The organism is Paenibacillus tritici, from assembly GCF_018207515.1.
Taxonomy (GTDB): Bacteria; Bacillota; Bacilli; order Paenibacillales; family Paenibacillaceae; genus Paenibacillus_AQ; species Paenibacillus_AQ tritici.
In genome coordinates, this window is sequence record NZ_CP073365.1 from 1 (window position 1) to 57671 (window position 57671).

The following is a 57671-nucleotide window of genomic DNA, read 5'->3' on the forward strand; positions in this document are numbered from 1 at the left end:
GTGGACAGCCATACTTCCGAATTATGGCAGCAAATATTATCGATTATTCAGACCAAATTAAGCAAGCCGAGCTTCGATACCTGGTTCAAGGCCACCAAGGCCATGACGTTCAATTCCCAGGCTCTTATCATCTCGGCGCCAACAACCTTTGCCGTAGAATGGCTGGAAAGTCGCTATACCAAACTGGTAGGAGCAACGGTATATGAAGTCACCGGACAGCAGGTTGATGTCAAATTTGTAATTGAGGAGAACAAGCCCTCAGAGCCGGTTGTTCAACAAAGCGCACCCTCTCCTGTCGTTTCACGCGAAGAAGCACAGACGCATCTGCTCAATCCCAAATACACTTTCGATACGTTCGTGATCGGTTCGGGCAACCGTTTTGCGCACGCAGCCTCACTGGCTGTAGCCGAAGCGCCGGCCAAAGCTTATAACCCTTTATTTCTGTATGGAGGCGTAGGTCTCGGCAAAACTCACCTGATGCATGCGATCGGCCATTATGTGCTGGAGCATAACCCCAACAATAAGGTTATCTATATCTCGTCCGAGAAATTCACGAATGAATTCATCAACTCCATCCGTGATAACCGCGGCGAGAGCTTCCGTAACAAGTACCGCAATGTTGACATTTTGCTGATTGATGACATACAATTCCTGGCTGGCAAGGAGTCGACGCAGGAGGAATTTTTCCATACGTTCAATGCACTTCATGAAGAACGCAAACAGATCATCATCTCAAGCGACCGGCCTCCCAAGGAAATTCCCACGCTGGAGGAACGGCTGCGTTCCAGGTTTGAATGGGGTCTGATCACTGATATTCAGCCTCCGGATCTGGAGACACGGATTGCCATTCTGCGTAAGAAGGCCAAAGCGGAGAACCTGGACATCCCGAACGAAGCGATGATGTACATCGCCAATCAGATCGATACGAATATCCGGGAGCTGGAAGGCGCGCTGATTCGTGTTGTAGCCTATTCATCGCTGACCAATCAGGATGTGACGACGCATCTGGCGGCGGAAGCGCTGAAGGATATCATTCCTTCCAGCCGTCCGAAGATGATCACCATGAATGATATTCAGCAAAAAGTCGGCGAATACTACAATTTGCGCATGGAGGATTTCAAAGCGCGGAAACGCACGAAGGCTGTTGCTTTTCCAAGGCAGATTGCCATGTATCTCTCCCGTGAATTAACTGATTATTCGCTGCCTAAGATCGGTGAAGCCTTCGGGGGACGCGATCATACGACTGTTATTCACGCCCATGAGAAGATTACGCAGCAATTAAAGGTGGACCAGGAGCTCTATAAAGTGGTAAATAATCTTGCGGAGAAAATTAAAAATCCTTCCTAAGAGGAACAAAGAGCCTATACACAATCTATACACATGTGGGTAGGCTTAATTTTATGCTGTTTTGCGACTTATCCACATAAACGGAGCCCCTACTACTAATACTATTAAATAACTATAATAATTCATCTTCTAAGAGCAGGTTTCAAAGAGGAATTACGTACACCCATTTCCCAATTTTTCAGCTAGGAGTGAAATCATGAAAATCAGCATTCTCAAAAACGAACTCAACGAATCCATAGGACATGTCTCTAAGGCGATCTCAAGCCGAACAACAATCCCTATTCTGACAGGAATTAAGTTTGAGGTTAGCCACCAGGGAGTTACTCTGACTGCAAGCGATACGGATATTTCTATCCAATCCTTCATCCCTGCCGAGAATGACAGCCAGACGATCGTCAAGGTAGAACAGCCGGGCAGTGTCGTGCTCCCCGCCAAATTCTTCGTCGAGATTATCAAGAAGCTTCCCTCCAAAGAGATACACATGGAAGTAAAAGAGGGCTTCCAGACCTACATCTCCTCCGGCTCTACGGAGATTCAGATTGTCGGTCTTGACCCTGAAGAGTTCCCTGTTCTTCCAAGCATTGAGGAGAATGAGACCATCTCCATGCCTGGTGACCTGCTGAAGAATATGATCAAACAAACCGCCTTCTCCATCTCTACACAGGAGACAACACCGATTCTGACCGGCATTCTGTGGAATCTGGCTGACAATGAATTCAAGTTCACTGCGACCGACCGCCACCGCCTGGCGACCAGAGCTGCACATCTGGAAGGCACGGAGAGTATCCAGTTTGCGAATATTGTCATCGCCGGCAAAACGCTGAACGAGCTCAGCAAAATCATCCCCGATCAGAATATGCTGGTGGATATTGTCGTAGCCGATAATCAGGTCCTGTTCAAAATCGACAAAGTGCTGTTCTATTCGCGCATCCTGGACGGCATTTATCCGGATACTTCTAGAATTATTCCAACCACCTACAAAACAGAACTAACTTTGGACACAAAAAAATTAAGCGAATCGATTGACCGCGCTTATTTGCTGTCCCGTGAAGAAAAAACGAACATCGTTCGGATGCAGACCCTGGAGAACGGCGATGTGGAGATCTCCTCCAGCTCGTCAGAGCTGGGTAAGGTCCGTGAGGAGCTGGAAGTGATTGATTTCAAAGGCGAGCCGCTGCGGATCTCCTTCAACTCCAAATATATGCTTGATGTGCTGAAGGTTGTAGAGAGCGAGCAGCTCGTAATCGCCTTCACCGGCATGATGAGCCCGATCATTCTTCGGCCGCTCGATGAGAGCCGCAGCCTGTATGTTATTTTGCCGTATCGGACAACTAATTAACGCCCGGTTCATGAACATGTGGATAAGTGGCGGAAAGGACTAAAATCATGAAAAAAATAGTTATCCACAGTGGATATATTAAGCTCGACCAGTTCCTGAAGCTCTCCGATTGTGTATCCACAGGCGGGATGGCGAAGGCGCTGCTGCAGGAAGGTCATGTGCTCGTGAACGGGGAACCAGAAGAACGCCGTGGCCGGAAGCTCTATCCGGGTGATAAAGTAGAGGTACAGGATAACGGCGTGTTCGAAGTTGAAGGCGGCGGAGTCAAAGAGTAGTTCACCCAAGGAGGAACAGGGGATTGTTTGTCAAAAATATCGGTCTGCAGGATTACCGCAACTATGGGCTGCTGCGTCTTACGAATCTGGGCGATGTGAATCTCATTCTCGGCCAGAATGCCCAGGGCAAAACCAATCTCATGGAGGCATTGTTTGTCCTGGCCATGACCAAAAGCCATCGTACCTCCAAGGACAAGGAGCTTATCTCCTTTGATGCCCCGTCAGGCTCTGCTCAGATTGTGGCCGAAGTGGAGCGTAAATACGGGGATCTTAAGCTGGAGCTGACCCTGTCCCCCCAGGGCAAAAAAGCCAGAATCAACGGCCTTGAGCAGCGCCGGCTAAGTGAATTCGTTGGATCGCTGAACGTGGTGATGTTCGCTCCGGAGGATCTGGAGATTGTCAAAGGCACTCCGGGAATCCGGCGCCGGTTCCTCGACATGGAGATTGGCCAGGTTCAGCCGAGCTATCTGTTTCATCTGCAGCAGTACCAGAAGATTCTGGTTCAGCGGGGCAATCTGCTGAAGCAGCTGTGGGGCAAAGAGGCTGGCGGCAGGGAGCTTCTGGACATATGGGATGCCCAACTTGTAGAACATGGTGTTAAAATCGTCAAAAAAAGGAAACAATTCATAAAGAAGCTGCAAATATGGGCAGAAAGCATCCACCGGGGTATCACAAACGGCGGAGAAGAGCTCAAACTGCTCTATGTTCCCTCGTTCGGTGAGCGTGAAGAGGAAGATGAAGCTGTCTTATTAGACAATTTTATGTTAAAGTTATCACAAACAAGAGATCAGGAAATCAGGCGCGGCATGACGCTGACGGGTCCCCATCGGGATGACCTGTCCTTTTTTATCAACGGAAGAGAAGCTCAGGTCTACGGTTCCCAGGGACAGCAACGTACGGCAGCTTTATCGCTCAAGCTGGCGGAAATTGAACTGATTCATGAGGAGATCGGAGAATATCCTGTGCTGCTTCTTGATGATGTTTTGTCCGAACTTGACCCCTATCGTCAGACCCAGCTTATCGAGACCTTTCAGAGTAAGGTGCAGACCTTCATCACCGCCACCGGTGTAGAGGGGCTGAATGCTGACAAATTAAAGGGTGCAGTCCTGTATCATGTTCATGGCGGTAAAGTGGAGCTATAAAGAGCGGAGGAAGACCATGTATATTCATTTGGGCGGAGAAAAAATTATTCGATCCTCAGAGCTGATTGCTATATTTGATATATCGATTGAGAAATCCTCCAAGGTATCGAAGCAATTTATGACTCATTCCCAGCAGGATAAGAAGCTGGAACGCATTGGTGAAGAGGAAGCGAAGTCTATTGTCGTAACCAGGAATACTGTCTATTACTCCCCTATCTCCTCCTCCACTCTCAAAAAAAGAGCCAAAATCTTGTTAGAAATATAAGGTTCCACAAGTTACATGAGATAATCTGAAAGAAGTAGGTGAAGGCATGTCAATGAATCAACCGACATATGATGAGAGCCAGATTCAGGTACTGGAAGGGCTGGAAGCAGTTCGGAAACGTCCCGGCATGTACATTGGCTCCACTAGCGCCAAAGGTCTGCATCATTTGGTCTGGGAGGTTGTCGATAATAGTATCGATGAGGCGCTGGCAGGTTTTTGCGACCGGATTCAAGTCATAATTACTGAAAATAATAGTGTGACCGTTATTGACAACGGGCGGGGAATTCCTGTCGGTGAGAACGTCAAGCTGAAGAAGTCCACGCTTGAAGTGGTCATGACTGTCCTGCATGCAGGCGGTAAGTTCGGCGGCGGAGGTTACAAGGTGTCCGGCGGTCTTCACGGCGTAGGGATCTCTGTGGTTAACGCCTTGTCCGAGAAGGTAGTTGTCACTGTCAAACGTGACGGGCATGTCTACCAGCAGGAGTACAACCGCGGCGTGCCGCAATATGACATCCGAGTGATCGGGGATACAGAGGAGACGGGGACCACTACCACCTTCCACCCGGACCCGGATATTTTTACCGAAACCACTACTTTCGAATACTCCACGCTCCTTACCCGTATCCGGGAGCTGGCCTTCCTGAACAAGGGCATTGAGCTGTCACTACTGGATGAACGGACCGGAGTCAACAATACGTTCAAGTATGAAGGCGGTATTGTGGAGTATGTGAAATACCTTAACGAGAAAAAAGAAGCTCTTCATGAGGATCCGATCTACGTGGAAGGCTCACGGGATATGATTGCGGTTGAAGTAGCTCTCCAATATAACGATTCATATACAGAGAATATCTATTCATTCGCCAACAATATCAATACCCATGAGGGCGGAACGCATGAATCCGGCTTCAAGAGCGCCTTGACGCGGATCATTAATGATTACGCACGCAAGGCTGGCGTGATCAAGGATAGCAGCCAGAATCTGACCGGGGACGATGTCCGTGAAGGTCTGACGGCGATTATTTCCGTCAAAATCCCCGAGCCGCAGTTCGAAGGCCAAACCAAGACCAAGCTCGGCAACAGTGAAGTCCGCGGGATTGTAGAATCGCTGTTCGGCGAGAAGCTGCAGGAGTTCCTTGAAGAGAACCCTGCTGTCTCGCGTAAGGTGCTGGAGAAGTCCTTGCAGGCTTCCCGTGCCCGTGAAGCGGCCAAAAAGGCCCGTGAGCTGACCCGCCGCAAGAGTGCGCTTGAAGTCAGCGCCCTCCCGGGTAAGCTGGCGGACTGCTCCTCCAAGGATGCGTCGATCAGTGAGCTGTACATCGTCGAAGGTGACTCGGCGGGCGGATCAGCGAAGCAAGGCCGGGACCGTCATTTCCAGGCGATTCTGCCGCTGCGCGGTAAGATTCTGAACGTAGAGAAGGCCCGGCTGGACCGGATCTTGTCCAATGCGGAAATCCGGGCAATTATCACTGCACTCGGAACCGGGATCAGCGATGACTTCGATCTCTCGAAGGCGCGTTACCACAAGGTGGTCATCATGACCGATGCGGACGTTGACGGTGCCCACATCAGAACGCTGCTGCTGACCTTCTTCTACCGCTACATGCGGAAGATTGTTGATGCAGGGTATATCTATATCGCCCAGCCGCCGCTGTTCAAGATCGAGCGCAACAAGGTCGTCCGCTATGCACAGAGCGAGAGGGAACGCGATGAGATTATCGCGACCTTCGGTGAGAATGTGAAAGTTAACGTTCAGCGCTACAAAGGTCTGGGTGAGATGAACGCTGCCCAGCTATGGGATACTACCATGGACCCTGAGACCCGCACCATGCTGCAGGTGACCATTGAGGATGCTATGCTGGCTGACAGCATCTTTGATACACTGATGGGGGACAATGTAGAGCCGCGCCGCGACTTCATTCAGGAGCATGCGCAATCTGTTAAGAATCTTGATATTTAAGCAACCTACAGCGAACCTCCGGTTCATCCCTTGCGGGTGAGGCCGGAGGTTTTTTTACAATAAGTCTACAGGCTGGATGTTCGCTTACGGCGGCGGGGAACAACGGTCCGGGTACGCTTCAGACGCCCATAGGCTACAGCATAACGGTAGATTTTGCGGTAAATCGCTTTGTTCGGGAAGATTTTGAAAACAATGATGGACGGCAGGGTGTTCACTTCAAGCAGCCACAGATCGTGATGCTGGTCTATAGCTACATCTAGTCCAATCTCTTTAAGGCCGGGGTAAGCCGTTTCAAGCTGGGCCCCAATTCTGACTCCCAGTGATTTTAGCTCCTGAAGGGTTACATTCCTTTCGTCTGGCGTCATATGCTCTTTGAACAGGGCCTCTACCGGGAAAACACTGCCTCCGCTGTGATAATTCGTGATTACCTTTTGCGGTGCGGCTACCCGGCCGAGCATGCCTGTGGTCTCCCAGCTCCCCTGAAGGTTCTTCTGCGTAAGCACCCGGAGATCAAAGGGCCGGTCCTGATGCCGGAGCAGATCAATGCCTTGCTGTACCAGATATGTGCGCTCTTTGATCCGGGGCAATAGAGCTGCGTGAAGCTCCTCAGGTGTATTAAAAACCTCGGCATCCTTCGCATATCTCAGAATATACATCAGCTTCGGCTCTATGGGCTCAGCTGGTGCTTCTGATTCACTGTCGCCGGCTACCGGATCTGAAGGATTGAAGAACTCCGGCTGCTGCTCACTGGGGCTCAAATGAACTACCCGCTGTTCAGCCCGCATCACTCCGCTGCCATAGGTACCGCGGTCCGGTTTAATATACACGGTGTGGTATAGATTCAGCAGTTCTTTGAGATCATTCAGGCTGTATTTGCGCGTTTCCGGAATGAAGACCGAGAGTTGACGGTTCTGCAGAATCACTTTCGTTTTAGCCCACTTGCTGGATACGCGTTGAATTCTCATTTTGTGCCTCCGTTTCTTTTACGCATAGCGAATTTTCAGGACAAGCTAACTAAATAATGTTATAATATAAGGATATGAGATTATGCTTTTTGGGACGAAAACAGGGTCATGAAGCCATTCTTCTTGTCTTTAACAGTCTATGTACTGAAGACATCAGCGGACAGGGCGTATACCCTTATCCGTACTAAAAGAAAATCAATATAGATGATAATAGGCTATCATGTTTAATTGTGCTGCTTTTGTGAAAGTAATATAATATAGGGTAGCGGTTTTTAACTGAAGGAGGTCCACCAACTCATGGCTGAACAAAATAACCCGCAAATCAGGGATCGGGACATTGGCGTGGAAATGCGCGAATCCTTTATGGATTACGCAATGAGCATCATTGTAAGCCGGGCTTTGCCGGATGTGCGGGACGGACTTAAGCCTGTTCACCGACGCATTTTGTTTGCGATGTCGGAACTTGGAATGTCCTCGGATAAGCCTCACAAGAAATCAGCGAGAATCGTCGGTGAGGTTATCGGTAAGTATCACCCTCACGGTGACTCAGCGGTCTATGAAACAATGGTACGTATGGCTCAGGATTTCTCCATGCGTTATATGCTTGTAGACGGTCACGGTAACTTTGGTTCCATTGACGGAGATATGGCAGCTGCGATGCGTTATACCGAAGCGCGCCTATCCAAAATTGCTGGAGAAATGCTCCGCGATCTGAACAAGGAAACGGTTGATTTCGCTCCCAACTATGACGGCGAAGAGAACGAGCCTGTAGTATTGCCTGCCCGTTATCCCAACTTGCTTGTTAATGGAGTAGGCGGGATTGCGGTTGGTATGGCCACCAACATTCCTCCCCATAATCTGGGTGAGGTCATTGATGGTGTACAGGCGATGATCAAGAATCCTGATATTACGCCTATGGAGCTTATGGAATATATTCAAGGCCCGGATTTCCCGACGGCTGGTTTTATTTTGGGTCGGGAAGGAATCCGTCAGGCTTACCGCACGGGACGCGGATCGGTTACGATGCGTGCCAAAGCGACAATTGAAGAGAATAACGGCAAAGCGCGGATTATTGTGCATGAGCTTCCTTATCAGGTCAACAAAGCCCGGCTCGTGGAGAAGATTGCTGAACTGGTGCGTGAGAAACGTATCGAAGGGATTACGGATCTGCGTGATGAGTCTGACCGTAACGGAATGCGCGTAGTGGTTGAAATGAGACGGGATGTGAATCCAAGTGTCGTACTCAACAATCTCTACAAGCATACCTCCATGCAGTCAACCTTCGGGATCAACATGCTGGCTATTGTCAACAAAGAACCGAAGATTCTGAACCTGCGTGATGTGCTGTATCACTATTTGCAGCATCAGATTGAAGTCATCCGCCGCCGGACCATCTTCGACCTTAAGAAGGCTGAAGCACGGGCGCATATTCTCGAAGGTCTGCGTATTGCCCTGGATCATCTGGATGAGGTTATTGCCCTGATCCGCGCCTCCCGCACAACCGATATTGCCCGGGAAGGCCTGATGGAGACCTTCAGTCTAAGCGTGGAGCAGGCGCAAGCGATTCTCGATATGCGGATGCAGCGCCTGACCGGTCTGGAACGCGAGAAGATCGAGAATGAATATAACGAGTTGTTGGCCAAGATCGCTGAATACCGTGAGATCCTGGCTAACGAGCATCTTGTGCTGGATATCATCAGCAATGAGCTGCAGGAGATTCGTGATAAATACTCCGATGACCGGCGTACGGAAATTACGGTTGGGGAAGAGAGCATTCTCGACGAGGATCTGATTCCGCGTGAAGAGGTTGTTATCACAATTACTCATACCGGTTATATCAAACGTCTTCCGGTCAACACCTACCGCAGCCAGAAGCGCGGCGGCCGCGGTGTAATCGGGATGGACACCAAGGACCAGGACTTTGTGGAGCATCTCTTCGTGAGTAACTCCCATAACTACCTGATGTTCTTCACCGATAAGGGTAAGGTGTACCGGATTAAGGCCTATGAGATTCCGGAGCTTGGACGCACCGCCCGGGGAACACCGATCATCAACCTGATCCAGATTGAACAGGGTGAGAAGATCAGTGCGGTTATCCAGGTAGAGGAAGCGGACAGCGACAAATACCTGTTCTTCGCTACCCGTGAGGGAATTGTGAAGAAGACGCCTCTGGAAGACTACAACAATATCCGTAAGGGCGGCCTGATTGCAATTAATCTCCGTGAAGAAGATTCATTGATCGAAGTGAAGCTGACGGACGGTGAGCAGAACCTGATTATCGGTACGGCACGCGGAATGTCCATTACCTTCTCGGAGAATGATGTCCGCTCCATGGGCCGCAGCGCTACCGGGGTTAAGGGCATTACGCTTGATGGCAATGACCATGTCATTGGTATGGACTGCGTGGACCAGGAGCTTGAGGTGCTGATTGTAACCACCAAGGGTTATGGTAAGCGGACACCTGCCAGCGATTATCGTTCCCAGACTCGCGGCGGTAAGGGCATCAAGACCATTAACCTTACAGACAAGAATGGGCCGGTTGTCGGGCTGAAGGTTGTCAAGCGGGACGAGGACCTGATGATCATTACGACCAGCGGTACCCTGATCCGGACCAGTATGGACGGGATCTCGACGATGGGCCGTTACGCGCAGGGGGTTAAACTGATTAACATCCGTGAGGATGATGCAGTTGCTACGCTGTGTAGAGCGGATAAAGAGGACGAGGAACTGTCAGAGCTTGAGGATGGCGAAGAAATGCAAGAAACTCCGGTTGAAGGCGATGGCGAAGTTAGCCAGCCTGAAGCGGATGCCGGAAATGAAGACGGCAATCTCGAATAATCCTTGTACAGGGAGAGCATGGGTTTCTGATTTTCAGAAGCCCATGCTCTTTTCTATATGTTCACACGATAACTTATCCTTCGACTTGCTATCTAGCCGCTTCCCGGGTTCCGTACTATAATTAGAGAATTACAGGTGTCACCGAAATAAAGGGGCTGGACTTATGCCAAACATATCCGTTGGAGAGATTAAAGCGGGGTCAAAGATTATTAAGGATGTAATCACTCCTTTAGGAGGAGTACTATTCGGCAAAGGCAAGATCATTCTTCCTCGGGATATTGAGATCCTGCAGGCTTTTTTGATCGGGCAGGTTGAAGTGGAAGGCGCTCAAGGGGAGGACAAGGCACCAGAGGGGTCCAAGCCGTCAGTGAAGCAGCAAGCAGCCAAGACAGGTGCCCTGATCAATGAATCGGTCTTGGCCAAAAGTAATTCTCCGCTTCATGATGAATATGAGAAGATGCTGGTGCTTATTAAGCAGAGCTATCGCGCGGCTGCCGCGGCTGCTCTTCCGATCTTTGAATTACGAAGCCAGCTTGAGCTGTTAATTACCCATTTGAAGGATTACCATGTCTTAAAGTTTGCTCCACGTGTGCTGCTTGACCAGGAATATAATTATCATAATGCTGTATTGTCTGCCCTAACTTCATATAGAATTGCCCAGTGGTGCGGATATCCGCAGAAGGACTGGATGCAGGCTGCCTTCGCCGGCTTGCTGCATGATATAGGTAACATTAAGGTGGATGAAGCTTTGCTGCAGAAGCCTACTCCTCTAAGCGGCACAGAGATAGACGAAGTACGCAGGCATACAACCTACGGTTATCAGTTACTGCGCAATGTCACCGCCATTAACGAAGGAGTCCGGTTAGCCGCTCTGCAGCACCATGAGAAAATAGACGGCTCAGGTTATCCGCTTAGGCTGGATGGCACCCAAATTCATTTCTACGCCAAAATTGTTGCAGTCGCCGATATCTTCCATGCCATGACGCTCGGGAAAGCCTACAGAAAAGCACAGTCGCCTTATCTGGTACTGGAGCAGCTTCAGAAGGAGAGCTTCGGTAAGCTCGATCCGGTTATCGTACAAACCTTCATTCAGAAAACAACAGATTTATACAACGGTACAAGAATACGGCTCAGTGACGGACGTCATGGGGAAATCATATTTACCGACCGCAATAACCCGACAAGACCCATGGTTCAGGTGGAGGGGAACATCGTAAATCTGGTCAATGAACGGGAGCTGCATATTCAGGAGATCATTGCTTAAGTACTTTACTGGCAGATCATCAGAGAGCTATGCTAACTTGATGCCTCTTAGGACGGTTATGATGAGCATAGCTTGGATGATAGCTTCAAAATAATGCTTGCAATGAACCTCTATCCGTGATATATTCTATTTCTGGCCGCGAAACATCAACGCCGAGCTCGAACAAGAAGTTGAAAAAAAGAGCTTGCATTGATCGGTTGGATGTGATATATTATAAGAGTTGCTGGTGACGCGGTAAGCGGCGCTGACAACGAGCTTGATCTTTGAAAACTGAACAACGAGTGAGTATCGGAAATCACGAAAGTGAATTCCAAAATAGAGAATGTAAATTCTCGTCAGATGTTTCAAAATGAGCAATCGCTCTTTCTAAATACCAATTGGAGAGTTTGATCCTGGCTCAGGACGAACGCTGGCGGCATGCCTAATACATGCAAGTCGAGCGGAGTTCAAAAGGAAGCTTGCTTCCTTTTGAACTTAGCGGCGGACGGGTGAGTAACACGTAGGCAACCTGCCCTCAAGACTGGGATAACTACCGGAAACGGTAGCTAATACCGGATAATTTCTTTCCTCTCCTGAAGAGAGAATGAAAGGCGGAGCAATCTGCCACTTGGGGATGGGCCTGCGGCGCATTAGCTAGTTGGTGGGGTAACGGCTCACCAAGGCGACGATGCGTAGCCGACCTGAGAGGGTGAACGGCCACACTGGGACTGAGACACGGCCCAGACTCCTACGGGAGGCAGCAGTAGGGAATCTTCCGCAATGGGCGCAAGCCTGACGGAGCAATGCCGCGTGAGTGATGAAGGTTTTCGGATCGTAAAGCTCTGTTGCCAGGGAAGAACGTCCGGTAGAGTAACTGCTGCCGGAGTGACGGTACCTGAGAAGAAAGCCCCGGCTAACTACGTGCCAGCAGCCGCGGTAATACGTAGGGGGCAAGCGTTGTCCGGAATTATTGGGCGTAAAGCGCGCGCAGGCGGTTATTTAAGTCTGGTGTTTAAACCTTGGGCTCAACCTGAGGTCGCACTGGAAACTGGGTAACTTGAGTACAGAAGAGGAAAGTGGAATTCCACGTGTAGCGGTGAAATGCGTAGATATGTGGAGGAACACCAGTGGCGAAGGCGACTTTCTGGGCTGTAACTGACGCTGAGGCGCGAAAGCGTGGGGAGCAAACAGGATTAGATACCCTGGTAGTCCACGCCGTAAACGATGAGTGCTAGGTGTTAGGGGTTTCGATACCCTTGGTGCCGAAGTTAACACAGTAAGCACTCCGCCTGGGGAGTACGGTCGCAAGACTGAAACTCAAAGGAATTGACGGGGACCCGCACAAGCAGTGGAGTATGTGGTTTAATTCGAAGCAACGCGAAGAACCTTACCAGGTCTTGACATCCCGATGAAAGCATTAGAGATAGTGCCCCTCTTCGGAGCATCGGAGACAGGTGGTGCATGGTTGTCGTCAGCTCGTGTCGTGAGATGTTGGGTTAAGTCCCGCAACGAGCGCAACCCTTGACTTTAGTTGCCAGCAGGTTGAGCTGGGCACTCTAGAGTGACTGCCGGTGACAAACCGGAGGAAGGTGGGGATGACGTCAAATCATCATGCCCCTTATGACCTGGGCTACACACGTACTACAATGGCCGGTACAACGGGAAGCGAAACCGCGAGGTGGAGCCAATCCCAGCAAAGCCGGTCTCAGTTCGGATTGCAGGCTGCAACTCGCCTGCATGAAGTCGGAATTGCTAGTAATCGCGGATCAGCATGCCGCGGTGAATACGTTCCCGGGTCTTGTACACACCGCCCGTCACACCACGAGAGTTTACAACACCCGAAGTCGGTGGGGTAACCCGCAAGGGAGCCAGCCGCCGAAGGTGGGGTAGATGATTGGGGTGAAGTCGTAACAAGGTAGCCGTATCGGAAGGTGCGGCTGGATCACCTCCTTTCTATGGAGAATCGTTTCCTGCAATGGAGACATTCAAATCGGAAGCTAAGCTTCCACAAGTGAACCCTTGGGTTCGAACACTCACTCGTTGGTCAGTTTTGAGAGTTGAAGCTCTCATCTTTACCTTGATCCTTGAAAACTGGATACCGAAACGAATTTGCGTTTTAGAACATTCCTTTAAGCTGAACTTGTGTAAACAAGTTTCAATATTATAGTGATGCTAAGCGAAGATTTTGGATGATGAAGCGACCTTTGGCTTTGAATGTGTTGGTGAATGGAGCAATCCATGAACAGCATTCAAAACAAGATGAGCGAATCAGCCAAATATCGGAGCGTTGGTTAAGCTAATAAGAGCACACGGAGGATGCCTAGGCGCCAGGAGCCGACGAAGGACGTGGCGAACAACGAAACTGCCTCGGGGAGCTGTAAGCAAGCTTTGATCCGGGGGTGTCCGAATGGGGAAACCCAGCTGTGGTAATTCGCAGTTACTCATTTCTGAATACATAGGAAATGTAGAGGCAGACCAGGGGAACTGAAACATCTAAGTACCCTGAGGAAGAGAAAACAATAGTGATTCCGTCAGTAGCGGCGAGCGAACGCGGAACAGCCTAAACCAAGGGGCTTGCCCCTTGGGGTTGTGGGACGTCTCACATGGAGTTACAAAGGAATATGGTAGGCGAAGAGGTCTGGAAAGACCCGCGATAGAGGTAAAAGCCCTGTAGCCTAAACTATATTCTCTCCGAGACGGATCCCGAGTAGTGCGGGGCACGTGAAACCCCGTATGAATCCAGCAGGACCATCTGCTAAGGCTAAATACTACCTGGCGACCGATAGTGAAACAGTACCGTGAGGGAAAGGTGAAAAGCACCCCGGAAGGGGAGTGAAATAGAACCTGAAACCGTGTGCTTACAAAAAGTCAGAGCCCTTTCTATGGGTGATGGCGTGCCTTTTGTAGAATGAACCGGCGAGTTACGTTTAACATGCAAGGTTAAGGTGAGAAGCCGGAGCCGCAGCGAAAGCGAGTCTGAATAGGGCGATTGAGTATGTGGACGTAGACCCGAAACCGTGTGATCTACCCCTGTCCAGGGTGAAGGTGCGGTAACACGCACTGGAGGCCCGAACCCACGCATGTTGAAAAATGCGGGGATGAGGTGGGGGTAGCGGAGAAATTCCAATCGAACTCGGAGATAGCTGGTTCTCCCCGAAATAGCTTTAGGGCTAGCCTCGGTGAATGGAGTGGTGGAGGTAGAGCACTGATTGGGTGCGGGGCCCGCAAGGGTTACCAAGCTCAGTCAAACTCCGAATGCCATTTACTTCTTGCCGGGAGTCAGACAGTGAGTGCTAAGATCCATTGTCAAAAGGGAAACAGCCCAGACCATCAGCTAAGGTCCCCAAGTGTGTGTTAAGTGGGAAAGGATGTGGAGTTGCACAGACAACCAGGATGTTGGCTTAGAAGCAGCCACCATTGAAAGAGTGCGTAATAGCTCACTGGTCGAGTGACTCTGCGCCGAAAATGTAACGGGGCTAAACACACCACCGAAGCTATGGCTAGATGCACTAGCATCTGGGGTAGGGGAGCGTTGTATGTGGGTTGAAGGTGTACCGTAAGGAGCGCTGGACCGCATACAAGTGAGAATGCCGGTATGAGTAACGAAAAGATCAGTGAGAATCTGATCCGCCGAAAGCCCAAGGTTTCCTGAGGAAGGCTCGTCCGCTCAGGGTAAGTCGGGACCTAAGGCGAGGCCGACAGGCGTAGTCGAAGGACAACAGTTTGAAATTACTGTACCACCGTAATCCGCTATGAGCGATGGGGTGACGCAGGAGGGTAGTGACGCGGACTGATGGATGTGTCCGTCTAAGCAGTGAGGCTGATGTGTAGGCAAATCCGCACATCGTGAAGGCTGGGCTGTGATGGGGAGCGAAAATTATAGTAGCGAAGGTCATGATCTCACACTGCCAAGAAAAGCCTCTAGTCAGGAGAAGGTGCCCGTACCGCAAACCGACACAGGTAGGCGAGAAGAGAATTCTAAGGCGCGCGGAAGAACTCTCGTTAAGGAACTCGGCAAAATGACCTCGTAACTTCGGGAGAAGAGGTGCCTCGGTAGGGTGAATAGCCCGAGGGGGCCGCAGTGAAAAGGCCCAAGCGACTGTTTAGCAAAAACACAGGTCTGTGCGAAGCCGTAAGGCGAAGTATACGGGCTGACGCCTGCCCGGTGCTGGAAGGTTAAGGGGAGTGGTTAGGGGCAACCCGAAGCTGTGAACCGAAGCCCCAGTAAACGGCGGCCGTAACTATAACGGTCCTAAGGTAGCGAAATTCCTTGTCAGGTAAATTCTGACCCGCACGAATGGCGTAACGACTTGGGCGCTGTCTCAACGAGAGATCCGGTGAAATTTTAATACCTGTGAAGATGCAGGTTACCCGCGACAAGACGGAAAGACCCCATGGAGCTTTACTGCAGCTTGATATTGAATTTGGGTACGATCTGTACAGGATAGGTGGGAGCCGTTGAGGCAGGAGCGCAAGCTTCTGCGGAGGCGCCGTTGGGATACCACCCTGATCGTATCTAGGTTCTAACCTAGTGCCCTTATCGGGTACGGGGACCGTGTCAGGCGGGCAGTTTGACTGGGGCGGTCGCCTCCTAAAGAGTAACGGAGGCGTTCAAAGGTTCCCTCAGAATGGTTGGAAATCATTCGCAGAGTGCAAAGGCATAAGGGAGCTTGACTGCGAGACCTACAAGTCGAGCAGGGACGAAAGTCGGACTTAGTGATCCGGTGGTACCGCATGGAAGGGCCATCGCTCAACGGATAAAAGCTACCCTGGGGATAACAGGCTTATCTCCCCCAAGAGTCCACATCGACGGGGAGGTTTGGCACCTCGATGTCGGCTCATCGCATCCTGGGGCTGAAGTAGGTCCCAAGGGTTGGGCTGTTCGCCCATTAAAGCGGTACGCGAGCTGGGTTCAGAACGTCGTGAGACAGTTCGGTCCCTATCTGTCGTGGGCGCAGGAAATTTGAGAGGAGCTGTCCTTAGTACGAGAGGACCGGGATGGACGTACCGCTGGTGCATCAGTTGTTCCGCCAGGAGCATGGCTGAGTAGCTACGTACGGACGGGATAAGCGCTGAAAGCATCTAAGCGTGAAGCCCCCCTCAAGATGAGATTTCCCAGTATGTAAGACCCCTTGAAGACGACGAGGTAGATAGGTTGGAGGTGGAAGTGCAGCAATGCATGGAGCTGACCAATACTAATCGGTCGAGGGCTTATCCAAATACACTAATACACAAATTCGTTTCGGATTCAGTTTTCAGGCGATCAAGCCTGTACGCCATGAAATTCATTCACACATCTGTGATGAACCGAATTTCAAGCGGCAGCGTCTGTTTCACAGACGCATGTTTGGTGGCGATAGCGGAGGGGTTCCACGCGTACCCATCCCGAACACGACCGTTAAGCCCTCCAGCGCCGATGGTACTTGGACCGAAGGGTCCTGGGAGAGTAGGACGTTGCCAAGCACATGAGCTATTGTCGAATTTTCGACAGTAGCTTTTTTGTATGCTTTTTTATATAAAAGCGGGAAGAAATGCAGTGAATTTAGATAAAAACGCTTACAAACGAGTGACATTTTTGTTACCGACGAGTCGGTGGTTCCAAGTATAATGGAAAAGTGCAATTAATAAGCAAAAGCCTTAATACGAATGAACTACGTATAAATTCTAATTTAGGATTTTCTTGCGTCTTTAGATGCATGGTAGAGGTAAGGAGGATTTAAGGTATGAAGCGAACTCAACCTTTGTGGATATTAGTTATTCTTTGTATAGTCGGAGTAATGCTGGCGGGTTGCGGGGCGAAAGAGCCGGCTTGGGATACTTTTAACGGTGCGCTCAATGAGAAGGACTTTCCTGTCCCCAAAGAAGCAAGCTCTCCCGACAGGACAACGACAAACGTAGCGATGGACTATGTACGGTACTCACTGCCCGGGTTGAAAGAAAAGAAAGGCGTGCCGGACCCTTATCTGGAGGCCATCAAGGCGTGGGGATGGGAGGAGCAGGAGCAGAATGCTAATGATTCTGACGATAGTGGCAGCTCCCGTGTTTTTCAGAAGGAAGGGCTTATTGTACATCTAACTGTGCATGACGACTATTTCATCGTGATGATCCCGAAGGAAAAGAAGGTCACAACCAAAAGCCTGAAGAACAGATAAAAAATCGCCGTCCGGTTATGGATGGCGATTTTTTGGTGTGGAAATCACTGCATTCATAGCACTATGTATAGCTTGCCCGGATTACTGGGCGTAATAGGAAGCATCTGCCGCATTGAATCTCAGCATCCCGTCTTTGGCGGCTCTGTTCAAGCGCAGAAGGGTATAAAGGCGGGGCAGCAGCAGCCACAGGTGACAGATCGCTAAGGATACAGTGAACGCAGGCGGAGCCCAGACGATGAAGAGTGCGGCAATACAAAGGCCGATCCAGAGATTATGCAGCTGTACTGAGCGGAAGATGCCATAGTTGATGTATTGGTCAGGCATGTAACCGGGCCAGGGCAGGCGCAGGGACATTCGCCAGCGTTTGGCGATGGGATGTCCGGAAATCAGCAGCACAGAGCGTGAGATAACATATTGAATCCACAGCATGACAGGACCGGCTATGATCATGAACAGGATACTTAGCCAGGACAAGAATATACTTTCGAGCACAAGGCATACAAAGGGAAGGGCAATATAGACCCGCAGCAGGAATGCTGTAATAGTAATTTTTTTGATAAGCTTGTATTGATAGAATGTTGCGGCACCTTTTGTGTTTGGTTCCATAAAGGAATTTCAGACCTCCTCCCAAGTTCTCTTGTTATTAATATCGGCGTATTCCTGTGTTTTGTTAAACAACGGGATCAGATTCACCGAATCGGCATTCGTCGAATATATATATTTCAGGCTATGAAGGATTAGGAAAAAACTATGAAAAGGTTTAAAATGATAGAAGGTGTACCATACTGATCTTAAAAGAGTCAAGGTGGGATGATTATGGAACAGCAAACGGGTCAGGCCTGCATTATCTGCGGGCAAGAAAAGGAAGAAGGCATTGTGATTGTCTCGCATTTCATCTGTGAGGATTGTGAGAGTGAGATGGTGCGTACTGAAGCGGAAGATGCCAAGTACCGCTTTTTCATTGGCCGCATGAAGAAGATCAATCTGCAGAAGAATGCTTGATGCAGGAAGTGCAGGAAATGTTACCAGAAAGCATATAAAGAGCGGGCGGTGGATCTGTGTCGCGTTGGCTGCAAATTAAAGGTTCCTTTTAACGGCTTCTCCGCCCTGACCGGGTGAGGGGAGCCGTTTTATTGTTTCGGTAATACTTTGCGCGGAAGTAATAGGCGTTTGGGTGTATTTGCGTTAAAATAGAAGGTAACCCCCAGGGAAGGAAGAACAAATGGACAAGCTACAGCCTGGCAGGGCACCTGTATACGAAATGCTGGAACAATATAGACATAAGGGTAATATATCTTATCATGTGCCGGGTCACAAGAACGGTGAGGCTTACCGGAGGACAACGGGTGCAGACAGTGCCGGTTATCTCACGGAAGTGATGCGTTATGATGTGACGGAAATTACCGGGACGGATGATCTTCATCATCCTGAAGGGGTGATACGGGAAGCGCAGGAGCTGGCAGCGGATTGTTACGGCGCGGAGGAGAGTTATATGCTGGTGGGCGGCAGTACAGCCGGCAATCTGGCTCTGATCCTGACAGTCTGTCCTGAACCCGGGAGGCTGCTCATTCTGCAGCGCAATGTCCACAAGTCTGTCATTCACGGACTAATGCTGGCAGGAGCACGTGCGGTGTTCCTGGAGCCCCAGATTGATCTGGGCAGCGGTCTTGCGGTTGCACCGTCTCCTGAGACGGTGCAGGCTGCCCTGGCAGCTTACCCTGAGGCTGCCGGAGTCCTGGTTACTATGCCGAATTACTACGGCATGGGCAGTGACCTTGCGCCCCTGGCACGGGCCTGTCACCATAGCGGCGTACCGCTGCTGGTGGATGAGGCGCACGGGGCGCATTACGGGCAGCACCCGGAGCTTCCAGCCGGGGCGCTTGCCGGGGGCGCGGACGGCGTGGTGCAGTCCACGCATAAGATGCTGACGGCGCTGACGATGGGCGCCATGCTGCATGTGCAAGGGCCATGGCTGGACCGCGCGCTGCTGCGGCAGCGCCTGGCCATGGTGCAGAGCTCCAGCCCATCCTACCCCGTGATGGCTTCGCTCGATCTGGCCCGGCGCCTGCTGCACAGCCAAGGCGCCGGTGCCTTCACGGCGGGGCTCGCCGCCGTGGATGTCCTGCGGCGCGGCCTGGCTTCGCTGCCGCGCTTCGGGCTGCTGCAGCCGGCGGGGCCGCTGCAGCCTCTCTGCGGCGATGCCGGCGCCGCAGGGGAAGTTACGCCGCCGCTGTGCGGGGCGGCGTACGAGACCCAGGACCCCTTCAAGGCGGTCATATATGACGCCGCCGGGGTCCTGGGGGGCTTCGAGCTGCAGCGCAGGCTCGAAGAGAGGGGGATCGTGCCGGAGATGAGCGACGACCGGCACGTGGTCCTGGCCTTCAGCCTCGGCTCGAAGGCAGAGGATGCAGCCCTGCTGCTGGAGGCGCTGCGGGACATTGCAGCGCAGACCTCCAGCGGGTTGCCGCAGATAAGCGGCACCGAAGCCGTCTCAGATGCTGCAAGAGGCGCTGCCCCCTATGCCGGAGATTCATCATTCTCCGGCATAGGGACCGCATTACCGGGCGCATCATATAATAACAGCAGTAAGGGGATTCTATCCTCTTCCGGCAATAATTCCACGTGGAACATTCCTGAACTCCCGCTGATATCGGCTCCGGTTACATTCTCTACGAAGCCGGTTGCAGTTAGTGAGACAGAGAGTATAGCACTTGAGGCAAGTACGGGCAGGATGGCGGCAGAGATGGTCATTCCGTATCCGCCGGGCATCCCGCTGCTGTACCCTGGTGAGTTGATTACAGAGTCCGTATGCGGCAGGCTGGTCCGTCTCCGCGAAGGCGGGGCTAAATTCCAGGCCTGTGCCGATCCCGCCTTACAGCAGATTAAGGTATACAACATTTAGAAGGGCGGAGAAGTATAAGTGAAGCGAGAAGGTTTCTTCATTACTCTGGAAGGAGGCGACGGCTCCGGTAAAACAACTGTACTCGGCAGAGTTGCAGCCTATCTGCAGAATCATTCCATGCCTTATCTGATCACCCGCGAACCAGGCGGGGTTGATATCGCCGAGAAGATCCGCTCTATTATTCTGGACCCGGCGCATACGGCTATGGATGCGCGGACAGAAGCACTGTTATACGCGGCAGCAAGAAGCCAGCATCTGGCCGAGGTGGTCGAGCCTGCATTGCAGGAGGGGATTACTGTGCTCTGCGACCGTTTTGTAGATAGCAGTCTGGTCTACCAGGGGTATGCAAGAGGACTGGGTATTGAAGAGGTGTGGGGAATTAACCGGTTTGCGACTGGCGGAAGAATGCCGGATCTAACCTTCTATCTGGATGTAGATCCCGAGGTGGGCCTGTCCCGGATCGCTGCCAATCAGGGCAGGGAAGTGAACCGGCTGGATCTGGAGAACCTTGAATTTCATCAGAAGGTACAAGCGGGCTATAAGCTCGTGGTGGACTCTGATCCGCAGCGGATTGTAGTCCTTGATGCGGGCCGTCCCATCCATATGGTAGAGCAGGACATTGTATCTGTACTGAAGGACAGGATATTAAAGGATTTCTAAGATGTTTTGTCTAATAAACAATAGAGGTATAATGATTAAACACAGATCTTCAGCGGGTTAGCTGCTGCTGACAGATGCTCTGTGATCACAAACCATGCAGGAGGGGATACGAAGATGAATTTGATCATTGCAATTATCCAGGATAAAGACAGCAACCGGCTATCCAGTGAACTGGTGAAAGCAAATTTCCGCGCAACCAAGCTGGCAAGTACAGGCGGGTTTCTCCGTGCAGGTAACACTACCTTTCTGATCGGGGTAGATGATATTCAGGTGGATGCGGTACTTAGTGTAATCCGCAACAGCTGCAAAGTGCGCGAGCAACTGGTCACTCCTGTAACGCCTATGAGCGGTACGACTGATTCCTATTTGCCGCTTCCTGTAGAAGTGCAGGTTGGCGGAGCTACTGTATTCGTACTTCCCGTCGATCGTTTCGAGCATTATTGAGCATAATGAGCAATACACTATTGAGGCGGTAGATATCCTTGAAGATCAATCCGGGCTACAGGCCCTTAAAAAGTGAATTATTGCCCACGGATGCTGAGAGGCGGCCCGTTGAGCAAAAAAACTTCACCGATGTATTTCAACAGCAAAGCCAGCAGAAAACCATAGATGAGCTGAACCGCCAGATCAAAGATATCCAGCAGCAGGGCGACCGGCTCTCCAAATCCATGACTGTACGCGAACTGTCAATCTACCGCAACATGATCAAGCGGTTCCTGGAGGAGACAGCACGCCGTGGAGTGATCCTGAAGGATACCAAAGGCTGGGACCGGCGGGGCCGCGGCAAACGCTACAAGCTGCTGGATGAGATTGATGCCGCGCTGCTGAACATGGCCGATGATTTGCTGGACAGTGAGCAGGGCCGGATTGATCTCCTGGGACGGGTTGGAGAGATCCGCGGGCTGCTGATTAATCTTTCTTTCTGACAAACTTGGAGGAACATATGTCTTTTCATGAACTATTAGGCCAGGAGGACGCCAAGCGGCTGCTTCAGAATGCCCTGCGTAAGGATGCTGTAAGCCATGCCTATCTATTCACCGGACCGGCAGGCAGCGGGCAGGTGAAGATGGCGTTGACGTTCGCCCAAGCGATATTCTGCACAACGAGCCAGGATGATGCCTGCGGGGAGTGCCTGGAATGCCGCAAGGTGCAGCATGGCAATCATCCTGATTTGACATTACTGCGTCCCGATGGGGCGAGTATCAAGATCGACCAGATTCGTGAACTTCAGCGTGTTTTTTCCTACCGCTCGGAAGGGATTAACCCGAAGGTTTATATTATAGAAGGAGCGGACAAAATGACGGTGCAAGCCGCCAATAGTCTGCTGAAATTCCTGGAGGAGCCGCCAGCCCCGGCGGTAGGTATTCTCATTTCGGATAACAGCAGCTCCCTGCTTCCGACGATTCAGTCCAGAACCCAGCGCATTCCGTTCAGCCCGCTGCATCCGGATATTATGCTTCAGGCGTTGTCCGGAGAAGGAGTTCCGGTGCCGCTGGCGCGGTGTGCAGTATCACTGACTGCCGGTCTTGACGGCTGCAGGGAACTTTTGGCACAGAATTGGTTTGCAGAAATGAGAAATCTAGTGTTACAATTAGCGAAGGAGTCTCTGGGCAAGGGCAGCTCCGCGGTGGCAACCGCAGGACCCAAGCTGTTCAAGACAGGACTTGGTGAACATTTGGATATTCTCTTCAGCATGTTCCACTTATGGTTCAAAGATATGCTGTACTTCCTGTACCGAAAGCACGAAAGTATCGTTTTCATAGATCAGTTAGACTTTATTTCCAAGGCTGCCCGTCAGCGGAGTACGGATCAATGGGTGGCTTACATGGAATTCGCGGCGGAGAGCAAGCGGAAGCTTCGTTCCAATGCCAATGCCCAGCTTTGTCTGGAGCAGTTCTTAATCCGACTGGAAAGCTAAAGGTTCGGGTTATTTATGATACATCCTCCGGATACATCCTTAGCGCCTGGAAGTACGGGTTTAGCGGACGAGGAAGGACAAGCATGAATCATTAGGGAAGCAGTCTTGCTTAAGGGTTCCTTTTACCGTCAAACAAGGGGGTTAATTTTTGTACAGCGTAGTAGGTGTCCGCTTCAAAAAAGCGGGTAAAATATATTATTTTGATCCACTTGATTTCCCGATTGAACGCGATCAATGCGTTATTGTCGAGACAGCAAGAGGAGTCGAATACGGTAAGGTTGTCGTAGGCAAAAAAGAGGTGCAGGAAGCAGATGTTGTACTGCCGCTCAAGAAAGTCATGCGTATTGCCGGTGAAACCGACGCGCGTGTGGTGGAAGAGAACAAAGGTGCAGCGAAGGATGCTTTTACCACCTGTTTAAATAAAATCCGCGATCATGGCCTCAAAATGAAGCTGGTCGATGTGGAGTTTACGTTTGACCGCAACAAGATCATTTTTTATTTCACGGCTGAGGGCCGCGTGGATTTCCGCGAGCTGGTGAAGGATCTGGCAAGTATCTTCCGAACACGTATTGAGCTGCGGCAGATTGGGGTTCGTGATGAAGCCAAGATGCTGGGAGGGCTTGGACCTTGCGGGCGTGTACTCTGCTGCTCCTCCTGGCTGGGCGATTTCGAGCCGGTGTCGATCAAGATGGCCAAGGACCAGAACCTCTCGCTGAATCCGACCAAGATCTCGGGATTGTGCGGAAGACTCATGTGTTGTCTGAAATTTGAGCATGATAATTATGAGAGCACGAAGGAAGAAATGCCGGCAGTAGGCAAAATCGTCGTAACCTCACTGGGTGACGGCAAAGTAGTGGGTATCAATGCCGGAAGCCGCACGGTCCATGTGCAGCTGTTTGAAGTGGGCAAAGTTAAAGAACTTCCAATGGATGATGTTGTCGTCAAGTAAACCATTATAAGGTTACTTTCGGGGTGGAAACTTGGAGAAGAAAAATATATTTGCACACATGCAGGAGATGGAAGCGCAGATGGATGAGATGCGCACCACACTGGGAGATTGGAAACAGACGGTCAAAGAGCTGATGGAAGCCAATCAGAAGCTTAGTTTGGAGAACGAGCAGCTGCGAATAATATTGAAAAGGGAAGCACCTTTGGATAAGGCCGCGCTTTCTGCGGAGGCGGAGGCAATACTTGCTGCCGAAGGGAAGGAAGAGGTCGTCGGGGAAGGCTATGATAATCTGGCCCGGCTGTATCACGAAGGCTTTCACATCTGTAATGTCTACTTTGGGCATTTACGGACGGAAGGCGATTGTCTGTTCTGCCTTTCTTTTCTTAATAAATGAGGATATCCAGCCGTAGGAGATTGTCGCCTACGGTTTTTTTGAATGTAGAGAAGGCTATGCTTCCGGAGCAAGTTTTGTTTCGAAGGACGTTCAGATTGAAGCATAGGCTCAACAAAACTTTTAGGAGAATACAATGACCCATTCATATAATGATACACCGGTGCCCTTACATGGAGCGGAACGGATTGATGATCTGTTGACCCATGATCTGAGAATTATTCAAAGTGATGAAGTATTCAGCTTCTCGATGGATGCCGTGCTGCTGGCACGGTTCGCCAGTGTACCGCCGCGCGGCAGAGTGCTTGATCTGTGTACGGGCAACGGGGTCATCCCCATGCTGCTGACTACACGGACGAAGGCTTCTATTGAAGGCATCGAGATTCAGCCCCGTCTGGCTGACATGGCCCGGCGCAGTGTGTCGCTTAACGGGCTGGAGGAGCGGGTACAGATTCATGAGGGCGATCTGCGGGAGCTGCATCACACTGCAGGCTATGGCGTATACGATGCTATAACCGTTAATCCCCCTTATATGCCGCTTAACGGGAGCGATCTGAAGCTGAACTCCCATCAGGCTATGGCCCGTCATGAAATCGGCTGCACGTTGGAGGAGGTCATCCAGGCCTGTGTCCGGCTTGTCCGTACCGGAGGCAAGGTTAGTATGGTACATAAGCCGCAGCGTCTGGTGGATATCATCAGTCTGATGCGTAAGCACCGGCTGGAGCCGAAGCTGATCCGCTTTGTCCATCCCCGTGCCCATCTGGAGGCCAACATGGTGTTGATTGAGGCAGCGCGGGACGGGAAGGCGGAGGTGCGTTTACAACCCCCTTTAATCGTATATAATGAGGACAATCAATACTGCCCTGAGATTATGGATATCTATTACGGAAATAAAGAGGATACCAGCCAATGACAATACAATGCCAAAGCAGCTTTCAAAATAACAATGACGGAGCGAAGCCGGAAGGATGCGGAAGTCTGTACCTGGTGGCTACCCCCATCGGCAACCTGGAGGATATGACGTACCGTGCGGTACGTACGCTTAAGGAATGCGATATTATTGCCGCAGAGGATACGAGACAGACGCGTAAATTACTGAGCCATTTTGAAATTACACCCTCGATGCTGTTCAGTTACCATGAGCATAATAAGGCGGCGAGCGGGCCTGAACTGATACGCTATATAATAGAAGGTAAAAATCTGGCGCTGGTCAGCGATGCCGGTCTGCCGGCCATTTCCGACCCTGGTGCTGATCTGGTAGCGCTGGCTGTAAGTCATCAAATTCCGGTCATTCCGATTCCTGGGGCGAATGCGGCGCTGTCCGCTTTGATTGCCTCCGGCTTGCCTACTGGGAGCTTTACGTTTATGGGGTTCCTGCCCAGAGAACGTAAGGATATACGAGCGGTCTTAGCACCACTCCGCTTCGCGCAGGGCACGCTGCTCTTCTACGAGTCACCGCACCGTGTTGCCAAGACGCTGGTTCATCTGCAGGAGGCCTTCGGCAACCGCCGGGTCACGCTGGCCCGTGAGCTGACGAAACGGTATGAAGAGTTTCTGCGCGGAACGATTGAAGAATGCTGTGCCTGGCTGGAGGAGCATCCCCCGCTTGGTGAATATGTGATCGTGCTTGAGGGAGAAAGTAAAGAGGAGGCTGAACTGGCGGAATCGTCCTGGTGGCGTGAGCTGAGTGTTGAAGACCATGTGACCCACTATGAAAATTCAGGCCTGACGCGTAAAGATGCGATGAAAAAAGCAGCATCTGACCGCGGATTAGCCAAACGTGATATTTATAACGCTTTGCTGGAGCGGGAGTAAGCGGCTAGCCAAAAAATAAATGTATTCAGTACACTTATATGGATTGAATTATTCCTTATATTAGGTTTAAATGTAGTTTATACATTTATTTATATGGAAAATGGCTGTTTTATAGGATTTATATGTATATAAGTGTATGTAATACAATTAGAATGATCAGGCGGATGTTTTAGCATTAAATAACTGCACAGAATACACTTATCCAAATTTTCCAACAACAATTATCCAGTTTATATACCTTTCTGAGCGCCCGAGTCACGAACCCGCTCTAACGTAAAGCGATTCCCGCAGGGAGAGCGCTCTACGCTCCGGCGTTACCCGGGAGGGCAGCCGCGCAGCCGCCATTGGCAACCCTGCCAATGGCGGAGTCCCTCGCATGACAAGGCCCTGAGGACGCTCCTTCAGGGAGTCCGAGAAGGGCCGGTCCGCCGCCGAACCCTGCTTCCTTCCGCCCCAGCTGCAGAGATTCACCAAGCTTCCGGGTGTCCAGAGGGCCGGGGCCCTTGGGGCCCTCCCTGTAGGGAGGGTTTGGGAGGGTAAATCGCACAAAAAAATACCTCCCGCGCGAACGGGAGGCCAAGGAGATATAAAAAGGTTAGAATTAACAAATTGATTATTCCTATTATACCCTATTTATTTTAGTTTGTCACAGGGGTAGGGATGGCAGAAATACATTCATGACAAACAATTTTACCTTTGAAGTAAGTTACATTCTCGGCATTGCCGCAGAAAATGCAAGCAGGCTCGTATTTTTTCAACATGATCCGCTCACCGTCCACGTAAATTTCGAGCGCATCTTTTTCTCCAATGCCAAGTGTGCGACGCAATTCAATTGGAATAACGACCCGTCCAAGCTCATCTACCTTACGTACAATTCCTGTTGATTTCATCATTACAATCGTTGCTCCTCTCAATGTTCAAAAGCGTCATTATTCGACATTCTTCACTGTTTTATGATATTTATAATACCAACCATTCCCAAAACAGTCAACCTTTTTTGTGGCTAATTTTAAGAAATCTTTTCAGACAACATTTATTCCGCTACTCATCAGGGAAATTACCTCAAAAGGCTTATTAAGTTATTTGTCGATTTGTCAGTACTTTAATCGCTAATATTCGACAAAGAGTGACAAAATGCATTATAAAACAAGAAAAGGAGATGAGCTCATGAAGCAACCTCTGTCAGAAGAGAAGGTATTTAAGGACCCGGTTCACAATTACATTCACGTGCAGGACACAATTATCTGGAGACTGATTAATACCAGGGAATTCCAGCGCCTGAGACGCATCCGGCAGCTTGGCACCTCTTATTTAACTTTTCATGGAGCAGAGCATAGCCGATTCTCCCATTCTTTGGGCGTATATGAAATTACCAGGAGGATTATTTCCCAGTTTGAACGGAGCGGCTACAAAGACTGGATGCCTGAGGAACGGCTGCTTACCCTATGCGCGGCGCTGCTGCATGATCTGGGGCATGGCCCGTTCTCCCATTCTATAGAAGAAGCTTTTGAAATGGATCATGAAGACTGGACCTGCCGCATCATTCTGGAGGATACAGAGATTACGGCTATTCTGCGTGATGTGGCTGAAGACTTCCCTGATAAAGTAGCTTCGGTCATCTCCAAAACCTATGAGCATGAGATCGTTGTCAATTTGGTGTCAGGGCCGCTGGATGCGGACCGGATGGATTATCTGCTGCGGGATGCGTATTATACAGGGGTTAACTACGGAACTATCGACATTGACCGGATTCTGCGGATGCTGCGCCCTTATGACGGCCGGGTTGTGGTGAAGGAATCCGGGATGCATGCCATTGAGGATTACCTGATGTCACGGTACCAGATGTATTGGCAGGTGTATTTCCACCCGGTAACCCGCAGCTCCGAGATTATCCTGCGTCAGATTCTCCGCAGGGCCAAGGAGCTGGTGCAGCAGGAGTATACTTTCCGGTTCATGATCGAACCCTTAAGTGATTTGTTCCGCGGAGACGTAACGGTTGAGCAGTATCTGCTGCTGGATGAGGCATTAATGCAAACGGCGTTTATGCAGTGGACGCTTGAGGAGGATGAACTCCTTAGCGACTTGTGCAGCCGTTTTATTCATCGTAAACTGTATAAATATGTGGAGATGGAGCATCTGGATGCGGAGACGATTGACGAAATCCGCCGCGGTTTTGCCGGTGCCGGACTGCGTCCCGATTATGACCTGGAAATTGATTTTCCAACGGATCTTCCTTATGATGTATTCCGTCCGGGAGACGGCTTCGACAGCAAACAGATTCTGCTTCTGGACCGGCATGACAAGCTGCGGGAAATCTCCGAGGTCTCGGATATCGTACGCTCGATCAGCGGGATTCACCGCGGCAGATACCATCTGTATTTTCCGCAGGACAGGCTGCAGAAAGCCCTTCCACAGCTGCCGCGCTCCATCGCCGATATTTTTGCCAAATAAACAGATAAAGCTTGGAATTCCTATAGAACCTGAGGCAGAAAGGATGTAATGTCATGCAGCTATTCGACACACATACCCATTTGGATGCTCCACAATTCGACGAAGACCGCGAAGAGGTTATTGCCAGGGCGCTGGCGTCCGGAGTCAGCAAAATGATCAACATTGGCTTTAACCGGGAAACGATACCGACTACGATGCAGCTTGCTGAGAAATATGATTATATCTATGCCGCAGTCGGCTGGCATCCGCAGGATGCGATCACTATGAAGGACGGAGATCTGGAGTGGATCGCCTCACTGTGCAGTCACCCCAAGGTGGTCGCCATCGGTGAGATCGGACTGGATTATTATTGGGACACCTCCCCCAAGGATGTGCAGCATGAAGTATTCCGCAAGCAAATCGGGCTGGCGCGGGAGCTGAAGATGCCGATCTGTATCCATAACCGGGATGCCCATGAGGATGTTATCCGAATACTCCGGGAGGAAAAGGCAGGCGAGGTGGGGGGCGTAATGCACTCCTTCTCCGGCAGCTGGGAGAGTGCCAAAATGTGTCTGGATCTCGGGTTCCACCTTTCTTTTGGAGGACCGATTACGTTCAAGAATGCCAGGGTGCCCAAAGAGGTGCTTGCCCAGACTCCGCTGGACCGGCTATTGATCGAAACAGACTCCCCATATTTGACTCCGCACCCGTTCCGGGGCAAGCGAAATGAGACCGCTCATGTGAGACTGGTAGCAGAGGCTGCTGCGGAAATAAAAGGGATTGATTTACAGAAATTAGCGGAAATAACGTACGCGAACGCACTGGAACGATTTGGAATAGTCTGAGAATGCGAGTAAAAGCGGTGAAAAATGAAGTATAGCGGATATATTAAACTTTTTTGATCGAAAAACGGCTGAATATTACAATATTTTAATCATTTTTTTACGTAAACGTGGTTGAATCGTCCTTTACAACATGTATCAAAACAGGATATCATCTTTTCAGTGCAGTGAGCTGTTGTAACTGTGACAGTCACTTTTTCATGGATCGTCTCGCTGAGTCTCCGGATGGAGAACGGGGGAACCAATAATGCTCTGCCGCATGAACGTATGAGAGTACAACACAGAATTGCCGCAGACTTTATTTGATTTCTTTACGTGGTCTTTGGGGTGAATTTGAGGGCAACCGCCGTGAGCGGGTGACCTGAGATAGGGCGTCTCTCTTATGCCCGAACCCGACAGCTAACCCCGTAAGCGCAAGTAAGAGAGGAAACCTCGTGCATAAACATTCCCGCGTTTTCGACACCGGAGAAGCCACGAAAGAGTCCTCTGTGAACTCTTTTTTGGGCTTTTTTTGTTGCGAATAATGCGGATGTTCCCGGCATACTGTTATATAACAGTTGTCCGGAGTAACTATGCCGAGCAGGCGATCCATGAGCAGGAGACGCTGAAGCAATGCGGGCGTATCCTGTTGCAATCTCAAACCTAGTTTCGTCAGAAGTGATACAGTCACCTTGAACTACTTGGACGACGGGGCTATGTAAGGAGGATGGAGAGAGTGGGCGTATTCCAACCAGAAGTATCCCATGATTCGCAATCATCCAGCAGGTCTTTCGCATTACGGTGGAAGCAGGTAAATCCCCGGATAGTTGTGCTTGCAGGTGTGGTATCTATTGTTATCGCACTGTTAATTCTGCTGTACGTACACGGTCAGAGCAAAAAGGAAATTATTCTAGTAATAGACGGACAGGTACAGACACTGGAAACGCGGGAAACGCTGCTCGGTGATGTGCTGGCTAAGAAACAGATATCGCTGCAGGCGCATGATGAATTATCTATTGGCCTTGGGGATGAAATAAAAGACGGCGACCGTGTTGTGATCAACACTGCGCAGAAGTTCGCTCTTACCGTAGATGGAAAGACACAGACATTATTTACGACCGAGGATACTATTGGTCAGGCCATTGGCAAACTGGGCATCAGCCTGGAAGGTTTAGACAAGATATACCCTTCGTTAGACACCGCAGTATCTGCCGACATGGAAATCAAAATTGTCCGGATTAACAAGCAAGTGGTTCAGCGGACAACAAATTTACCATTCCGGGTAATCAAGACAGCAGACCCCTCTTTAACCAAAGGAACCGTAAGAGTGGCACAGGCAGGTAAGCCGGGCGTAATGATTCAGCACATCGAGAAGACCTATCAAGATGGTGAGCTGGCATCCATGCGCATGATCGGTAAGAAAGTGCAGACGATCACCAAGGATAAAGTAATTGCCGTGGGGACCAAACCGCTTCCTAAGCCCGTTGTAGTCGCTGCTATACAAACCTCCAAACCTAAAGCAACCTCCAAATCAACCAAAGTCAGCGCAAAGACCAGCAATGTAACCAGCAAGGCTGGCGTGGATTTCCAGTATAAAAGAATGATTAAGAACGTATCCATGACGGCATATTCTTCACAAGAACCGGGTATCGGAACACGTACGGCCTCGGGCACACGTGTAACGGAAGGCCGCACCATAGCAGTTGATCCGAACGTTATACCGATTGGCTGGTGGGTGTACATTGAGGGATTAGGGTTTCGCCGAGCAGAGGATACCGGCGGTGCCATCAAAGGCAACAAGGTGGATGTCTATTACGATTCACTGAACCATGCCCGTAATTTCGGCCGTAAGTCGCGGACACTCTACGTGATCGGACCTGTGAAGCCGGAGCTGAACTAAACGCAAAGTCTTTTGCAAATTAGCGGTCAATAAGATATAGTGGGGGAAGCACTTACGAAACTTAGGAGAGCTTCCGCTCATCACTTATACATTCTTTAGCCAAAAAGAAGGGGAGCGAATCCCCTTTTTTTTACGTTCTGAAGTAAGGAGTAAAATTATTTATGATCAAAGAATTGATTGTGGTTGAAGGGAAAAGCGATACCGTAGCGGTGAAGCGGGCCGTGGAGGCAGATACGATCGAAACCGGGGGCTCGGCCGTGGACCGCAAGGTCATTGCCAAGATTGCACTAGCCATGGAGCGCAGGGGAGTAATCATACTTACAGACCCCGATCATGCCGGAGAGCGAATCCGCAAAATTGTCGCTGCCAAGGTACCTGGATGCAAACATGCGTTCATCCCGGAGAAGGATGCTACCCGTAAGGGTGACATTGGCGTAGAGAATGCCTCTCCTGAGGCTATACGCCATGCGCTGGAGCATGTGCATACTTCCTTTGAGGGGGCCCCGGCCATCATCGGGCTGGACGAGCTTATAGCTGCCGGACTGATGGTGCATCCCCGGGCCGCTGAGCGCAGAATGCTGCTTGGCAACCTGCTCGGTATCGGTTATTGCAATGGCAAGCAGCTGTACAAACGTCTGGCGATGTTCGGCATTACACACGAAGAGTTCACGCGGGCTCTCGCCCAAATTGATCAGGGAGGCATCACTTCATGAGCGGCAATGAGAATATCTCATCCCCAACAAGAACCAAAGCGATAATTCAGCGTTACAAATTTTCCTTCAAAAAAAGCCTGGGCCAGAACTTTCTGATTGATCAGAATATTCTGGACAAAATAGTGGATGCAGCCGGTCTCGACAGTACGGCTGGTGCCCTTGAGATTGGCCCGGGTATCGGTGCATTGACGGAACGGCTGGCAATGACGGCCGGAGCAGTCACTGCGGTGGAGATTGACCGCAGACTGATCCCTATCCTCAGGGATGTGCTATCGCCCTATTCCCATGTGAAGATCCGCAATGACGATGTGCTGAAGGTGAATCTGCAGGAGCTGTTCGCTGAGGATTTCGCGGGTATGGACCGGGTCAGCGTAGTAGCTAACCTGCCGTATTATGTGACAACACCTATTCTCATGAAGCTGCTGGAAGAGAAGCTGCCGCTTGATAACATCGTGGTCATGATCCAGAAGGAGGTTGCCGAACGTATGGCAGCGTCTCCGGGCGGCAAGGAATACGGGAGTCTGAGTATTGCCGTCCAGTATTACAGCGAACCTGAGCTGGTCTGTATGGTGCCGCGCACAGTGTTTATCCCGCAGCCGAATGTGGAGTCTGCCGTTATCCGCCTGAAGGTCAGAGAACGTCCTCCGGTGGAGGTCGCCGACGAGAAGCATTTCTTCGGTGTCGTTCAGGCCTCCTTCACCCAGCGGCGCAAGACGATTGCCAATAATCTCAAAGCCCGCTTCTTCCCGGAGGAAGGGCGTGAGCGTCTGGAGGCGCTGCTCGCTGAAGCGGGTATCGAACCCTCCCGCCGCGGGGAGACGCTTAGCATTGAGGAATATGCGCGGCTCAGTGCGGTTCTTCTGGCGGCCGGGATCGAATAGAATACAATAATCCCTCCGGCTGGATGAACCAACCGGGGCCTTTGCCCATAACATGGGGTAGAGGTGGTGTTGTAATGAATCTAGGAGACTTGGTCATTCGTAAATCCTATGGCGGCGATGTGACCTTCCGGGTAGACAATATATTGCAGAATAGAGCTGTTATCAAAGGGACGGAATTCCGTCTGCTGGCGGATTCTCCGCTGGATGATCTGGTGCAGGTACCGCCTACACAGGTTACCGAGCGGGGTCAGCGCGCGCAGATCAAAGCAACAGAGTCATTAACCTGGCTGCGCAGAGACCGGCAGGAGCAGAGCCAGCGCAGTGGAGAGAGTGTATCCGGGTCCACCGGGACCTGGGGCCAATCCCCCAAGGAAGCGGCTTATTTTGAAGTGCCGGGTAAAGTGCTGCATCTGGATGGAGATGCGCTCTATCTGAAGAAGAGCCTGAGTCTCTACGAGCAGCTGCGCATACCGGCGGAGGGGCATCATGTCCATGAATCCAAAATGGCGGAGACGCTGTACCGTCTGCTGCCCAGTGTACGTCCCGATATCGTAGTGATTACCGGCCATGATGGAGTACTTAAGCAACAGCAGAACTATGATCTGTATAGTCTGAGCAGCTATAAAAACTCACAGAATTTCGTTGCAGCCATCCGGGTAGCCCGTGAATATGAGCGGAATTTCGATGCCCTGACGATTGTAGCCGGAGCCTGCCAGTCGCACTTCGAGGCACTCCTCGGTACAGGGGCCAACTTCGCCAGCTCGCCGGGCCGCATCCTCATTCATGCTCTGGACCCGGTGTATGTGGCTGCCAAGGCTTCATTCACCTCCATCCGGGATACGGTGAACTTAAGCGATACCCTTAGCCATACGATCAGCGGTAATCAGGGGATGGGCGGAATTGAGACACGCGGCAGCTTCCGCATCGGAATGCCTCAGCTGCAGAATCTTGCTACACTGAAGGTAGCACCCTCGGTGCTGTAAACTGAAGCAGGTAGCGAACAGCGGGCGGAACAGGGTAAGCACTCGTGCTTACCCTGTTTTTGCTTGAAGATAAGAATGTATAGGTGTCACATGATTACCGCTAACAAGGTGCTTAAGCCGGGACTTCCAGCCTCTAAAAAAATTCCGTTGACAACTTTTTTGTCATCATCTATAATTATTTATTTAATTTGACAATGGTTCAATAAGGTTGTATAATGGACAAGGAAAGAGGTGGTCCGTCAGGAATGGCTAATAATGCGCTGTTGGAAATTAAACGCAGTCTCGAAGCTCACGTCGGTCATAAGATCACGTTGCGGGCTAACGGTGGCCGTCGCAAGACTGTTGAACGCACCGGTGTCCTGGAAGAAACGTACCCTTCTGTATTTATTGTCAAACTTGATCAGGAGCAGCAGACCTTCAAGCGAGTCTCCTATAGCTATGCCGATATACTTACTGAATCTGTGGAAATCACAGTTACCGAAGACGATGGGCAGATGCGGATTATGTATATCAAAGCTTAGCGTCACGGACAGTCTCCCTGCTGGGGGGCTGTTTTTTGCATTCCAGTAATATTTGCTGCGCTTCTGAAATCCTCTGCATGACACCTGCCCCTTGGCCGCATACTACATAGGCAGTACGTTTATCATCCAATAGCATAAAGGGAGGAATCCGTAATGAGCCGCAGAAGACGTAGCATGATGTCTGAGGAATTGAAGACGGAGCTGGCTAAGGAGCTTGGGTTCTACGAAACAGTAGAGCAGGAGGGCTGGGGCGGAATCCGGGCGGTCGATGCCGGAAATATGGTCAAGCGGGCCATTCAGTTGGCGGAACAGGCTGCGCGCAAATCGTAATAGCTTAAGGCGCCCATGTCGGCGCCGTACCGGGTATCGCCTGCTGGCGGTACCTTTTTCTGAATAACGGAATGGAGCCGAAAAACGGCATAAGGGCGGTTCTGCTTTTGTTAATGGACTTCACTGCCAGTTTCTCATATAATATGTTAAGTTGTTTTTTACGGGAAAAGGTGAGGGTGGGTGAACGCCTTGAAGATGTATGAGAAAGCGCCAGCCAAAATAAATTTGATGCTGGATGTTCTGCATAAGCGTGCTGACGGATTTCATGAAGTGGAAATGATAATGACGATGGTCGATCTGGCTGATCGTCTGGAGCTGTCGGAGATGAAGCGGGATTCGATTATTATCTCAAGCCAGGCCGGTTATATTCCGCTGGACGAGAAGAATCTGGCCTTCCAGGCTGCAAGACTGATCAAGGACCGGTATAACGTAAGAAGCGGTGTACATATCCATCTGGACAAAAGAATTCCGGTCGCTGCCGGCCTTGCCGGCGGCAGCAGTGACGCCGCGGCTACGCTGCGCGGCCTGAACCGGCTCTGGCGCCTCGGGATCCCGGTGCAGGAGCTTCAGGAACTGGGCGCCGAGCTGGGCTCGGATGTCCCGTTCTGCGTCACTGGAGGCACTGCCCTGGCTACGGGCAGGGGAGAACGGCTGACTAGTATCGCAAGTCCGCCGCAATGCTGGGTCATCCTGGCCAAGCCGCCGATCAATGTATCGACGGCTGAGGTGTACGGACGCGTACGCGCGGGTAACATTGCGGTCCATCCGTCCGCGCTCCGGATGCAGCAGGCTATCGAGGCCGGCGACTTCGCGGCCGTCTGTGCGGGCCTGGGCAACGTGCTGGAGGATGTAACGCTTAAGCTGCATCCCGAGGTGCAGCAGCTTAAGGAAGCGATGCTGAAGCTGGGTGCGGACGGCGTGCTCATGTCCGGCAGCGGACCGACGGTATTCGGCCTTGTCTCCAAGCAGTCCAAGGTGGCGAGAATCTATAACGGGCTGCGCGGATTCTGCAAGGAAGTCTATGCCGTTCGTTCGCTAAGCTAAGCAATTCCTCGGTTTCCGCTTGTATAAATCCGTACAATAATGATATTATTCATAATAATATTCGGTTTTGGCGAGGAGTAATCAGTGAAGAAACTTAAACGAAGCCAACGATTAGTTGACATGACCCAATTTTTACTGGAGAAGCCGCATGATCTGCTGCCGCTGTCCACCTTTGCGGAGCGGTACGGTGCGGCGAAGTCATCCGTCAGCGAGGATCTGGCTATTATAAAAGAGGTATTTGAAGGCGAAGGGATGGGCGAGCTGCAGACGCTGGCCGGAGCGGCAGGCGGAGTCCGGTATATTCCGCGGATGCCGATGGACATGGCTCTTGCCTTCGTGAACCGGCTGTGCGGGCAGCTTGAACAGAGCGACCGGATTCTGCCGGGCGGTTATCTGTATATGTCCGATCTGCTGGGTCTGCCGTCCCTGATGGAGCAGGCCGGCAAAATCATTGCCACCGCCTTCCACGGGGTGGAGATCGACGTTGTGATGACGGTGGAGACCAAGGGTATTCCGCTTGCTTATGCAACGGCTGCGCAGCTGGGTCTGCCGGTTGTGCTGGTACGCCGTGACCATCAGGTAACGGAGGGTTCAGCCGTAAGCATCAACTATGTATCGGGATCGCATAAGAGTATCCATACGATGTCTCTGTCCAGACGGGCGCTGCGTGAGAAATCCCGGGTGCTGATTGTGGATGACTTCATGAAGGCGGGAGGCACGGTTCGCGGGATGGTCGATCTGCTCGGTGAATTCAATGCTGAGGTTGCGGGTGTTGGTGTGCTCGTAGAGTCCGGTGCCGTGGAGAATGAAGAGCGGCTGCTGCACGATTATGTATCTCTTGTGAAGCTGACTGAAGTTGACTCCAAGGTGCGGCGGATTTCGGCGTTTCCGGGCAACTATTTTTCCTCCCCAAAGGGCGATTAGACCGGGGTATAAAAAGCGGCGTATAATGTCGAAACCGTGAGGATTCTTAAGATAACTCCACGAAATCTGTCGAAAATAGAGATTATGCAAAAATAATCTTCTTAATCAGGCATTATTTGGAATGAAAAAGAAGGAATTCGCTTTGCTGTGTGGAATTATACACCAAGTCTCTGATGGAAAAAGGTGGTGAACACACACATGCAAATTACGGATGTCAGACTCCGCCGCGTCAACTCTGAGGGGAGAATGAAAGCAATCGCATCCATTACAATCGATAACGAGTTTGTTGTTCATGACATTCGCGTCATCGACGGGAATAACGGGATGTTTGTTGCAATGCCCAGCAAGCGTACACCTGACGGAGAATTCCGCGATATCGCACACCCGATTTCTTCGGGAACGCGCGAGAAGATTCAATCTGCGGTTCTGGCCGAGTACGAACGTGCCGCTACGGAAGAAGAAGAAGTCATTGAAGAGGGAGCTTAAGCTGTGAAGCGCTGACTCTCTGGGACTTGCTGCCTCCCCAGGGCAGTAATCGACCATACCGTTTTATATGTTTCGGGGTGCCCGCAAAGTACCTGGGTCAGCCTCGGAGCCAAAGCCCCACTATGTGGGGGGATTTTATTGGGGTTCGAAGAAAAGGGAACCATGCCTTCATGGTTCTCTTTTCTTTTTGCCCGGAATGAGATATATTCAGTAGTGAGTTCAAGAAGTGGGAGGTTGGCATTCTTGAAAAGAATGGCTGTTGTACTTGCTGCAGGTCAAGGCAAGCGCATGAAATCTAAATTATACAAAGTACTGCACCCTGTCTGTGGTAAACCGATGGTAGGGCACGTGCTTGATACAGTGAAAGCGACCGGATGCCAGCGTACAGTAGTTGTCGTAGGACACGGCGCAGAGAAGGTTAAGTCCTATGTAGGCCAGGAGGCCGAATATGTGCTGCAGGATGTCCAGCTTGGAACCGGGCATGCTGTTAAACAGGCCAAAGATCTGCTTGGCGGGGAAGAAGGAACCACGATTGTAATCTGCGGAGATACGCCGCTGGTGATGCCGGAGACGCTGGAAGGGCTGATGGCGCTGCATGAAACGCAGAACGCTGCTGCAACCGTCCTTACTGCTGTTATGGAGCAGCCTGCCGGATACGGCCGGATTATCCGTGGTGAAGATGGCGGAGTGCTGAAGATTGTGGAACAGAAGGACTGCACGGAGAGTGAAGCTGCGGTTCATGAGATCAATACAGGTACGTATTGCTTCGATAACGCGAAGCTCTTTGCTGCTCTGGAGAAGGTAACGAATACCAATAACCAGCAGGAATATTACTTAACGGATGTTATCGGCATCCTCCGGGCACAGGGCGATATCGTTCTGGGTTATCAGGCCCATGATGCTGCAGAGTCTATTGGAGTGAATGACCGCCTGGCGTTGTCTGAAGCCGAAGGCTACATGCGTCAGCGGATCAACCGCAGACATATGCTCAGCGGAGTAACTATAATTGACCCGGCCTCCACTTATATCGGAGCAGATGTTGTCATTGGAGCAGATACGGTCTTATATCCGGGAACGGTGCTCAAAGGCAAGACCGTAATCGGCGAGGATTGTGTGATCGGACCTGCAAGCGAAATTGAAGACTGCATGATTATGGACGGTGCTGCCGTTAAGCAGTCGGTTCTGAATCAGGCTAAGGTCGGCGCACGGGCTTCCGTTGGGCCTTTTGCATATTTGCGTCCGGGTGCCGTGCTTGGCCAGGAGGTCAAGATCGGCGACTTCGTAGAGATCAAGAATGCTACGATCGGCGACGGCTCCAAAGTATCTCATTTAAGTTATGTCGGTGATGCTGAGATCGGCAAGAATGTTAATATCGGCTGCGGCGCCATCACTGTTAATTATGACGGCTACAATAAGTCCAAGACGGAGATCGGTGACGATGCCTTCATCGGCAGCAACGTGAACCTCGTGGCTCCGGTCACTGTAGGCAAAGGCGCATTTGTTGTCGCCGGCTCCACCATCACGCGTTCGGTTTCAGAGAACGATCTGGCGATTGCCAGAGCAAGACAGGAGAACAAGCCGGGTTATGCGGAGAAGATCCGCTCCCGTGCCAAGGCGAAGAAAGACCAGCACAGTCCATCGTAAAAGCTTGCAAGCCAAAGCGCCGGACGGACTCTGCACATCCGCGCCGGTGCTTTGGCAAGTTAAATTCCGTCACGGAGGGTTTATATTTTATGACTTATTGCGATTCCAAACTAAAGATTTTCACCTGCAACTCCAATCCCAAGCTTGCCAGTCAAATTGCCGATTATATCGGCATTCCGATGGGTGAGTCCCATACGACCAGCTTCAGTGACGGAGAGATTCAGGTTAAGCTGTCGGAAAGCGTCCGGGGCTGTCATGTATACATTGTACAGTCTACCTGCGGACCGGTTAACGACAATCTGATGGAGCTTCTGGTTATGGTAGATGCGCTTAAGCGTGCGTCTGCGAAGAGCATCAATGTCGTGATTCCTTACTACGGTTATGCCCGCCAAGACCGTAAGGCCCGTTCCCGTGATCCGATTACGGCCAAGCTGGTAGCGAACCTGATTGAAAAAGCAGGTGCCCACCGCGTCATTACCATGGACCTTCATGCGATGCAGATTCAAGGCTTCTTCGATATTCCTGTCGATCATCTGCTGGGTGTGCCGATTCTGGCCCAATACTTCCGTTCCAAGCAAATTCAGAATCCGGTTGTCGTGTCTCCGGACCATGGCGGTGTTGTGCGGGCAAGAAAGCTTGCCGACTTCCTTAACGCCCCGCTGGCGATTATTGACAAGCGCCGTCCTGAACCGAACGTTAGTGAGGTCATGAATATCATCGGTAACATTGAAGGCAAGACAGCGATTCTGATTGATGATATTATCGACACCGCAGGAACGATCGTCCTTGGGGCCAATGCTCTGATGGAAGGCGGCGTGAAGGAAGTCTACGCCTGCTGTACACATCCTGTATTGTCCGGTCCTGCGCATGAACGTCTGGAGAACTCTCCAATCAAAGAAATTATCGTGACGGATACCATTCCAATCCGCAGCAGCAATCCGACATCCAAGCTCAAAGTGCTGTCCGTAGCTCCGCTTATGGGCGAAGCTATTATTCGTGTGCATGAGGAGCTGTCGATCAGCAAGCTGTTCGAAATCGAATAAGCTGCCGGTTATAGCACAAAAAGGGTTACACCTCCGTGAAGCGGAAGATGTAACCCTTATCGGCGTGATGCAGGAACCAAGGTCAAGGACTTCAGTATCCCGGGCGGGAGATGAAGGTGAAGAGGCTGCGGTTGTACAGCGTCCCCTGCAGCTCTACGAAGCCTTCGTCAACCGCTGTAATCACACCGATGTCTACGTGCGCGTTCCCCCTATAGACTTCAACAGGTACAGCATATTGAATATGGTACTGGAAGTGGCGCTGCAGTGTTAAAATATCGCCCTGATGTGGCATGATTCATCACCTGCCCTGAGGAGTATAAACTTATTGTACCAAAAACGGAACCCCTCTGCTGGGCGTACCGGGTGGAAAGGATAAACCCTACTTATGAAATGGATTGTTGGACTCGGGAATCCCGGACCGCAATACGCGAAGACCAAACATAATGTCGGCTTCATGGCACTGGATGAGCTTGCATCCAGAAACGGAATCGCCTTCAATCAGAATAAATGCAAATCGGTGATCGGTGAAGGGATGATCGGCGGTGTCAAGACCGTACTGATCAAACCCATGACCTTCATGAACCTGTCCGGGGAAGCGGTACGCGCCTATATGGATTATTATAAGGTGAAGCTGGAAGATATGATTGTTGTCTATGATGATCTGGATACGGAGCTGGGCAAGATCAGGCTGCGTTATCAGGGAAGCGCCGGCGGGCACAACGGCATTAAGTCAATCATTCAGCACACGGGCACCCAGAGCTTCAACCGGGTGCGGATGGGTATATCCCGTCCGGAGCCGGGCTTCGCCATCGTGGATTATGTGCTGTCCACCTTCGCCAAGAAGGATGGGGACAAGCTGCACAGCATGATAATGGATACTTGTGATGCTGTGGAATTCAGCCTGCAGCATACCTTCGAACAGACCATGGCCAAATTCAACGGCTAATGGCAAGGGAAGAATTCAGGACTTTAGGCTAAAGCCATTCTGGACCGGGCATACTGGAGGTATATACTACCTTCAGGAGGCATATAGATGGCAATACACTATGTTTGCAGGCACTGCCGGACATTCTTAGGAAGCATTGGCAGAAGTGATATCACAGAGATGCAGCTGGGGCTGCATTCCTTGACCCCTGCGGAGCGCAGAGATATAATAGCGTATGATTCAGAAGGCGAGATTACGGTGAAGGTGACCTGCGATTACTGCAAGCAGGCGCTGGAGAACAATCCCGAACTCAGCCTGCTGGCCAGTCCGCTTCAGTAAGGTGGAAGCGCCTGTCTCTATCGTCATCCGCAAGCCTTAGCCTTATCCGCTGAGGCTTGTTTTCGATTCCAATTATAATAGGTGAGGGCGGCATGGCCGCGCTCAGCCTGTTTAGTAAGAGAGGTGCACCTGTTGTTACAAGGTCTTATAGAAGCTTTTTCCAAGGAACCCGATTTCCAGTCTGTCACCCGTGGTATCGCTGCAGGGATGAAGGAACAGCTCATCTCCGGCTTATCCGGATCGGCCAGACAAATGATGCTGGCTGCCCTGCATGAAGAGACGCAGCGTCCGCTGCTGGTAGTAACCCATAATATGTTCTCGGCCCAGAAGATGGCCGAGGATTTGCAGGAAGCGCTTTCTCCGGAACAGGTGCTGCTCTATCCGGCCAATGAGCTGGTGGCTGCTGAAGCCGCCGTCTCCAGTCCCGAGACTCTCGCCCAGCGGATTGATGTATTGACACGCTGTGCCAAGGGCTTCCGGGGAATTGTGGTTGTTCCATACTCCGGCGTCCGCAGGCTGCTCCCTGCCCCCCATGTCATGGCCGAAGCCCAGCTCACGGTATCGCAGGACGGTACGCTTGCCCTGGATGACTTCCTCATGTCCATGATTGAGATGGGCTATGAGCGGGTGGAGCGTGTAGAGAACCGCGGCGAGCTCAGTGTGCGCGGCGGTATTATTGATTTCTATCCTATGACCTCTCCACTGGCTCACCGGGTGGAGCTGTTTGATGATGAGGTAGACTCCATCCGTACCTTCGATCCTATGGATCAGCGCTCTATTGATAAGGTCCGCAGTGTGAAGATTACACCGGCTAAGGAGATTATCGCCGATCAGCTCCGTCAGGATGCGGCTTCTACCGCTGCGTCAGCGATGCTGGAACGGCAATTAGAGAAAATGAGCGACCGCCAGGCCAAGCTTCGCCTGCGGGAGGAAATGGGCCGGGAGCTGGAAATGCTCCGTCAGGGCACGTATTTCCCCGAAATCTATAAATATATCAGTCTGCTCTACCCTGAGCGGTCTTATCTGTATGATTATATGGCAGAGGATACTTTGCTGGTTCTAGATGAGCCGGCAAGACTGCTGGAAACCGCCAAGCAATTGGAGCGGGATGAGTCAGAATGGAATCTGCATTTGCTGCAGAATGGCAAAACACTGCCCGAACTCCACCTCTCTGTCGAGAGCGATGTCATTATGTACCAGCGTCCGTTCCAGACCTTGTTTATGTCGATTTTTCTGCGCCAGGTTCCGCATATTCAGCCGCAGAATATTCTGGGCTTCATCAGCCGGGGCATGCAGGATTTCCACGGCCAGATGAATGTGCTGAAATCCGAAATGGAGCGCTGGCACAAGTCCGGCGTGAAGGTGATTATGCTCGCGAACGGCGAGGAACGGATGGAACGTATCCGCCGGGTGCTGGATGACTACGGTATTGAAGAGCCAACGATCCTTCAGGGCAACCTGGGCTCCGGCTTCGAGCTTCCTTCGATTCATCTGGCGGTCATCACTGAAGGTGAGATGTTCTCGCAGAAGCAGCGCAAGGCGCGGAAGGTCTCCAAGGGCATTGATAATGCCGAACGGATTAAGAGCTATACAGAGCTGAAGATTGGCGATTATGTGGTTCACCAGAATCACGGGATCGGTAAGTACATGGGCATCGGAACGCTTGAGGTCAGCGGCATTCACCGCGACTACATGCATATCCTCTATGCGGGTGGCGACAAGCTCTCCGTCCCGATTGAACAGATTGACCTGATCCAGAAGTATGTCGGCTCAGAAGATAAGGAGCCGAAGGTATACAAGCTGGGCGGCAATGAATGGACACGGGTGACCAGCAAGGTACGAAGCTCTGTGCAGGATATCGCCGATGACCTGATCAAGCTGTATGCTGAACGCCAGAGCGCACTCGGCTATGGCTTCGAGAAGGATACGCAGGAGCAGCGTGAATTCGAAGAGATGTTCCCGTATGAGGAGACCCGCGACCAGCTGCGGGCGATTGAAGAGATTAAGAAGGACATGGAGCAGAACCGTCCGATGGACCGGCTGCTCTGCGGGGATGTGGGATATGGCAAGACGGAGGTCGCTATCCGGGCCGCTTTCAAATCAGCGATTGAGGGCAAGCAGGTGGCGGTACTCGTGCCGACGACCATTCTGGCGCAGCAGCACTACGAGACCTTCCGCGAACGCTTCGCCAATTATCCGCTGAATATCCAGGTTCTGAGCCGTTTCCGCAGCCGCAAGGAGCAGAATGAGACGATTAAGGGAGTACGGCAGGGTACGGTGGATGTGGTCATCGGTACACACCGGCTGCTGTCGCAGGACCTGGTGTTCAAGGACCTCGGCCTCCTGATTGTTGATGAAGAGCAGCGGTTCGGCGTGACCCACAAGGAGAAGCTGAAGAAGCTGAAGACCAATGTTGATGTATTAACTCTGACGGCAACACCGATTCCCCGCACCTTGCATATGTCGATGCTCGGAGTGCGTGACTTGTCGGTTATTGAGACTCCACCGGAGAACCGCTTTCCCGTACAGACGTATGTCGTTGAGCACAGCCAGACGCTTACACGGGAAGCGGTCGAGCGCGAGCTTGCCAGGGGCGGGCAGGTCTACTATCTATACAACCGCGTACAGGGCATTCAGGAAATGGCTGCGCAGATCTCCATGCTGGTGCCGGAGGCAAGAGTGGGGATCGGCCATGGACAGATGTCGGAGTCAGAGCTTGAGAAGACGATTCTCGACTTCCTGGACGGAGAGTATGATGTGCTGGTCAGCACGAGTATTATAGAGACTGGTGTCGATATTCCTAACGTTAACACGCTTATTGTGCATGATGCCGACAAAATGGGGCTGTCCCAGCTGTATCAGCTGCGCGGACGCGTAGGCCGTTCCAACCGGATTGCCTATGCCTACTTCACCTACCAGCGGGATAAAGTACTGACCGAGGTAGCAGAGAAGCGTCTGCAATCCATTAAGGAATTCACAGAGCTCGGGTCAGGCTTCAAAATCGCCATGCGCGATCTCTCCATCCGTGGAGCAGGCAATCTGCTCGGGGCAGAGCAGCACGGCTTCATTGCTTCTGTCGGCTTCGACCTGTATTCGCAGATGCTGGCGGAAGAAATCCGCAAACGCAAGGTAAGTGTGCTTGGCGAGGAGGATACTTCGCTGAAGCAGGGGAATACGGTCATTGATTTGTCGATTGACGCGTATCTCCCGTCCGAGTATATTTACGACAGTATCCAGAAAATTGAAATTTACAAAAAAGTCGCTGCTGTGGCTTCCTTCGAGGATGCGTCAGAGCTTGAGGATGAGCTGCTGGACCGGTTCGGCGAATTGCCGGAGTCGGTTATCAATCTGCTCTCTGTGGCCCGGCTGAAGGTATACGGCAAGCTGTATGGTATGGAGTCCATGGTCCGGCGCGGGGATGAGGCCCTGCTTAATTTCCATGAGGGCAGTATCGGGGCCCTGGATACAGCCAAGCTCGCCAAAGTTGGAAATGGCTTTGAAAGGCGTGTACAATTTGATAAGGATGCCAAAGCAACGATCCGTATCAAAGTGAAGGATTTAGGTGACAAGGAGCTGCTGGATGTGCTGGAACAATTCCTGTCGGCAGCCAAACAGTCTTTAAAATCGAAGGGAGAATTACACAATGTCGTTAAATAAAAAAACCTGGAAGGTGCTGCTGGTCTCGCTGGCTGCGGCTGTATCCTTCTCCATGCTTGCCGGCTGCGGCAATAAAGACAGCGAAAAGGCAGTGGCAACTTATAAGGGCGGCACCATTACCGAGAAGGAATTCAATCTGGACACGCGCGTGATGAAGTTCCTGTCTCCCGAGCAGGCGCAGTATCTGGAGATCGATATGTTCAAGGAGTCGATCCTGAAGCAGGAGGTTGCCTTTGAACACCTGGCCGGACAGGCCTCGGAAGAAGCAAAGAAAGCAGCCGAGAAAGAAGTCGATACTCAGATTGATACGATCAAGGGCCAACTGGGCGACAAGTACAAAAGCACGCTGAAGGATCAGGATCTAAGCGAGTCTGACCTGCGGACGTATATGCAGCGCGTTCTTACCGTTTATCAGGACATGCTGCTGAAGGTAACGGACGAGCAGGTAAAATCGCAGTATGAAGCCACCAAGGCTGACTATATAGTGGCAACACTGCGTCATGTGCTGGTTGGCCTGACTGATAGTGCCGGTAAGGAGCGTACCGATGCCGATGCGCTGAAGCGCGCCCAGGAAGCGAAAGCGAGGCTGGAAGGCGGAGCGGATTTTGCTGCGGTGGCGAAGGAATATTCGGATGATCCCGGCTCCAAGGATACCGGCGGGGAATATAAGGACAAGCCTCTGGCGAATTATGTTGCAGAGTTCAAGGCTGCCGCCCAGACCCTGCCGCTGAATAAGATCAGTGATCCGATCAAGACCAGCTTCGGGTATCATGTAATGAAGGTTGAAGCCCGTAAGGATACAACGTTCGACACGCTGACTGCCGAGCAGCTTAAGGCTGTTAAGAACTCTGCGGCTTCTGCAAGCCTGGAGACCTTCCTCGAGAAGAATCTGGACAGCCTGGAGATTAAGATTAATCTGCCGAAAAGCTCAGCCGCTCCTGCTGAATCAGGAGCAACAGCTACACCGGCTCCGGGCGCTGACACCCCAGCCGCCACAGAAGTGCCAGCTGCTACCGAAGCAGCCAAATAAGTCAAATTGGACAAGCCGCCTGATGCGCCAAGCATCAAGGCGGCTTGTTTGTCGTAGTGGGGCAATCCAGCCCCTGCCCTGCCGGGTATAGAAATCAGAATTTGTGTTTATAACTGGAAGGAAACCGGTCAGGTGTTCTTATTTTTGCATGAACTATTTTATGCGGCCCGGGGATGTATAAGGAACTGGGAAGAGATGAATACTATGGTCAGATATTACGATAAATCACTGGGATTAACCATTCCCATATTGGACAGTAGTTGGACCATACTTCTTAAGAAAGCGGGGCAACATGTGAAATGAAAGCTACTGGTATTGTAAGACGTATTGATGACCTCGGACGAGTGGTTATCCCCAAAGAGATTAGACGTACCTTGCGGATTCGTGAGGGGGACCCCCTGGAAATTTTTGTTGACCGTGACGGCGAGGTTATATTGAAAAAATATTCACCGATCGGTGAATTGGGCGATTTCGCCAAGGAATACGCAGAATCGCTGTATGAAGGAACAGGGCATATTACCATGATTACGGACCGGGACAGCTTCATCGCGCTCGCCGGCGGCTCCAAGAAGGATTATCTGGAGAAACAGGTGGGTGTGCTGCTGGAGAAGGTAATGGAGAGCCGTAAGACGGTGCTTGAGACTAACGGAGGCAGCTATGACATCAGCAAGGACCACACGGAACTGTTATCCAGCTATGTGGCAGCACCTATTATCTCAGGCGGAGACCCTATCGGCTGCGTAGTGCTGCTGAATAAGGATGATTCGGTAAAAATGGCCCAGATGGAAGTAAAAATGGCGGAGACGGCCGCAGCTTTCCTGGGTAAACAAATGGAGCAGTAGCATACATGCGTAAGAGAGCCCCGCTTTTCCTTTGGTTACGATAACCATGGGGAATGGCGGGTTTTTGTCGTCATTTACACTTCCATGCCCGGATAAGTTATAATATAGAAATTCGTTCTATGAAGATTCACATTCTATATTATGGCAGTTATAGCTGTAGAAGCAGGTAGATCATGACATCGAACAAGCAAGGCTCGAAGCTGCTGCAAGGCGCCTTCATTCTTAGCGCGGCGGCTATATTCTCCAAACTGATCGGTACGCTGCAAAAGATACCGCTGCAGAATCTCGGCGGCGACGCCGCGTTTGGCATCTACAATACGGTCTATCCGCTGTATACCATCCTGGTCACTGTAGCAATGCTGGGACTGCCTGCGGCCATCTCCCGGTTCGTAGCCGAGGCTTCGGCGGCGCAGGATGAGCAGAAGGGGCGGCGCGTGCTGCTGCTGTCCGCTTGTATTACGGCTGTCAGCGGGCTGGTGCTCGGGGTTCTGGTCTACACCGGAGCGCCGCTCATTGCGGTATGGGTGGGCAGCTCCCACATTATCCCGGCTCTGCGAAGCAGCGCTTGGGGACTGGCGGTAGTGCCGCTGATGGCGGCTCTGCGCGGATATTTCCAGGGCCTGCACAATATGATGCCGACAGCAGTGTCACAGGTAGTGGAGCAGTCGGTACGCGTGGCAGTTATGATCTCGCTCCTGTTATATCTTAGTGCTGCCGGTGCGGATGCGGCAGGCATTGCCGCCGGTGCGCTGCTTGGCCCTGCCGGAGGCGGGCTGGCAGGCCTTGCAGTGATGCTGCTGTATTGGCGCAGTCACCGCCATCGCAGCGGGCAGCGGGACCTGTTACTCCAGGCCCCGCTGCTTAAGAGCAGAGAAGGCTTGGCTGCAGCCCGCCCTGAACAGGGGGTACCCGCCCGTCAGCTGCTGGCCTACGGACTGCCGGTGATGCTGGGTGCGCTGGCCGTTCCGTTAATCGGGCTGGTCGATGTCTTCACGGTTCCCCGCCTGCTGGCAGGAAGCGGGAGCAGCGGGACAGCGGCGATGGCCCAGTTCGGCATCTATAACCGCGGGCTGCCGCTCGTGCAGATCGTAACGATGCTGGCGACCTCGCTCTCGGTCGTATTCATTCCGGCGCTGGCCGAAGCGAAATACCAGCGGGATGAGGCCCTCATCCGCTCGCGCATCACGCTGTCGCTGCGCTGGTTCTGGCTCCTGGGGCTGGCCGCGTCCGTAGGCCTGGCCGTTCTGGCAGAGCCGGTGAACACGGCTCTGTACGGTGACGCTGCCGGCAGCAGCACGATGACCTGGCTGGCCTTCACCGCCGCAGGCGGCACGGTCAGCATCATCTCCGCTGCGCTGCTGCAGGGCCTTGGCGCCGTGCGTGCGCCGGCGCTGACCCTCCTGGCCGCCGCTGCGCTGAAGGCGGCCCTTAACCTGCTGCTGGTGCCGCAGCAGGGCATTACCGGTGCGGCCATCGCCGGCGTGGCCGCACATCTCTTCGCAGCAGCGCTGAACGTGCTGCTGCTCTACCGGCAGGGCTATCTGCGGCTTCGCTTTGCAGATGCCCTGCTGAAGCCCGCGGCGCTGCTCGCGGGCCTGGGGCTGGCCGCCGCAGCCGTGAGCCTCGGCGCAGGCAGGGCGGCAGACGCCGCCGGCTTCGGCGGCGGGCGGACCGCGGCCCTGGCGCAGAGCCTGCTCGGCGTGCTTGCAGGCTGCGCCGTCTTCGCCGTCGGCGCAGTAGCGCTGCGGCTGCTCAGCGAGAGCGAGCTGCGCCAGCTTCCGGGCTTCGGCCCCCGGCTGGCGGACAAGCTGAAGAAGCTGCGCCTGTTCCCTTAAGGCGCTTATTCATAGTACATAGCGCAGCCGCCTGTTACAGCAGGAAGCGGCTGCCTGGAAGGAGTTGACCAGAATGGCTGCAACACTAACTGTCGTCGGCCTGGGCTCAGGTAATCCGGACCGGCTGACCCTGGGCATTATCAAAAAGCTGCAAGCGGCCTCCGCCGTATACGTGCGGACCGCCGAGCATCCTGTCATGGCTGCCCTGGCTGAGCTTGAGATTTCCTCGGAGTCCTTCGACGGACTGTATGAATCGTTATCTTCCTTCCCTGAGGTCTACGAAGCCATTACGGCAACGCTCATCGAGAAGGCAGCGGCAGCTCCGCAAGGCACGGAGATCGTCTACGCCGTACCCGGGCATCCGATGGTTGCCGAATCCGCCGTTTCTCTGCTGCGCCAGCGCTGCCCGGAGGCAGGCATCGAGCTGAATATTCTCGGCGGCGAGAGCTTCCTCGACGAAGCGTTCGTCCGTCTAGGCTTTGATCCGATCGAAGGCTTTCAGCTCCTGGATGCTTCCGGCATCCGCAGCTCCCAGCTCCACCCGGAGCTGCATACCCTGATCGGACAGGTCTATGACAGCTTCACCGCTTCCGAAACCAAGCTCTGTCTGATGGAGCTGTATCCGCCGGAATATGAGGTGGTTGTTGGACATGCGCTTGGTGTAGAGGGGGAAGAGCAGATTCTCCGTGTACCTCTGTACGAGCTGGACCGGCTGGAGGGCTACGGCAATCTTTCGCTGGTGTATGTTCCGATCAATCATGCCGAGGATGCACGGGTACGCACGTTTGCCCGTCTGCATGAGATTGTCGATATTTTGCGGAGCCCGGAGGGATGTCCCTGGGACCGGGAGCAGACGCATGAGTCGCTGCGTAAGAACCTGATCGAAGAGACCTATGAGGTGCTCGAAACGATTGACGAGGATGATCCGGACCATATGAAGGAAGAGCTGGGCGACCTGCTGCTTCAGATTATGCTTCATTCCCAGATGGAAGAAGAGCTGGGTACATTCAGTGTCTACGATGTTATTGAGGGACTCAATGAGAAGCTGCTGTTCCGCCATCCGCATGTATTCGGTGATCATGTTGCCGGCAATGCCGAGGAGGCGCTGCAGAACTGGGAAGGAATGAAGGCCGAGGAGAAGCGGCGCAAAGGCGTGAAGCCTGAAGCCCTGTCCGCACTCAGCGGGGTTCCGAAGGATCTGCCGGCCCTGATGAAGGCTTACAAGCTGCAGAAAAAAGCATCCAAAGTCGGATTCGACTGGGATAACACCAGCGATGTCCTGGCGAAGATCCGCGAGGAGGTCGATGAGCTTCAGGAAGCGATTGAGACGGGACAGTCTGCCGAGGAGCAGATGCTGGAGCTGGGTGATCTGCTGTTCGCGGCCACGAATATCGCCCGTTTCATCGGAGCGGACCCTGAAGAAGCACTGACCCGTACCAACCGCAAATTTGTCGCCCGGTTCCAGTATATTGAGCAGCGTCTGCGGGATAAGGGCATCCGGGTGGAGGACAGCCATCTGGAAGAGATGGAGGCTCTATGGCAGGAAGCCAAGGCGGAAGAGCGGAAGCTGTAGATTCTATAATTATAGCTTCTGCGGTATATACCAACGGTTTCGCGGCAATGCTGTGATTACGGCACGAATCTCTGATTTGAAATGCAATGAGAGGTTTATAATGTTATAGTGCTATAAGCCCCCATAACCTACGCAAGATGTTACTTTTTCAAAAAAAACGGCGGATCGTGGCAGGAATTGCGGGCGGAATCAAGAATATCATAAAGACGAAATGACGATTTGCGGTTATTTTTCCGGCAAACCTGATTTTCATTTATTTTTTTGTATCCTAGGAGGAACTTCAAATTATGAACAAGACAGATCTGGTAAACAACATTTCCGAGAAAAGCGGATTGGCCAAAAAAGACGTAGAAGCCGTACTTAACGGAGTTCTGAGCGAAATTACAGAAGCTCTCGCAGGCGGAGACAAAGTCCAACTGATTGGCTTCGGTACCTTTGAAACACGCAAACGTTCCGGCCGCACCGGCCGTAACCCGCAATCGGGCACACCTATTGAAATCCCTGAATCCACTGTACCGGCCTTCAAGGCGGGCAACAAGCTCAAAGAAGCCGTTAACTAAATGCGTCTGGACAAGTTCCTGAAGGTTTCCCGACTGATCAAGCGCCGCACCGTGGCCAAGGATGTGTCCGAACAGGGCCGGGTATTGATCAATGGCCGGGAATCCAAACCAAGCAGTACCGTGAAGATCGGTGACGAGATTACAGTACAGTTCGGTCAAAAGCTTGTGACGGTCAAAGTCGAAAAGCTGGTGGAAACCACCCGCAAGGACGAGGCCGCCGGGATGTACACACTGCTCCGCGAGGAACCGGTTGCCAAAAGCACGGGACTCGACTGGTAAGCAGATCATTGAACCGCAGGGTAGAAGAGGTATTCCACTAAGCCGTGATCCGGCTGACTGGGGTACCTCTTCTTGCATATTCCTGTTCTATACCCTGTCCCTCCTTCATAGATTAGAACCAAGAAGGAGGGGTACATGCTATGATCGAGCCAGCCAAAGTCAACAAACAGCATGATCTGCACATGCGCAGCCGCAAGCAGATTGAGCTTACAGGTGTGCAGAATGTGGAGAGCTTTGACAGTGAGGAGTTTCTGCTGCGTACAGAACTCGGCCATCTTACCATTCGGGGAACTCATTTACATATCAAGAATTTAAGTCTGGAGAATGGAATTCTGTCGCTTGAAGGCAATGTTCATTCCCTGATTTATCTGGACCCCGGTACGCAAGGCAAAAATAAAGGGATTCTCCGTAAGCTGTTTAAATGAATCCTTCCGTACAATGGATTACCCTGTTCTATATGATACTGGCTGGCACAGCCATGGGACTGACCTATGACAGCTACCGGGTGCTGTCGCTGAAGCTGAGATTCCCCCGTTGGCTGAATGCGCTGCTTGATCTGCTGTATTGGATAGGGGCAGCTCTGCTCGTCTTCCGCATGCTTTATGCCGGAAATCAGGGGCAATTGAGGTTTTATGTCATTCTCGGACTTTTTCTAGGTGTATGGATCTATTTTTTGATCTTCAGTATTACGGTGCAGCGATTTGTGGTAATGTTAATTCAGTCAGTTCAGTATATGTGCAGGCTGCTAGGGCGGTTTATTATAATAGTCATTGGAGGTCCGATTCTCTGGCTGTGGCGCCTTGTTAAGGGAACGGTGCTGCTGCTCGGCCGGATTCTTCTGTATATTTTTAAGCTGCTGCTGCGTCTAACCAAGCCAATCTGGGTACTTCCTGTAAGGTGGGTCTCTCCACATCTGTCCAGGATCTATCATAGCGCCCGGATCGTGAGGATCACCAAATGGATATCAGGGTGGCGGAAACGCTAACCTTGAACTGGAACTAGGGGGTAAGCTGTATGAACAGATTCTCTGCGGAAGAGAAGAATAGTAACCACAATGCTTCGGCCGCAGGCGCGAAGAGAAGAAAGTTTATATGGATACTTGTTATGGCCGTATTCTTCGGCTGGGCCGGGTTCACTTTCTTTGCCCAGAGCGCAGCTATTGCCGACAAGAGCGAACAGCTCGCCCGCAAGAATGAGAGTAACGAGAGTGTAACGGCTTCACTCAACCAACTGAGATATGAAGTTTCGCGTTTGAATGATGATGAGTATATCGGACAATTAGCGCGTAAATGGTACAATATGTATCCAGCAGGCGAATTACCTATCCGTACAGAGCAATCCGGGCAATAAAAGCAAGCGAAAAGAGGCTTACGCTCTGTTGCCTTGGTAAGTTCTTTACTGTATAATCAAATCACCGCAGACAGGATGGACATCATATTCGTCTGTATATTTTTAAGGGAGGATCATTTTATTCTATGGCAATTGAAGTGGGCACCAAGTTAGAGGGCAAGGTGACAGGCATCACGCATTTCGGAGCATTTGTGGATCTGTCAGGAGGTGTCACAGGTCTCGTTCACATCTCGGAGATCGCCGATAACTACGTCAAGGATGTCAACGATCATTTGAAGATTGCGGATGTAGTAACCGTTAAGGTGATCAATGTTGACAAGGACGGCAAGATCGGACTTTCCATTAAGCAAGCCGTTGATAAGCCGGCATCGGAAGTACGTCCCCCCAGAGCTCCAAGACCTGAACGTCCAAGCGGTGGAGACCGTTTCGGCGGCGGTGGCGGCAGTGGTGGAGGCGGCGGTGGATTCAATCGTGAACGGGGTGGGCGTCCATTCAAGCCTGCAGCCGGTAAACCTTCATTCGAGGATAAAATGTCACGCTTCCTGAAAGACAGCGAAGAACGGATATCTTCGATCAAGAAGAACACAGAAGGAAAGCGCGGCGGCCGTGGAGCCAAGCGCGTATAATCTGAGTTTTGCACATCATAAATAACCGCTGGGGCTAAATGCCCTTTGCGGTTTTTTTGTACAAATATAAGAAGTTATATGTTGCCACGATAACTTATCCTTCTATTTCCCGCTGAAACGGTACCGTTCTTTAAAAGGACGGCAAAGCCGTTTCCACTTGCTCAAAGGCTCGGGCAAGGCCGTTTCCGCTTGTTGTTGAAGTCTATCCGCTTGCGCCTTCTACGGCAGCAGGCTGTTTTTGTCGGCTGCTAACAAATTGCCGACAGCATCCAAGCCATTCTCACATAACTCTAGGGCAATCGCTGACGAATGTCCGCAGGGGCAGCGCCGGCAACTGGCAGCGTCACCGCTCCCATCCCTAGCTGATCTTGTACCCCGCAAGGGATAAGAAGACTTTTCCACAGAATGTCGGGACAGGCTTTTTTGTCGGAATATTTTTACAGTTTGCTCTCCGTTTCTGACAAACTTTCTTAGAACCCCCGCTATATAATGAGAACCATAAATTCTAAACGGGTGGTGCAGGGGAATGAGTAAAAGCAATGTGGTGAATTTGCCGGAGTGGACAAGAGCTGGAAGCAAAGACAAGATTCAGAAAGAAGCTTGGGGCACGCGTCTGAAGGCGTGGGGGTCGAAGCAGCCGGCTGTCCAGTTGCTTGTGGTCAAGAAGTGGGCGCTGCTCCTGAGTCTAATGGGCTTTTTGCTGGGACGGGCCATGATATTGGACGAGCTTACACCATTTGCTGCTGCTTATTTCGCCGTCATTGTATTTATGCGCCGGGACACCATGCTGCCTGTGGCTGCGGCCATTCTGCTCGGAAGTCTCTTCACACCGTTTCCGGGTGCCATCGTGGTTGCTGCGGAGCTGATCATTTTTTATCTGATCTACAAAGGGCTGGAGAGCTTCCAGCGGGTGGATCTATCCTATGCCCCGCTTATGGTGTTCGTAGCTTCTTTTATGGTGGGACTGTTCCGGGTCGTAATCGGACCTTCAATCACCTGGTATCCTTTGATGATGGCATTGATTGATGCCTTACTCGGGTTTGTACTGACGCTTGTATTCCTGCAGGCGCTTCCGTTATTCACTTATAAGCAAAAGAGCAGGGTGCTCCGCAATGAGGAGGTACTCTGTCTGATCATCCTGCTGGCTTCTGTAATGACCGGCCTCGTAGGCTGGACCATCAACGGATTCTCCCTGGAGCATATCTTATCGCGGTTCCTGATTCTGCTCTTCGCCCTGGCCGGGGGAGCGCCGCTTGGGGCAGCGGTCGGTGTAGTGACGGGCCTGATTCTCAGTCTGGCCGATATAGGAGCCATTTATCAAATGAGCCTCCTGGCCTTCTCCGGGATGCTGGCAGGTATGATGCAGTCCGGGCGCAAAGGGGCGGTCTCCATCGGGATGCTGCTGGGTTCAACTATACTGTCTGTCTATTTCATGGGACCGGGCGATGTCATGAACTCCACCTGGGAGACCTGCGCAGCCGTGATGTTGTTTCTTCTAACACCTAAGGGTATTATTACTGCCATTGCCAAATATGTACCGGGGACAGCAGATCACAGCCGTTCCCAACATGAATATGCCCGAAGGGTGCGGGATATTACAGCAGACCGGGTGACCCAGTTCTCGCAGGTATTCCAGCAGCTCTCCAGCAGCTTCGGACAGATTCCCCGTGCCGGGGAGGCGGGGAAAAGTGACCGCGAGATGGAGGATTTCATGAATACGGTAACAGAAGGAGCCTGCTCCGGCTGCATCCGGCGTACCCATTGCTGGGATGCCAAGTTCTATCAGACCTACAGGTATATGACCGACATGATGACTACGGTGGAGGAGTGCCCGGACATTACCGCTGCCCAGCTCCCGCCGGAATGGAGCAGGATCTGCGGGAGAACCGGGGAGGTTCTTGATGTAATGAAGGGTCAATATGAGCTCTACCAGCATGATATGCGCTGGAAGCGGCAAATATACGACAGCCGCCAATTTGTCGCTGAGCAGCTCTCCGGTGTCTCGCAGGTCATGGAGGATCTGGCGAAGGAGATCAAGCGGGAAGGGCAGGCGATGTACCGCCAGGAGAGCCAGATCCGGGAAGCACTGGAGAAGCTGGGCTTATCCATTCACACCATTGAGATTCTGAGCCTTGATCCCGGCCGGGTAGAGATTGAAGTGGTACATGCCTATACCCGGGGCTTCGACGAGTGCCGCAAAATGATCGCTCCGCTGCTCTCCGATATTCTGGAAGAGAACATCGCGGTTGTGAGTGAGACCGCCGTCCATCCCCGCGAGGGCTTGTCGATGGTGACCTTTGGTTCGGCCAAGGCCTATGAGATTAATACCGGCGTAGCCGCGGCGGGGATGGGAGGCGACATGCTGTCAGGGGACAGCTTCAGCACGATGGAGCTGGGCAATGGCACCTTTGCCGTATCCATCAGTGATGGAATGGGCAATGGGGAGCGGGCCCGGATGGAGAGCAGTGCTGCATTATCCATGCTGGAAAAGCTGCTGCAATCAGGCATGGATGAGAAGCTGGCGGTGAAATCCGTGAATTCGATTCTGCTGCTGCGCTCCCCGGATGAATTCTACGCCACAGTGGACATGGCGCTGATCGACCAGTATTCGGCGCAGACGATCTTCATGAAGATTGCCTCTGCACCGAGCTTCATCCGGCGGGGCAGCGAAGTGATTCCCGTGACGGCCAGCAATCTGCCGATTGGAATCATCAAAGATATCGAGGTGGATCTGGTCACCATGCAGCTGCGCCCCGGCGATATTCTCATTATGATGACCGATGGTATTTATGATGCGCCGGGATATGCCGTTAATAAGGAGATATGGATGAAACGCCTGATCCAGGAGCTGGAGGGTGATGATCCGCAGGATATGGCGGACAGCCTGCTTGAGAAGGTGATCAGCTACCAGGGGAATGAGATCCATGATGATATGACCATCGTCGTCAGCCGTGTGGATCATTATCACCCGGAATGGTCCAGCCTGCATATCTCCGGCGTGGGCCGGATGGAGCGCCCGCGTACGGTTAGCTAACGTAGCTGGGATATGCTTACCGGGCAGCACTTGAGTCTAATTCTGATTAAGCTGTAAATGTTGTTCGAAATGCAGCCTGCCCGCCTCCGTTTCAACCGCCGCCGGCTCAGCGGTAAGAGGTTAGATTTGAATTTCATAGTAAAAGAAACGGAACGGAGAGAGATTTTGGAGCCGTAGAAGCGTCAGCGTTCGCCTTTGTCTTCCGATTTCAACCGCAACTGCGGTATTAAATCAGGAAATCGGAAGATAACAGCGATCGGAGGCCCAAAATTCTCGCAGAGACTCATTTTTACGATATCTTTCAGATCTATTTTTAAAGCGTTAGGCGGCGTTTGAAATCTCTCAACCTTGGATATGCTAGTAACTAGATACAAGGCAAAGGGAGGAACGGTCATGAAGCAAATTCTGCTCATAACGGACGGTTGTTCAAATGTGGGGGAAAGTCCGGTGCTGGCGGCAGCGCATGCCCGCCAGGAGGGCATCACTGTTAATGTCGTTGGGGTTGTGGATTACGGGACCATCGGTGAGCTGGGAAGCCGGGAAATTGCCGACATTGCAAGGTCGGGGGGCGGGATCAGCCGGATCGTGGGAACACCGCAGCTGGCACAGACTATTCAGATGATGACACGCAAGACTGTCGTTCAGACCATTCAGCAGGCGGTTAATAAAGAGGTACAAAAAATTCTCGGCGAGAGCTCGCTGGCAGAGCTGCCGCCGCAGCAGCGTTCACAGGTGGTAACGGTCGTGGATGAGCTGACCGAGACCTCGCCGCTGCGCATAGCGTTGTTAATTGATGCAAGTGCCAGCATGAAGCCGAAGCTGGGCGCGGTGGAGGGGGCTATCCGTGATCTGGCGCTCAGCCTGGAGGCAAGGGAAGGGCGCAGCGAGATCGCCGTATTCCATTTTCCCGGACGCTCCAGCAGTGAGGATGCCATGCTGGATATGGACTGGACACGGAATGTATCCGAGGTCCGCTCCCTCTTCTCCAGACTGAAGATGCGGGGGGCTACTCCGACCGGACCGGCTATTTTCAAGGTGCTGGAACATTATCGTTGTGATAGACTGGAGGAATATCGCGGGGATCTTCCAGGCGAAGAGGACAAGGCACAAGAAGGGATGATTGGTGGGTATGTCGTCTAATCCACCCTATCCGGCAGGCACTGTGATCACCGGCAAATGGCGGGGGAACCGTTATGTCGTGGAACGTGTGCTGGGGAAAGGGGCAAACGGAACCGTATATCTGGTACAGCGGGAAGGCCGGCGGGAGCGGTATGCGCTCAAGATCGGATACGATACGCTTGAGCTGCAATCAGAGATTAACGTGCTGACCTCCCTGCAGTCCAGCCGTAAGCGCAATGAGCACCGGGCCCGCAAAGAATCGCCGTTGTCTTCTTACCTGCTGGAATCAGACGACTTCAAGGATCGGGACCATACTCCTTTTTATGTGATGCGTTATGTGGAAGGAAGACCGCTGCACCATTTCCTGTCCAGGAACGGTCCGTCCTGGCTGGGGCTGGTCGGGATGAAGCTTCTGGAGAAGCTGCAGATCCTGCATGAGTGCGGCTTCGTATTCGGCGATCTGAAGCCGGAGAATGTAATGGTATCCAGCTACGGGGAAGCGGAGCTGATTGATTACGGCGGGGCAAGCCCCATCGGCCGCAGTGTGAAGCAGTTCACCGAATGGCATGACCGCGGGTTCTGGAATGCCGGCAGCCGGACAGGAGATCAGAATTATGATCTGTT

At 51.9% G+C, this 57671-nt stretch carries 52 protein-coding genes, 3 rRNA genes and 1 riboswitch (1 of these 56 running past the window's edge); of the genes, 51 read left to right on the plus strand and 4 right to left on the minus strand.

Going from position 1 to position 57671, the window contains the following annotated elements:
- From dnaA to gyrB, 6 genes are all read left to right on the plus strand, one after another.
- Entirely contained in the window at window positions 1–1347 is a 1347-nt protein-coding gene (dnaA, locus tag KDC22_RS00005) for a chromosomal replication initiator protein DnaA (RefSeq protein ID WP_173134711.1), read from the plus strand.
- A gap of 196 nt (window positions 1348–1543) precedes the next feature.
- Window positions 1544–2686: a DNA polymerase III subunit beta gene (gene dnaN, locus KDC22_RS00010; RefSeq protein ID WP_173134714.1), complete on the plus strand. Its 1143-nt coding sequence runs from the start codon at window positions 1544–1546 to the stop codon at window positions 2684–2686.
- 47 nt (window positions 2687–2733) lie between these two features.
- Window positions 2734–2961 (plus strand): S4 domain-containing protein YaaA, encoded by a 228-nt coding sequence (gene yaaA / locus KDC22_RS00015; RefSeq protein ID WP_173134718.1) that lies wholly within the window; start codon window positions 2734–2736, stop codon window positions 2959–2961.
- A 23-nt stretch (window positions 2962–2984) separates the two neighbouring features.
- A complete protein-coding gene (recF, locus tag KDC22_RS00020; RefSeq protein ID WP_211721706.1) occupies window positions 2985–4103 on the plus strand; it encodes a DNA replication/repair protein RecF in 1119 nt (372 codons plus the stop codon).
- 16 nt (window positions 4104–4119) lie between these two features.
- Entirely contained in the window at window positions 4120–4368 is a 249-nt protein-coding gene (gene remB / locus KDC22_RS00025) for an extracellular matrix regulator RemB (protein WP_036728071.1), read from the plus strand.
- Window positions 4369–4414: 46 nt separating this feature from the next.
- Window positions 4415–6325 carry a DNA topoisomerase (ATP-hydrolyzing) subunit B gene (gene gyrB, locus KDC22_RS00030; protein WP_173134724.1) on the plus strand — a complete coding sequence of 637 codons (1911 nt, stop codon included), beginning with the start codon at window positions 4415–4417 and terminating at the stop codon, window positions 6323–6325.
- Between the two features lie 65 nt (window positions 6326–6390).
- On the opposite strand, the gene KDC22_RS00035 is transcribed toward gyrB, so the two are convergent.
- Complete coding sequence (locus tag KDC22_RS00035) at window positions 6391–7290, minus strand: YheC/YheD family protein (RefSeq protein WP_211721707.1); 900 nt, start codon at window positions 7288–7290, stop codon at window positions 6391–6393.
- A 297-nt stretch (window positions 7291–7587) separates the two neighbouring features.
- Between KDC22_RS00035 and gyrA the strand changes: the two genes are divergently transcribed.
- The 6 genes from gyrA to KDC22_RS00065 all read left to right on the plus strand — a co-directional run bounded on the left by gyrA (window position 7588) and on the right by KDC22_RS00065 (window position 17523).
- Window positions 7588–10128 carry a DNA gyrase subunit A gene (gene gyrA / locus KDC22_RS00040; protein WP_173134731.1) on the plus strand — a complete coding sequence of 847 codons (2541 nt, stop codon included), beginning with the start codon at window positions 7588–7590 and terminating at the stop codon, window positions 10126–10128.
- Between the two features lie 163 nt (window positions 10129–10291).
- The gene (locus KDC22_RS00045) at window positions 10292–11392 is read left to right on the plus strand and encodes an HD-GYP domain-containing protein (RefSeq protein ID WP_173134734.1); all 1101 of its coding nucleotides are present in this window, start codon (window positions 10292–10294) and stop codon (window positions 11390–11392) included.
- A 374-nt stretch (window positions 11393–11766) separates the two neighbouring features.
- Window positions 11767–13324, plus strand: a 16S ribosomal RNA gene (locus KDC22_RS00050).
- A gap of 336 nt (window positions 13325–13660) precedes the next feature.
- Window positions 13661–16590: ribosomal RNA gene (locus tag KDC22_RS00055) — 23S ribosomal RNA — on the plus strand.
- 127 nt (window positions 16591–16717) lie between these two features.
- A 5S ribosomal RNA gene (rrf, locus tag KDC22_RS00060) occupies window positions 16718–16834 on the plus strand.
- The 16S, 23S and 5S rRNA genes sit together here, the layout of an rRNA operon.
- A gap of 260 nt (window positions 16835–17094) precedes the next feature.
- Window positions 17095–17523 (plus strand): hypothetical protein, encoded by a 429-nt coding sequence (locus tag KDC22_RS00065; protein ID WP_173140665.1) that lies wholly within the window; start codon window positions 17095–17097, stop codon window positions 17521–17523.
- A gap of 81 nt (window positions 17524–17604) precedes the next feature.
- On the opposite strand, the gene KDC22_RS00070 is transcribed toward KDC22_RS00065, so the two are convergent.
- Window positions 17605–18129 (minus strand): hypothetical protein, encoded by a 525-nt coding sequence (locus KDC22_RS00070; protein ID WP_173140667.1) that lies wholly within the window; start codon window positions 18127–18129, stop codon window positions 17605–17607.
- Between the two features lie 210 nt (window positions 18130–18339).
- Here KDC22_RS00070 and KDC22_RS00075 point away from each other — a divergent pair, with 210 nt between their 5' ends.
- The 10 genes from KDC22_RS00075 to rsmI all read left to right on the plus strand — a co-directional run bounded on the left by KDC22_RS00075 (window position 18340) and on the right by rsmI (window position 26158).
- Complete coding sequence (locus KDC22_RS00075; RefSeq protein WP_173140669.1) at window positions 18340–18525, plus strand: sigma factor G inhibitor Gin; 186 nt, start codon at window positions 18340–18342, stop codon at window positions 18523–18525.
- A 220-nt stretch (window positions 18526–18745) separates the two neighbouring features.
- A complete protein-coding gene (locus KDC22_RS00080; RefSeq protein WP_211721708.1) occupies window positions 18746–20425 on the plus strand; it encodes an aminotransferase class I/II-fold pyridoxal phosphate-dependent enzyme in 1680 nt (559 codons plus the stop codon).
- 18 nt (window positions 20426–20443) lie between these two features.
- Window positions 20444–21085, plus strand: a complete 642-nt coding sequence (tmk, locus tag KDC22_RS00085) for a dTMP kinase (RefSeq protein ID WP_173140673.1) — start codon at window positions 20444–20446, stop codon at window positions 21083–21085.
- A gap of 114 nt (window positions 21086–21199) precedes the next feature.
- The gene (locus KDC22_RS00090) at window positions 21200–21529 is read left to right on the plus strand and encodes a cyclic-di-AMP receptor (protein WP_036723983.1); all 330 of its coding nucleotides are present in this window, start codon (window positions 21200–21202) and stop codon (window positions 21527–21529) included.
- Between the two features lie 38 nt (window positions 21530–21567).
- Complete coding sequence (locus KDC22_RS00095; RefSeq protein WP_173140675.1) at window positions 21568–22011, plus strand: YaaR family protein; 444 nt, start codon at window positions 21568–21570, stop codon at window positions 22009–22011.
- Window positions 22012–22028: 17 nt separating this feature from the next.
- Window positions 22029–23003: a DNA polymerase III subunit delta' gene (gene holB / locus KDC22_RS00100; protein ID WP_211721709.1), complete on the plus strand. Its 975-nt coding sequence runs from the start codon at window positions 22029–22031 to the stop codon at window positions 23001–23003.
- A 148-nt stretch (window positions 23004–23151) separates the two neighbouring features.
- Window positions 23152–23952, plus strand: coding sequence for a PSP1 domain-containing protein (locus tag KDC22_RS00105; RefSeq protein WP_039305726.1), 801 nt, complete (start codon window positions 23152–23154; stop codon window positions 23950–23952).
- A 31-nt stretch (window positions 23953–23983) separates the two neighbouring features.
- Window positions 23984–24346 carry a DNA replication initiation control protein YabA gene (yabA, locus tag KDC22_RS00110; protein ID WP_042209904.1) on the plus strand — a complete coding sequence of 121 codons (363 nt, stop codon included), beginning with the start codon at window positions 23984–23986 and terminating at the stop codon, window positions 24344–24346.
- 133 nt (window positions 24347–24479) lie between these two features.
- Complete coding sequence (locus tag KDC22_RS00115) at window positions 24480–25256, plus strand: tRNA1(Val) (adenine(37)-N6)-methyltransferase (protein WP_173140679.1); 777 nt, start codon at window positions 24480–24482, stop codon at window positions 25254–25256.
- The gene (gene rsmI / locus KDC22_RS00120) at window positions 25253–26158 is read left to right on the plus strand and encodes a 16S rRNA (cytidine(1402)-2'-O)-methyltransferase (protein WP_246553196.1); all 906 of its coding nucleotides are present in this window, start codon (window positions 25253–25255) and stop codon (window positions 26156–26158) included. Before KDC22_RS00115 ends, rsmI begins: the two co-directional genes overlap by 4 nt.
- Window positions 26159–26796: 638 nt before the next feature.
- Here the strand turns inward: rsmI and KDC22_RS00125 are convergent.
- Window positions 26797–27051 carry an AbrB/MazE/SpoVT family DNA-binding domain-containing protein gene (locus tag KDC22_RS00125; RefSeq protein WP_019914502.1) on the minus strand — a complete coding sequence of 85 codons (255 nt, stop codon included), beginning with the start codon at window positions 27049–27051 and terminating at the stop codon, window positions 26797–26799.
- 274 nt (window positions 27052–27325) lie between these two features.
- Here KDC22_RS00125 and KDC22_RS00130 point away from each other — a divergent pair, with 274 nt between their 5' ends.
- The 13 genes from KDC22_RS00130 (at window position 27326) to KDC22_RS00190 (ending at window position 39878) form a co-directional block, all read left to right on the plus strand.
- Complete coding sequence (locus tag KDC22_RS00130) at window positions 27326–28609, plus strand: HD domain-containing protein (protein ID WP_211721710.1); 1284 nt, start codon at window positions 27326–27328, stop codon at window positions 28607–28609.
- A gap of 53 nt (window positions 28610–28662) precedes the next feature.
- Window positions 28663–29433, plus strand: coding sequence for a TatD family hydrolase (locus tag KDC22_RS00135; RefSeq protein ID WP_211721711.1), 771 nt, complete (start codon window positions 28663–28665; stop codon window positions 29431–29433).
- A gap of 198 nt (window positions 29434–29631) precedes the next feature.
- Window positions 29632–29859: riboswitch (cyclic di-AMP (ydaO/yuaA leader) on the plus strand.
- A gap of 286 nt (window positions 29860–30145) precedes the next feature.
- A complete protein-coding gene (locus tag KDC22_RS00140; protein ID WP_211721712.1) occupies window positions 30146–31309 on the plus strand; it encodes a resuscitation-promoting factor in 1164 nt (387 codons plus the stop codon).
- Window positions 31310–31470: 161 nt separating this feature from the next.
- On the plus strand, window positions 31471–32022 hold the full coding sequence (gene rnmV, locus KDC22_RS00145) for a ribonuclease M5 (RefSeq protein WP_173140687.1): 552 nt from the start codon (window positions 31471–31473) through the stop codon (window positions 32020–32022).
- Entirely contained in the window at window positions 32019–32903 is an 885-nt protein-coding gene (gene rsmA / locus KDC22_RS00150) for a 16S rRNA (adenine(1518)-N(6)/adenine(1519)-N(6))-dimethyltransferase RsmA (protein ID WP_173140689.1), read from the plus strand. Before rnmV ends, rsmA begins: the two co-directional genes overlap by 4 nt.
- Before the next feature lie 74 nt (window positions 32904–32977).
- On the plus strand, window positions 32978–33886 hold the full coding sequence (gene yabG / locus KDC22_RS00155; RefSeq protein ID WP_173140691.1) for a sporulation peptidase YabG: 909 nt from the start codon (window positions 32978–32980) through the stop codon (window positions 33884–33886).
- Window positions 33887–34131: 245 nt separating this feature from the next.
- A complete protein-coding gene (gene veg / locus KDC22_RS00160; protein ID WP_036696386.1) occupies window positions 34132–34407 on the plus strand; it encodes a biofilm formation stimulator Veg in 276 nt (91 codons plus the stop codon).
- Window positions 34408–34560: 153 nt separating this feature from the next.
- Window positions 34561–34737 carry a small, acid-soluble spore protein, alpha/beta type gene (locus KDC22_RS00165; protein ID WP_173140693.1) on the plus strand — a complete coding sequence of 59 codons (177 nt, stop codon included), beginning with the start codon at window positions 34561–34563 and terminating at the stop codon, window positions 34735–34737.
- A 189-nt stretch (window positions 34738–34926) separates the two neighbouring features.
- Window positions 34927–35781 carry a 4-(cytidine 5'-diphospho)-2-C-methyl-D-erythritol kinase gene (ispE, locus tag KDC22_RS00170; protein ID WP_211721713.1) on the plus strand — a complete coding sequence of 285 codons (855 nt, stop codon included), beginning with the start codon at window positions 34927–34929 and terminating at the stop codon, window positions 35779–35781.
- A gap of 84 nt (window positions 35782–35865) precedes the next feature.
- Window positions 35866–36705 carry a pur operon repressor gene (gene purR / locus KDC22_RS00175; RefSeq protein WP_173140697.1) on the plus strand — a complete coding sequence of 280 codons (840 nt, stop codon included), beginning with the start codon at window positions 35866–35868 and terminating at the stop codon, window positions 36703–36705.
- Window positions 36706–36903: 198 nt separating this feature from the next.
- Window positions 36904–37191: a septation regulator SpoVG gene (gene spoVG, locus KDC22_RS00180; RefSeq protein WP_036696395.1), complete on the plus strand. Its 288-nt coding sequence runs from the start codon at window positions 36904–36906 to the stop codon at window positions 37189–37191.
- Between the two features lie 243 nt (window positions 37192–37434).
- A complete protein-coding gene (glmU, locus tag KDC22_RS00185; RefSeq protein WP_281424952.1) occupies window positions 37435–38835 on the plus strand; it encodes a bifunctional UDP-N-acetylglucosamine diphosphorylase/glucosamine-1-phosphate N-acetyltransferase GlmU in 1401 nt (466 codons plus the stop codon).
- 89 nt (window positions 38836–38924) lie between these two features.
- Window positions 38925–39878 (plus strand): ribose-phosphate diphosphokinase, encoded by a 954-nt coding sequence (locus KDC22_RS00190; protein ID WP_019914487.1) that lies wholly within the window; start codon window positions 38925–38927, stop codon window positions 39876–39878.
- 91 nt (window positions 39879–39969) lie between these two features.
- On the opposite strand, the gene KDC22_RS00195 is transcribed toward KDC22_RS00190, so the two are convergent.
- Entirely contained in the window at window positions 39970–40170 is a 201-nt protein-coding gene (locus tag KDC22_RS00195) for a hypothetical protein (RefSeq protein WP_036696494.1), read from the minus strand.
- Between the two features lie 93 nt (window positions 40171–40263).
- Here KDC22_RS00195 and pth point away from each other — a divergent pair, with 93 nt between their 5' ends.
- The 16 genes from pth to KDC22_RS00275 form a co-directional block, all read left to right on the plus strand.
- Window positions 40264–40824: an aminoacyl-tRNA hydrolase gene (gene pth / locus KDC22_RS00200; RefSeq protein WP_173140699.1), complete on the plus strand. Its 561-nt coding sequence runs from the start codon at window positions 40264–40266 to the stop codon at window positions 40822–40824.
- A gap of 87 nt (window positions 40825–40911) precedes the next feature.
- Complete coding sequence (gene fin / locus KDC22_RS00205; RefSeq protein WP_173140701.1) at window positions 40912–41142, plus strand: anti-sigma-F factor Fin; 231 nt, start codon at window positions 40912–40914, stop codon at window positions 41140–41142.
- Between the two features lie 132 nt (window positions 41143–41274).
- Window positions 41275–44799: a transcription-repair coupling factor gene (gene mfd / locus KDC22_RS00210; protein WP_211723842.1), complete on the plus strand. Its 3525-nt coding sequence runs from the start codon at window positions 41275–41277 to the stop codon at window positions 44797–44799.
- Window positions 44786–45829 carry a peptidylprolyl isomerase gene (locus KDC22_RS00215; RefSeq protein ID WP_211721714.1) on the plus strand — a complete coding sequence of 348 codons (1044 nt, stop codon included), beginning with the start codon at window positions 44786–44788 and terminating at the stop codon, window positions 45827–45829. Before mfd ends, KDC22_RS00215 begins: the two co-directional genes overlap by 14 nt.
- A 299-nt stretch (window positions 45830–46128) precedes the next feature.
- Entirely contained in the window at window positions 46129–46671 is a 543-nt protein-coding gene (spoVT, locus tag KDC22_RS00220) for a stage V sporulation protein T (protein WP_173140707.1), read from the plus strand.
- A gap of 173 nt (window positions 46672–46844) precedes the next feature.
- On the plus strand, window positions 46845–48506 hold the full coding sequence (locus KDC22_RS00225) for a putative polysaccharide biosynthesis protein (protein ID WP_211721715.1): 1662 nt from the start codon (window positions 46845–46847) through the stop codon (window positions 48504–48506).
- A gap of 73 nt (window positions 48507–48579) precedes the next feature.
- The gene (gene yabN, locus KDC22_RS00230) at window positions 48580–50079 is read left to right on the plus strand and encodes a bifunctional methyltransferase/pyrophosphohydrolase YabN (protein WP_211721716.1); all 1500 of its coding nucleotides are present in this window, start codon (window positions 48580–48582) and stop codon (window positions 50077–50079) included.
- Between the two features lie 287 nt (window positions 50080–50366).
- A complete protein-coding gene (locus KDC22_RS00235) occupies window positions 50367–50639 on the plus strand; it encodes an HU family DNA-binding protein (protein ID WP_173140713.1) in 273 nt (90 codons plus the stop codon).
- On the plus strand, window positions 50640–50918 hold the full coding sequence (locus KDC22_RS00240) for an RNA-binding S4 domain-containing protein (protein ID WP_036723951.1): 279 nt from the start codon (window positions 50640–50642) through the stop codon (window positions 50916–50918).
- Between the two features lie 140 nt (window positions 50919–51058).
- The gene (yabP, locus tag KDC22_RS00245; RefSeq protein WP_173140715.1) at window positions 51059–51343 is read left to right on the plus strand and encodes a sporulation protein YabP; all 285 of its coding nucleotides are present in this window, start codon (window positions 51059–51061) and stop codon (window positions 51341–51343) included.
- Complete coding sequence (yabQ, locus tag KDC22_RS00250; protein WP_211721717.1) at window positions 51340–51903, plus strand: spore cortex biosynthesis protein YabQ; 564 nt, start codon at window positions 51340–51342, stop codon at window positions 51901–51903. Before yabP ends, yabQ begins: the two co-directional genes overlap by 4 nt.
- A 29-nt stretch (window positions 51904–51932) precedes the next feature.
- On the plus strand, window positions 51933–52268 hold the full coding sequence (locus KDC22_RS00255; RefSeq protein ID WP_211721718.1) for an FtsB family cell division protein: 336 nt from the start codon (window positions 51933–51935) through the stop codon (window positions 52266–52268).
- A 125-nt stretch (window positions 52269–52393) separates the two neighbouring features.
- A complete protein-coding gene (locus KDC22_RS00260; RefSeq protein ID WP_036696437.1) occupies window positions 52394–52894 on the plus strand; it encodes a S1 domain-containing RNA-binding protein in 501 nt (166 codons plus the stop codon).
- Between the two features lie 526 nt (window positions 52895–53420).
- Window positions 53421–55928, plus strand: coding sequence for a stage II sporulation protein E (gene spoIIE, locus KDC22_RS00265; protein ID WP_211721719.1), 2508 nt, complete (start codon window positions 53421–53423; stop codon window positions 55926–55928).
- 393 nt (window positions 55929–56321) lie between these two features.
- Window positions 56322–57068 (plus strand): vWA domain-containing protein, encoded by a 747-nt coding sequence (locus tag KDC22_RS00270; RefSeq protein ID WP_173140724.1) that lies wholly within the window; start codon window positions 56322–56324, stop codon window positions 57066–57068.
- On the plus strand, window positions 57058–57671 hold the 5' portion of the coding sequence (locus tag KDC22_RS00275; protein ID WP_425516983.1) for a serine/threonine protein kinase. Its footprint extends 325 nt past the window's final position; the window shows 614 of its 939 coding nt (coding positions 1–614); it begins with the start codon at window positions 57058–57060; the stop codon falls past the right edge of the window. The genes KDC22_RS00270 and KDC22_RS00275 overlap by 11 nt, the downstream gene beginning before the upstream one ends.

Excerpts from the sequence above, each read along its gene's own strand:
- dnaN (WP_173134714.1), top strand. The coding sequence starts at position 1,544 with ATGAAAATCAGCATTCTCAAAAACGAACTCAACGAATCCATAGGACAT.
- yaaA (WP_173134718.1), top strand. The coding sequence starts at position 2,734 with ATGAAAAAAATAGTTATCCACAGTGGATATATTAAGCTCGACCAGTTC.
- remB (WP_036728071.1), top strand. The coding sequence starts at position 4,120 with ATGTATATTCATTTGGGCGGAGAAAAAATTATTCGATCCTCAGAGCTG.
- gyrB (WP_173134724.1), top strand. The coding sequence starts at position 4,415 with ATGTCAATGAATCAACCGACATATGATGAGAGCCAGATTCAGGTACTG.
- KDC22_RS00035 (WP_211721707.1), bottom strand. The coding sequence starts at position 7,290 with ATGAGAATTCAACGCGTATCCAGCAAGTGGGCTAAAACGAAAGTGATT.
- gyrA (WP_173134731.1), top strand. The coding sequence starts at position 7,588 with ATGGCTGAACAAAATAACCCGCAAATCAGGGATCGGGACATTGGCGTG.
- KDC22_RS00045 (WP_173134734.1), top strand. The coding sequence starts at position 10,292 with ATGCCAAACATATCCGTTGGAGAGATTAAAGCGGGGTCAAAGATTATT.
- KDC22_RS00065 (WP_173140665.1), top strand. The coding sequence starts at position 17,095 with ATGAAGCGAACTCAACCTTTGTGGATATTAGTTATTCTTTGTATAGTC.
- KDC22_RS00070 (WP_173140667.1), bottom strand. The coding sequence starts at position 18,129 with ATGGAACCAAACACAAAAGGTGCCGCAACATTCTATCAATACAAGCTT.
- KDC22_RS00075 (WP_173140669.1), top strand. The coding sequence starts at position 18,340 with ATGGAACAGCAAACGGGTCAGGCCTGCATTATCTGCGGGCAAGAAAAG.
- KDC22_RS00080 (WP_211721708.1), top strand. The coding sequence starts at position 18,746 with ATGGACAAGCTACAGCCTGGCAGGGCACCTGTATACGAAATGCTGGAA.
- KDC22_RS00090 (WP_036723983.1), top strand. The coding sequence starts at position 21,200 with ATGAATTTGATCATTGCAATTATCCAGGATAAAGACAGCAACCGGCTA.
- holB (WP_211721709.1), top strand. The coding sequence starts at position 22,029 with ATGTCTTTTCATGAACTATTAGGCCAGGAGGACGCCAAGCGGCTGCTT.
- KDC22_RS00115 (WP_173140679.1), top strand. The coding sequence starts at position 24,480 with ATGACCCATTCATATAATGATACACCGGTGCCCTTACATGGAGCGGAA.
- rsmI (WP_246553196.1), top strand. The coding sequence starts at position 25,253 with ATGACAATACAATGCCAAAGCAGCTTTCAAAATAACAATGACGGAGCG.
- KDC22_RS00125 (WP_019914502.1), bottom strand. The coding sequence starts at position 27,051 with ATGATGAAATCAACAGGAATTGTACGTAAGGTAGATGAGCTTGGACGG.
- KDC22_RS00130 (WP_211721710.1), top strand. The coding sequence starts at position 27,326 with ATGAAGCAACCTCTGTCAGAAGAGAAGGTATTTAAGGACCCGGTTCAC.
- KDC22_RS00135 (WP_211721711.1), top strand. The coding sequence starts at position 28,663 with ATGCAGCTATTCGACACACATACCCATTTGGATGCTCCACAATTCGAC.
- rnmV (WP_173140687.1), top strand. The coding sequence starts at position 31,471 with ATGATCAAAGAATTGATTGTGGTTGAAGGGAAAAGCGATACCGTAGCG.
- rsmA (WP_173140689.1), top strand. The coding sequence starts at position 32,019 with ATGAGCGGCAATGAGAATATCTCATCCCCAACAAGAACCAAAGCGATA.
- yabG (WP_173140691.1), top strand. The coding sequence starts at position 32,978 with ATGAATCTAGGAGACTTGGTCATTCGTAAATCCTATGGCGGCGATGTG.
- veg (WP_036696386.1), top strand. The coding sequence starts at position 34,132 with ATGGCTAATAATGCGCTGTTGGAAATTAAACGCAGTCTCGAAGCTCAC.
- KDC22_RS00165 (WP_173140693.1), top strand. The coding sequence starts at position 34,561 with ATGAGCCGCAGAAGACGTAGCATGATGTCTGAGGAATTGAAGACGGAG.
- spoVG (WP_036696395.1), top strand. The coding sequence starts at position 36,904 with ATGCAAATTACGGATGTCAGACTCCGCCGCGTCAACTCTGAGGGGAGA.
- KDC22_RS00190 (WP_019914487.1), top strand. The coding sequence starts at position 38,925 with ATGACTTATTGCGATTCCAAACTAAAGATTTTCACCTGCAACTCCAAT.
- KDC22_RS00195 (WP_036696494.1), bottom strand. The coding sequence starts at position 40,170 with ATGCCACATCAGGGCGATATTTTAACACTGCAGCGCCACTTCCAGTAC.
- pth (WP_173140699.1), top strand. The coding sequence starts at position 40,264 with ATGAAATGGATTGTTGGACTCGGGAATCCCGGACCGCAATACGCGAAG.
- fin (WP_173140701.1), top strand. The coding sequence starts at position 40,912 with ATGGCAATACACTATGTTTGCAGGCACTGCCGGACATTCTTAGGAAGC.
- KDC22_RS00215 (WP_211721714.1), top strand. The coding sequence starts at position 44,786 with ATGTCGTTAAATAAAAAAACCTGGAAGGTGCTGCTGGTCTCGCTGGCT.
- spoVT (WP_173140707.1), top strand. The coding sequence starts at position 46,129 with ATGAAAGCTACTGGTATTGTAAGACGTATTGATGACCTCGGACGAGTG.
- KDC22_RS00225 (WP_211721715.1), top strand. The coding sequence starts at position 46,845 with ATGACATCGAACAAGCAAGGCTCGAAGCTGCTGCAAGGCGCCTTCATT.
- yabN (WP_211721716.1), top strand. The coding sequence starts at position 48,580 with ATGGCTGCAACACTAACTGTCGTCGGCCTGGGCTCAGGTAATCCGGAC.
- KDC22_RS00235 (WP_173140713.1), top strand. The coding sequence starts at position 50,367 with ATGAACAAGACAGATCTGGTAAACAACATTTCCGAGAAAAGCGGATTG.
- KDC22_RS00240 (WP_036723951.1), top strand. The coding sequence starts at position 50,640 with ATGCGTCTGGACAAGTTCCTGAAGGTTTCCCGACTGATCAAGCGCCGC.
- yabP (WP_173140715.1), top strand. The coding sequence starts at position 51,059 with ATGATCGAGCCAGCCAAAGTCAACAAACAGCATGATCTGCACATGCGC.
- yabQ (WP_211721717.1), top strand. The coding sequence starts at position 51,340 with ATGAATCCTTCCGTACAATGGATTACCCTGTTCTATATGATACTGGCT.
- KDC22_RS00255 (WP_211721718.1), top strand. The coding sequence starts at position 51,933 with ATGAACAGATTCTCTGCGGAAGAGAAGAATAGTAACCACAATGCTTCG.
- KDC22_RS00260 (WP_036696437.1), top strand. The coding sequence starts at position 52,394 with ATGGCAATTGAAGTGGGCACCAAGTTAGAGGGCAAGGTGACAGGCATC.
- spoIIE (WP_211721719.1), top strand. The coding sequence starts at position 53,421 with ATGAGTAAAAGCAATGTGGTGAATTTGCCGGAGTGGACAAGAGCTGGA.
- KDC22_RS00270 (WP_173140724.1), top strand. The coding sequence starts at position 56,322 with ATGAAGCAAATTCTGCTCATAACGGACGGTTGTTCAAATGTGGGGGAA.